The following is a 56,333-nucleotide window of genomic DNA, read 5'->3' as shown; positions in this document are numbered from 1 at the left end:
ACGCTGCAGCACCGGCGGATAGACACACCCTGCCAGCATCGCGGCAGTCAGCAGCAGCGCGAGACGGGTGCGGGTGATTGGCATGGACATTCCTTGCAGCCGAGGGCCGGAGCGATCAGGGTAGGAGCCCGTCCGCGCCTTGGCAATGGGACCTGTGGCACCCGGCGCGAGCGGAACGCGACGAGGGATTCTGTTACCCGGGCACGGCGGGGTTAGTTCCCTCGGACTAGTGAACCGCCGCCGCTTTTGGGCTATGGTCGCGACGCCGAGGAGCCTGTCTTGATGCATCAGCCGTTCATTCCGCTTTCCCCCAGCCTGTCGGTCGATGCCCAGCAGATGGCCAGCCTGGGCGGCTCCGTGCAGGAGTCCTATTGCTCGGCGCAACCCTTTCCCTACATCGCGATCGACAACTTCCTGCCGGAGGACCTGCTGGAAGGCGTCGTTGCCGACCTCGCATCGCTGCCGCGTTCGGAGAGCAGCTTCGACCGCAGCCAGGAGCGCCTCAAGAGCTCCTACCCGCCCAACGAACTGCCGGAACGCACCCGCAACCTGTTCTGGTTCTTCAATTCGCGGCCGTTCCTGGCCTTCCTCGAGAACATGACCGGCATCCGCGGCCTGATGGGCGATCCGTATTACGTGGGCGGCGGCATCCACGAGGTGAAGACGGGGGGGCACCTGGACATCCACGCGGACTTCAACCACCTGTCCAAGCTCAACCTGGAACGCCGCCTGAACCTGCTGATCTACCTGAACCGCGATTGGCAGCCGGAATACGGCGGCCAGTTCGAGATCTGGGACAAGGAGATGAAGCACCGCGTGAAGGATTTCGACCCGCTGTTCAACCGCTGCGTGGTCTTCAACACCAGCTCGGACAGCTTCCACGGCAACCCGAACACCGTGCAGCATCCGCAGAACCGCTCGCGCTTCTCGATGGCGCTCTATTACTACACCGCGACCTGGGACGGGACGCGCCGCCAGCACACCACCCACTTCAAGGCCCGGCCCGGCTCGAAGGACCATCAGGACTGGGAAGTGCGGCTGAGCGAAGCCCTCGAAGACGTGACCCCGCCGGTGCTGTTCCGGCTGGGCAAGAAGGTGATCCACCGCTCTCGCAGGCTGCTCGGCTCGGCCCAGTGAAGGACGCCCGGCCCGCGCGAGGCCGCTAACCTGCGTCCTGACCGCGGCGGGCTTGCAGCGTCCCCGCGGGGCATACTCCCCGCATGAGCTCGATCCGTTCCGTGCTCGCCCGCATCGGCCTGTGCCTGGGCGTGGCGATGCTCGCCGCCTGCGCTCAGCTGCCGCCGCTCGAGGGCCGCACGGTCTCCGTCGCCGCCACCGACACCGCCAACACGCGCCTGGGCCGCGGCGTCGAAGAGCTCGTGCGCGCGCACCCGGGGCTGACCGGCGTGCTGCCGCTGCCCGGTGGGCTCGACGCCTTCGCCGCCCGCGCCACGCTGGCGGCGGCCGCCGACCGCACGCTCGACATCCAGTACTACATCTGGCACGACGACCTGTCCGGCGGCCTGCTGTTCGAGGCGCTGCGACACGCGGCCGACCGCGGCGTGCGCGTGCGCCTGCTGCTGGACGACGCCAACACCTCCGGCATGGACGAACGCCTGCGGGCGCTCGACGCGCATCCCAACATCGAGGTGCGACTGTTCAATCCCTTCGCCAACCGGGGGGCCCGGCTGCTGGACTACCTCGGCGACTTCTCGCGCGTGAACCGGCGCATGCACAACAAGTCCTTCACCGCCGACAACCAGGTCGCGGTGGTCGGCGGCCGCAACGTGGGCGACGAGTACTTCGCGGCCGGCACGGCCAGCACGATGTTCATCGACCTCGACGTGCTGGCGGTCGGCGAGGTGGTGGCGTCGGTGTCGCGCGACTTCGACCGCTACTGGGCCAGCGACTCGGCCTATCCCCTGGACAGGCTCGGGCCGCCGCCGCCCGCGTCGGGGCCGATGCGCAAGGCCTACGCGGCCGGGTCGGTGGAGGAGTACCTGCAGGCGATCAAGGAGTCCACCTTCGTGCGCGACCTGATGGCGCGCCAGATGGCCTTCGAGTGGGCGCCGGCCGTGATGATCAGCGACGACCCGGCCAAGGGGCTCGGCCGGGCCGAGGACAGCGGCCTGCTGTGGACGCAGCTGATGCAGGTCGTTCCGCGCGCGAAAGAGGAAGTCATCCTGGTGTCGCCGTACTTCGTGCCGACCGAGCGCGGTGCGGCGATGCTGTCCGACCTGGCGCGCGAAGGCGTGAAGGTGCGCGTGCTCACGAACTCCCTGGAGGCCACCGACGTGCCGGTGGTGCATTCCGGCTACGCGCACTGGCGCGCGCCGCTGCTGGCCGCCGGCGTGGAACTGCACGAGCTCAAGCGCGCCGCGGCACCGCCCGCGCCGCGCGAGCATCGCATGGGCATGGGCATGGGTATGGGTATGGGTATGGGCAGCAGTTCCTCCTCCAGCCTGCATGCGAAGGTGTTCCTGACGGACCGTCGCCGGGTGTTCGTGGGTTCCTTCAATTTCGATCCGCGTTCGGCCCGGCTGAACACCGAGCTGGGTTTCGTGATCGACAGCCCCGCGCTCACGGACGCCGTGGCCCGCAGGATCATGGGGCTCCTGCCGGAACTCACCTACCGGCTGCACCTGCAGGACGGCGCCGTGCAGTGGACGGAGCAGCAGGACGGCGCCGTGGTGGTGTTCGACAGCGATCCCCATACCGGCTGGCTGCTGCGCCTGGGCGTCTCCATCCTGTCGCTGCTGCCGATCGAAGACCAGCTCTGAGCGGGAGGCGGCGGCCGGTGTTGCGTCCTGTTGACGCAACCCGGGAGTGGGGCCTGCCCTTTGCCGCTACCATCCCGCGATGCAACGTCACACCCTGGCTGCCGTCGAGCCGGACGACGCCCCGTCCGCGGACGCGGAGGCGCAGCTGTCCGACGCCTCGGGGCGCAGCGGCGTGCTGCGGCCCCTCGCCATGGCGCTGGGCGTGCTGCTGCTGGGCGTGGTCGTGACCCTGCTGTCCTGGGACGTCACGCGCAACCTCGCGCAGCAGACGGAGGCGCGCCGCTTCGAATACCGCACGATCCGCATCGTGGGGGACCTGCGGCATGCACTGGAGGCCGACGAAGTGCTGCTGCGCTCGGTGGCTGCGCTGTTCAGCGTCGGCGGCGGCATCAGCCGCGCGCAATGGCGCGACTACTTCAACGTGATGGAAAACGGCACGCGCTCGCCGGGCCGCATGTGGCTGGCGTTCGCGCAGCGGGTGCCGGCGGCCGACCTGCAGACCCACGAGCGGCTCGCCCGCGCCGACGGATTGGGCACCTATGGCGTGCGCGCCAACGAGCAGCGGCCGGAATACTTCCCGCTGGCCTACTTCCGCGCCTTCGGCACCCAGGACCGCCGGCCGCTGGGGGTGGACCTGCAGGAGGATCCGGTGGCGCGCGAAGCGATGCTGCGCGCCGTGCAGACGGGCGCCATGGTGATGACCGGCCCGCTGACGCTGTCCTCGCCCAAGGGCCAGGGCGGCCAGGTGTGGGCCCAGATCGTCCCGATCTATGCGGGCGGCGCCGTGCCGCCGACGGCGCACGCGCGGCTCTCGGCGCTCAGCGGCTACCTGGTCGAGGCCTACGACGCCATGCAGCTGGTCCAGTCCGCGCTGGGTCCGGACGCGGCCGTCATCGGCCTGCGGGTGCGCGATGGCCAGGTGCCGGTGTTCATCAGTGCCGACCTGCAGACGTCCGCGGGCGACGAGGAGAAGAAGATCCGGCGCGTCGCTCAGCTGGAGTTCGGGCAGCGGCGCTGGGACCTCGAGTTCGTCGCCATGCCGCGCTTCGACAACAACCTCGGCGCGGACCAGTCCTGGGTGATCCTCACGCTGGGCTTCGTGATCAGCGGCCTCATGGCCGGCCTGCTGGGGCTGCTGGCGGGCCTGCGCGCGCGGGCGCTCAGCCTGGTGGCCCAGCGCACCAGCGCGCTGCGCAGCGCGCTGCAGCAGCATGCGGAGAGCGAGGCGCGGATGCGCGCGGTGTTCGACCACGCGCTCGACGCCATCATCACGATCGACCGGTTCGGCACGCTGCAGACCTTCAATCCCGCGGCGGAGCGGATCTTCGGCTGGCGCGCCGGCGAGGTGATCGGGCGCAACATCAAGATGCTGATGCCCGAGCCGGACCACTCGCAGCACGACGGCTACCTGCGCAACTACCTGGGTGGCGGCGCGCCCAAGATCATCGGCATCGGCCGCCTGGTCACCGGCCTGCGCAAGGACGGCTCGCGCCTGCCGCTGGACCTGGGCGTGAGCGAAATGCCGGTGAACGGCGAACTGTTCTTCTGCGGCGTGCTGCGCGACGTCACCGAGCGCATGGAGCGCGAGGCGGCGGTGCACGCCAGCGAACGCAAGCTGCGGTCGTACATCGAGCAGTCGCTGGACGGCGTGATGGTGGTGGACGACCAGGGCCGCTACCTCGAGGCCAACCCCGCTGCGGCCGACATGCTGCGCTACACCGAGCACGAGCTGCTGCAGATGTCGGTCTCCGACCTGTTGCCGCCGGACGGGCCCGAGCGCGAGGCCGGCCTCGCGCATTTCCGCAAGGTGGCGATGGAGGGGCGCGCCAGCGGCGAGGTGGTGCTGCTCAAGCGCGGCGGCGAGCGCTTCGTGGTGGACATCAACGCGGTGGACCTCGGGGGCGGCCGCTACCTGGGCATCTTCCGCGACGTCACCGAGCGCAAGCGCACCGAGCTGGCGCTGCAGCAGGAGCGCCAGCTGCTGGAGCAGCGCGTGCGGGAACGCACGGCGGTGCTCACCGACACCAACAAGGCGCTGGAGGAGGAGATCGTCGAGCGCCGCCGGATCGAGGCCGAGCTGGTGGCCGCGCGCGAGCAGGCGCTGCAGGCGGCCGAGGCCAAGGCGACCTTCCTGGCCAACATGAGCCACGAGATCCGCACGCCCATGAACGCGGTGATCGGCATGACCGCGCTGCTGGAGGACACCAAGCTGGATGGCGAACAGCTGTCGTACGTGCAGACCATCCACACCAGCGGCGACGCGCTGCTGTCCACCATCAACGACATCCTGGACTTCTCCAAGACCGAGTCGGGCATGCTGGAACTGGAACGGCGGCCGTTCGAGCTGGGCGTGTGCATCGAGGAAGCCTTCGACATGGTCGCGCCGAGGGCGGCCGACAAGGGCATCGACCTGCTGTACGAGCTGATGGACAACGTGCCCCACTGGCTGGTGGGCGACAGCACGCGGCTGCGCCAGGTGCTGGTGAACCTGCTGTCCAACGCGGTCAAGTTCACCGATGTCGGCGAGGTCTGCCTCACGGCGAGCGTGCTCAAGCGGGAGGCCGAGCACGTGCAGCTGCGCTTCGCGGTGCGCGACACGGGCATCGGCATCCCGCCGCAGCACCTGGAGCACCTGTTCAAGGCCTTCTCGCAGGGCGACGCCTCGACCACGCGGCGCTACGGCGGCACTGGCCTGGGCCTGGCGATCAGCGCCCGGCTGGTGCGCCTGATGGGCGGCGACATCCGCGTGGAAAGCGAGGAGCGCAAGGGCTCGGTGTTCTCCTTCACCGTCGAGGCGGGCATTGCCCAGAACGTGCCCACCGCGCAATACCGCTCCGGCAGCGCGCCGGAGCTGGCCGGCCACAAGGTGCTGCTGGTCGACGACAACCCGACCAACCTGCAGATCCTGAAGACGCAGTGCACGCGCTGGGGCATGGAGGTGGCCTGCGCCAACCGGGGCACCCACGCGCTGGCGCTGCTGGAGGCGGAAGGCCCGTTCGACGCCGCGGTGCTGGACCTGCACATGCCCAACATGGACGGCCTGCAGCTGGCCCGCGCGATCAGCGCGCAGAAGGGCGACAGCGCGCCACCGCTCGTGCTGCTGTCCTCCTCGCCCGGCCGCACGCGCGACCAGGGGGCGATGCGCCTGTTCGCCGCGACGCTGTCCAAGCCGGTGAAGCATTCGCGCCTGTTCGCCGTGCTGGACGAGGTGATCCACCATCGCCGCGCCGCGCCCCTGCCGTCGCCGGCGCACATGATCGACCACGCGCTGGCGCAGCGGCTGCCCATGAACATCCTGGTGGTGGAGGACAGCGAGATCAACCGCAAGCTGGCGGTGAACATGCTGCGCAAGTTCGGCTACGCCTGCGAGGTGGCCGAGGACGGCCGGCAGGCAGTGGACATGGTGCGCAACGGCCGCTTCGACCTGGTCTTCATGGACCTGCAGATGCCGGTGATGGACGGCCTGGAAGCCACGCGCCAGATCATCGCGACGCTGCCGGCCGGCCGGCGTCCGCGCATCGTCGCGATGACGGCCAATGCCATGCCGCAGGACCGGCAGCGTTGCCTGGATGCGGGCATGGACGACTACATCGCCAAGCCGATCCTGCCGGTGACGGTGCAGGGACTGATCGAGCGCTGGTCGCCGCAGCAGCGCGGCCGGGCGGCGGCCGACAGCGGCGACGGCCTGCTGGACGAGGGCATCCTGAAGGAACTGGCGGCGCTGGACGATCCCGATGCGCCTTCGATCCTGCGCGGCCTGCTGGGCGACTACCTCAACGAGACCCCGGCGGCCCTCAGCGCCATCAAGCAGCACCTGCAGAACGGCCAGAGCGAGGAGATCGGCCGGCGCGCGCACAAGCTGGCGGGCACCAGCGCGAGCCTGGGCGCCAAGGCGGTGGCGGAGGTCTGCTACCGCATCGAGCATGCGGTGCAGCGCGGCGAGACGGCGCCGCTGCCGCCGCTGGTGGAGGAGCTGGAGATGCGCTTCACGCGCACGCGCGGCGCACTGCAGCGCTACGGTTCGCTCGACCGCACCTGAGCGGGCAACCGGTGATCCGGGAAAGGCCCGGTGCCCACCGCGCCCGGCCTGCGCGAAGATGGAAGCAAATTCCATTTTCGCTCCCAGGAGATCTTCCATGCTCAACCGCCGACGATGGCTGGCCGCGGCCGGCGGCACGGCCGCCGCGCTGTGCCACCTGCCGCTGCGGGCCGAGGACGACAAGGCGCCGATCCGGCTGCTGGTGGGCGCCTCGGCGGGCACCGACTTCACGGCACGGCTGATCGCGGAGAAGCTGCGCGAGGCGCTGGGGCGGCCGGTGGTGGTCCTCAGCAAGCTCGGCGCCGGCCAGCGCGTGGCCCTGAACGAACTGCAGAAGTCGGCGCCCGACGGCCGCACGCTGATGCTGGTGACGAGCGCGCCGTTCTCGATCTACCCACACATCTACCAGAAGCTCGACTACGAACCGCTGAAGGACTTCACGCCGATCGCCGGCGTGTCCTCGTTCGACGTCGGCATCGCCAGCGGTCCCGCCACCGGCGCAACCACGATGCAGCAGCTCGTGCAGTGGATCAAGGCGAACCCGAAGCAGGCGATCTACGGCTCCGCGCCCGGCACCGGCTCGCTGTCGCACTTCGTGGGCATCTCGCTGTCGCTGGCGATCGGCCAGCCGCTCACGCACGTGGCGTACAAGGACAGCCCCGTGGGCCTGCTGGACGTGGTCACCGGCCGCTTGCCGATGATGATGACGGGGCTGTCCGGGATGATCGAGCTGCACAAGGCCGGCAAGCTGCGCGTGATGGCGTCCTCGGGCGGCACGCGTTCGCCGCTGCTGCCCGACGTGCCGACGCTGGTCGAGGCGGGCGTGAACGTCAACACGACCTCCACCGTCGGCATCTTCGGGCCGGCCGGCATGCCGCCGGAAGTGGTGAAGCCGCTCACCGCGGCGATCCTGCAGATCGCCAGCACGCAGGACTATCGCGACAAGCTGGCGCCCTTCAACGTGTTTCCCAAGCCGGCCGCGCCGCAGGAACTGACCGCCATCCTGCAGGGCGAATACCGCCAGTTCGCTGTGCTGGTCAAGGCCAGCGGCTACACCCCCGAATGAAACGAGGAGACCCCCCCTTGAGCGCGCAAGAAACCGGCAGCCTTTCGAGCAATTCCGAGATGATGACCCGCGTCGGCCCGGGCACCGTGATGGGCGACCTGATGCGGCGCTACTGGCTGCCGGCGCTTGCCGCGGGCGAGCTGAAGGCCGACGGCGATCCCGTGCGGCTGCTGCTGCTGGGCGAGAAGCTGCTGGCCTTCCGCGATTCGTCCGGGCGCGTGGGCGTGGTGGACCACCGCTGCCCGCACCGCTGCGCCTCGCTCTTCTTCGGCCGCAACGAGCACGATGGCCTGCGCTGCGTGTACCACGGCTGGAAGTTCGACGTGGAGGGCCATTGCGTCGACATGCCCAACGTGCAGAACGGCGACGCGATCCGCGGCAAGGTGAAGGCGAAGGCGTACAGGACGGCCGAGCGCGCCGGCATCGTCTGGGTCTACATGGGACCGCAGGACGACGTGCCGCCGCTGCCGCTGCTGGAGGCCGCGCTGGTCCCGGAAGGGGAAGCCAACGTGCGCTTCGTGCAGCGCGCCTGCAACTGGCTGCAGGCGCTGGAGGGCGACATCGACACCTCGCACTTCGGCTTCCTGCACGCCGGCCATGCGCAGGCCGAGGACTTCCAGGACGACCACCCGATGCGGCACACCGTGACCAATCGCGCGCCGGAGTACCAGGTGGCCGAGACGCCCTGGGGCACCAGCTACGGCGCCCACCGCGAGGAAGAGGACGGCCGCGTGTCCTGGCGCGTGGCCAACTTCCTGTTCCCGTTCTGGACGCAGGCGCCGAACTCCGACTTCCTCACCAACGTGGGCGTGCGCGCCTGGGTGCCGATGGACGACGAGCACACCATGGTGCTGATGCTCTCGTGGAAGAAGTCGCCCGGCCCCTACACCGGCATGCCGCTGAAGAACGGCAAGCCGATCCCCGGCTTCGCGCCCGCCGTGGACTACCTGCCTCCCGGCACGGACTGGTACGGCCGCTGGCGGCCGCGCGCGCGGGCGGAGAACGACTACGAGATCGACCGCGACGCGCAGCGCCGCAACGAGATCTACACCGGCATCCGCATGGTGTTCATGCAGGACCAGGCGATCACCGAGTCCATGGGCGTGATCACCGACCATGCCTGGGAACACCTGGTGGCGAGCGACCAGATGGTGGCCCGCACCCGACGCCGCGTGCTGAAGGCGGCGCTGGCCCTGCGCCAGGAAGGCACGCCGCCGCCCGGCGTGCGCGATCCGGAAGTGATGTGGGAGGCGCGCAGCGGCTCCTTCCACACGCCCGCGGACGCCGACTGGCAGCAGGCCTACCGCGAGCACCTGGCGGCGGCGGTGCGGGTGCCGCGCTAGGGCCCTGCTAGCGGCCGTAGAAGCGTTCGAGGAAGTCCAGCTGCGGCCGGCGCCAGGCGCCGTCGGCGCGCACCGTGTCGCCCAGCACCTGGTGGTTGTCGTCGGCGGGGCGGTAGGCGTCCCAGCGCGGCAGGCCCGCGCCGTTGGGATCGCCCTGCGCCGCGAAAGCGACCCAGTACCTGCGCATGGTGGCGGACAGCGCCTCGTCCACCGCATCGAAGTCCGGCGCCACGCCCGGCGGCGCGGCGTCCACGTTGCCGAAGGCGTGGGCCATTTCCTCGCCGTGGTGCGGACCGTCGGCCTGGTGCGGCCGGCGCCGCGTGAACAGGTACTTGAAGGTGCGCGGCTCCAGCGGGGCCATGCACTGCGCCAGCAGCCGCGTGCCGTAGTTGAACTGCGTGTCGGCGAACATCTCCGCCACCGCGGAGCGCGCCTCGCCGTCCGTGCGGGCGCGCCAGAGGGCCGCGGCCTCCATCGCCGCCGGGCCGAAGTTGTGCTCCACCTGGCCGCGCCAGGCGGCGAGCGAGTCGACCGGCCAGGCCCGCGTGAGCAGCGTGCCCTCGTCGGCGTTGCTGCCCACGATCAGCGGCATGGCGTGCATGCGGCCGGCCTGGAAGGCGGGGCGCTCGTCCTGCGGCAGCAGCCAGCCGTCGCGGATCGGCCGCAGCACGCGCGGCGTGGTCAGGCCGCGCACGGCGGGATTGAGCAGCGACGTGCGATCGAGCACCTCCCGTGCCGACAGCGCGCGCAGCTCCATGATGCCGGAGCCGAGCTGCAATCCGGCCTGCTCGGCCTCGGCCAGCGTGGCCAGCGGCCGACCGGCGCCGGGGCTGTGCAGGATCGCGCGGTCGAACGCGCCCTTCGCCTGCGGCGACGCCAGCAGCAGCGAAAGCGATGCCGAACCGGCCGACACGCCGAAGGCGGTGATGCGCGATCGGTCGCCGCCGAAGGAATCGATGTTCTCGCGCACCCACGCGAGCGCGGCCAGCTGGTCCAGCAGCCCGTAGTTGCCGGACACGCCCTGCGCCGATTCGCGGCTCAGCGCCGGGTGCGCCAGGAAGCCGAACAGTCCGCTGCGGTAATTGAGCGAGACGACGACGGCGCCCTCGCCGGCCAGGCGCGCACCGTCGCTGCGCTGGTCCGAACCGCTGCCGCCCGTGAAGCCGCCGCCGTGCACCCACACCATCACCGGCAGCGCCGCATCGGCGTCCAGCGAGGGGGTCCAGACGTTCAGGTAGAGGCAATCCTCGTCCTGGCGCGCCGCGCGAAAGCGCGGGTTGACCGCCTGGGGAAAGTCGGGCCCGAAGGCGAGCGCATCGCGCACGCCCTGCCAGCCGGACGCCGGCTGCGGCGGCCGCCAGCGCAGGCCGCCCACGGGAGGCGCCGCGTAGGGGACGCCGAGGAAGCTCGCCACATCGTCGTCCTGCCGGCCGCGCAGCCAGCCCTGGCGCACCTCCACGGTCGCGAATTCGGTGCGGCTCTCGTCGTGCACGGGGGACTCCTGGGACCGGGGCTCAGCGCCGGCCGAGCGATGGGGTGGGCGGCTCCGCCGCGAGGCGGCGGCGCACTTCGGTCGCCAGTTCCACCAGCCGCTTGCCGTTGCGTTCCATGACCGCGGCCGTCTGCGTGGCGACGTTGCCCTGCGAGTTGAAGGCCATCAGCGCGCGGCCATCGCTGTGCACGAAGGGTACGGCCACCGAGTTGGTGGTCTTCTGGAAGCTGCCGGCGGCGATGCAGAAGCCGCGCCGGTCCACCTGTTCCACGGCGTCGTCCAGCTCCTGCTGCAGGGCGGGCCATTCCTTGCGGTAGTGCTCGCGCAGCTCCTCGTACAGCCGCGCGCGCTCCTGCGGCTGCATGGCCGCGATGCAGGCGCGGCCCATGGCCGTGCGGATCAGGGGCACGCGGAAACCCACGCGCTGGCGCCGGTTCGGGTTCGACTCGCCCAGCGCGTATTCCAGGTACAGGACGCTCAGGCCCTCGTGCACGCCCAGGCCCACGTTGGTCTTGCTGCGGCCGGCCAGTTCCTCCATCAGCGGCCGCGCGATGGTGGGCACCGGCATGTTCACCAGGTAGGGATAGGCCAGGCTCACCACGCCCGCGGCCAGCTCGTACTTGCCGAAGTCCGGCAGGTAGCGCAGGTAGCCCAGCTGCGTCAGCGTGTAGGTCAGGCGCGAGACGGTCGGCTTGGGCAAGCCGGTCGCCGCCGCGATCTCCACGTTGCCCAGCAGCTGCCGGTCGAACTGGAAGGTGCGCAGGATCGCGAGCCCGCGCGCCAGTGCGTTGTTGAAGCGGGGATCCTCGTCCTCCGTCCTGATCTGGATGCCTTCGGAATAGTCCGGCAACACCGGCTTGTCCTTGCGGCTGGGTCGCCCCACGTGTCCTCTCCTGTCGTGCGTCCAACCCCGCGAGTCTATCGATGTGGCGTAGCGGTCCATGCTCAAAGGTCCAGGACGAGGAGGGGGTCCTTGCTGCCGGAGCAGCAGACCATCATCACCTTGTTCGCGGCCTTCTCCTCGTCGGAGAGCAGCGAATCGCGGTGGTCGGGGGTGCCGGAAAGCACGCGGGTCTCGCAGCTGCCGCAGATCCCCTGTTCGCAGGAGGCCTGCACCGAAATGCCTTCCTGCCGCAGCGTGTCGAGGATGGTGCAGCCCTGGGCGATGCGGATGCTGCGGCCGCTGCGCGCGAGCTGCACGGTGAAGCCGCCTTCGGCCACCACCGGCGCCGCCGCCGCGAACCGTTCCAGGTGCAGGTGGCCGGAGGGCCGGCCCGCGCCCGCGGCCTCGAAGGCATCGAGCATGGGCGCCGGCCCGCAGCAATACAGGTGCGCCTCCTGCGCGGCGCGCGCGACGATGTCCGCGATCGGCAGCGGCCGGTTGCCGTTCTCCGCGTCCACGTGCAGCTGCAGCTCGGGACCGGACAGCACGTCCACGAACGCGGCTTCCTCGCGCCGGCGCACGCTGTAGTGCACTTCGAAGGAGGCGCCCAGCGCCCGCAACCGCTGAACCATGCAGGCGATCGGCGTCACGCCGATGCCGCCGGCAACCAGCACCGTGTGGCGCGCTTCCTCGTGCAGGGCGAAGTGGTTGCGCGGCCCGCCCAGCTGCAGCACGGTGCCGACCTTCAGCTGCTCGTGCACGTAGCTGGAGCCACCGCGGCTTGCCGGGTCGCGCTTGATGCCGACCACGTAGCAATGCGTCTCCTGCTGCGGATTGCACAGCGAATACTGGCGCACCAGGCCGTTCGGCAGGTGCAGGTCGACGTGGGCGCCGGCCGTGAACGGGGGCAGCGCGCCGCCGTCGACCGCGCGGAACTCGACCAGGTGGATGCCCTCGGCGGCATAGCGGATCGCGGTGAGCCGCGCCCGCAGGGTGGTCAAGGCGGCGGGGCGGTCCATGGTGCTGCTGCTCGCGTCCACCTCAGCTCCAGTCGGCGAAGCACAGGCCGGTTCCGGTGCCCGCGCGCGTGCGATAGGCCGGGATGTATTCGAGGCGGCGCAGCGCCAGGTGCTCCACCGCGCCGGCCATGCAGATCCAGTTGCGGATCTCGGAGCTGCCCGAGTTGAGCTGTTCACGCGGCAGTTCGGCCAGCGCGGCGGCGTTCCTCTCGCGCAGCGCGCGGATCACGCGGCCGTCCAGGTCCGGGTCCACGGTGAAATGGCTGAGCCCGCCGGAGGCCAGCACGCCGATGCGCTGGTTCCCGGGGAAGCTCTCCACCGCGCGCCGCAGCGCCTGGCCCAGGCGATAGCAGCGCCCCGGCGTCGGCTGGTTGGGCGGGTAGTAGGTGTTGAGGAACACCGGCACCACCGGGATCACCAGGCCGGCCAGCAGGCGGTTGTGCACGAAGCCGAAGGCGTGGCCTTCGCCGTAGCCATCGGCCAGGGTGTTGGCGCAGGAGAGATCGAAGTCCTCCATGAGCTGCGCGATCAGGTGCTCCGCCAGCCTGGCGTCCACCGGGTAGTCCCGCGGCTGCTCCGGCTCGAAGTAGCGGGCCGAGGCCTGGCGCGCCCAGTCCGGGCCGGGGTGGCTCGTCAGCGGGACGTTGCGGATCGACTCGCCACGGTAGAGCAGCACCGCCGGCATGTTGGCGTCGTCGTAGAGCTCCTTCTGGTCGTCGCCCACCACGATCAGCGTGTCCAGCCTGGCGTTGCGCACCACGGCGCCCAGCCGCTCGACCTCGGCGAGGGCGCGCTGGTGCTTGTCCGCGAACACTTCCGGGGTGAGCTGCGCGGCCATGTCCGCGGGCGCCAGCCGTTCCAGCTCCTCGTAGCTGACGGGCCGGCCGTCCTTCGTGAGGTGGGGCCGCAGCCGGTCGCGCTCGATGAAGCGCGACCAGTCCGCCACCGGCGCGTTGAGCATGGGCGTGTGGGAGGTGCCGATTCCCAGGACGATTTGGGCCATGTGGTCTTTCGCCCCTTGGGGGCATTGCGGTTGCGGAATTCGAAAAATGGAATTAGATTTTGATTTAGATCAAACCCCGCCGTCAAAGAAAAACCCCATGGAGACCCGCCCGCTGGGCCTGGAAGGCCTGTTCGTCCTCGAGCCCGACGTGAGCTCGGACGCGCACGGCCGCTACAGCTACTACTACAGCGAGCGCGATTTCGCCCTCGCCGGCGCGGCATCGCACTACGTGCAGGAGCACGCATCGCGCTACCCGCTGAGGCACACGGTGCGCGGCCTGCATTTCCAGAGGCCGCCGCACGCGCAGCACAAGGTGGTGCGCGTCGCCAGCGGTCGCATCTGGGACGTGTGCGTGGACGTGCGGCGCGGCTCGCCCACCTACGGCCGGCACGCGGCGGTGGAACTCGCCGCCGGCGACTGGCGCCAGCTGCACGTGCCGCCCGGCTTCGCGCATGGCTTCTGCACGCTCGAGCCGGACACCGAGATTGCCTTTCGCCTCACCGACTACAACGACCGCGACCACGCGGGCGGCCTGCTGTGGAACGACCCGGCGCTGGGCATTGCCTGGCCCTGCGGCGACCAGCCGGCCTGGGTGTTTCCCGCCGACCGGCAGTGGCCGGCGCTGGCAGCGCTCGATTCCCCTTTCCACTGAAGGAGACCAGATGACCACCCGCCGCACCGCCTTGCGCGGTCTCGCCGCCGGCGCAGCCAGCGCGCTCGCCGGCCCGCTCCTGGCGCAGGACGACAAGTCCGCCATCACCGTGCTGGTGGGCGCCGCCTCGTCGATGGACTTCACCGCGCGCCTGGTCGCCGAACAGCTGCGCGAAGCCATGGCGCGGCCCGCCATCGTGCTGAGCAAGCTGGGCGCCGGACAGCGCCTCGCACTGGGCGAATGCAAGCGCGCGGCGCCCGACGGCCGCACGCTCGTGTTCGCCACCAGCGGGCCGTTCTCGGTCTATCCCTTCATCTACAACAAGCTGGACTACGACCCGGTGGCGGACTTCACCCCGATCGCCGGCATCTCGTACTTCGACGTCGCGATCGCCACCGGCCCCATGACCGGCGCCCCCGACTTGAAGCAGCTGATGGAGTGGCAGCGCTCGCAGAAGGACCCGGTGTTCGCCTCCGCGCCGGGCAACGGTTCGCTCTCGCACTTCGTCGGCATCTCCACCAGCCTGGCGACCAAGGTGCCGATGACGCACGTGCCCTACAAGGACAGCGGCGTGGGCATCGTCGACCTCGCGGCGGGCCGGCTGCCCATGCTGATCACGGGCCTGCAGCCGCTGATCGAGATGCACAAGGCCGGCAAGATCAAGCTGCTGGCCGTCTCCGGCGACGTGCGCTCGCCGCTGGTGCCCGAAGTGCCGACGCTTAAGGAAACCGGCGTCAACGTGGTCAGCAGCACCTACACGGGCGTGTTCGGCCCGGCGAAGATGCCGCCGGATCTGGTCAAGCGCCTGCACGATGCCATCACGCCGATGCTGTCCAACCCGGCGGTCAAGGAGAAGCTGGCGCAGCAGGCGATGACGCCCTGGCCCGCCAGCGGCCAGCAATTGGCCGGCCTGCTGGGCGACGAGCGCAAGCGCTTCGAAGCACTGGTCAAGGCCAGCGGCTACCAGCGGGAGGATGCATGATGCGCCGCCGCCTCGCCCTGCAGTCGCTCGCCGCCGGCGGCGCGGCGCTGGCGGCGCCGGCGCTGCTGGCGCAGGAGGACAAGTCGCCGATCACCATCCTGGTAGGGGCTGCATCCTCGATGGACTTCACCGCGCGCCTGGTGGCCGACCAGCTGCACGACGTGCTGGGCCGGCCCGTGGTCGTGGTGAGCAAGCTGGGCGCCGGCGGCCGCGTCGCGCTGAACGAACTCAAGCGCTCGGCGCCCGACGGCCGCACGCTGATGTTCTCGACCAGCAGCCTGTTCGCGATCTATCCGCACATCTACACCCGGCTCGACTACGACCCGATCGCGGACTTCACGCCGATCGCCGGCGTGAGCCTGTTCGACCTGGGCCTGGCCACCGGCCCGATGACCAACGCTGGCGACGTGAAGCAGCTGGTGGCATGGTCCCGGGGCCAGGGCGCGGGCGCGGTGTACGGCGCCGCGCCGGGCGCGGGCTCGTCCTCTCACTTCGCCGGCATCGCGATGGCCCAGTCCACCGGCGTTCCGTTCCAGCCGGTGCATTACAAGGACAGCGGCGTCGGCATCATCGACCTCGCCGCCGGCCGCCTGCCGATGCTGATCACCGGCACCAGCCCGCTGGCGGTGCAGCACAAGGCCGGCAAGATCAGGCTGGTCGCGGTGTCGGGCGAGAAACGCTCGCCGCTCGCGCCCGAAGTGCCGACCTTCAAGGAGCAGGGCTTCGACGTCGTGATCGAGAACTCCGCGGCGCTCTACGGCCCCGCGAAGCTGCCGCGCGACATGGTCGAACGGCTGCATGCCGCGCTGATGCCCATGCTGTCGTCCGCGCCCGTGCTGGAGAAGATGGCGGGGCAGGGCATGGCGCCCCAGCCCATGAACGGGGTCCAGCTCTCGGCCTGGCTGGCCGCGGAACGCAGGCGCTACGAGTCCCTGGCCAAGGCGAGCGGCTACGTGCCGGAGTCGCTGTGAAGAAGGCCGAGGCACTGGCCCTCGCGCAGCGCTTCCAGCAGGCGCGCGTGCAGGCAGGGCCCGAAGGCCGTGCCACGCTGATGGCGCTGCTGCAGCCGCAGGCGCGCTACCTGATGCTGGGCAAGGACGTGAACGGCTCCGACGCCGTGGCCGAGGAGCTGGTGTCGGGCGTCAACGCGCCGCTGTCGCGCCGCCTCGAGTGGGAGGCGCCGCAAGCCGTCGGCGAGCAGGTGCGGCTGCACGGCCGGCGCCAGCCGGGCGGCCGCGACCGCGAGCTGGTGGTGATGCTGTCCTTCGTCGGCGACGCCGTCGCGCTGGTGCAGGAGCAGCGCATGCCCGCGCCGCCCGCGGTGGCGCAGGCCATCGTGCTGCCGGACGACGTCAGGAAGCGCATCGACAACGCGCTGGTCGATCGCAAGCCGATGCTGGTCGCGCACGTGGACGCGCAAGGGCAGCCGGTGCTGAGCTTCCGCGGCTCGGTGCAGGTGCACGCGGACGACCAGCTGGCGCTGTGGGTCCGCAATGCGCAAGGCGGCTTCATCGCGGCCATCCTCGCCAATCCGCGGATCGCGCTGATGTACCGCGACGAAGGCGCCAAGGCGACCTACCAGTTCCAGGGCCGCGCGCGCGTGACCGAGGTCGCGGCCGAGCGCCAGCGCATCTTCGAGCGCGCGCCGCCGATCGAGCGCGCGCACGACTTCGCCATGCTGGGCGCCGCCGTGGTCGTGGACCTTGACCGCGTCGAGGGCTACGCGGGCCTCGGTCCGCACGGCCAGGTCGATGGCATCCGCATGCTGCGCGACCCCGCACCGCACACCCCATCCTGATGGAGCAACGATGAACCCGAAAGACAGCCAAGACCTGACCCATGTCGGACCCGATACCGTCATGGGCAACTTCATGCGGCAGTACTGGATCCCCGCCGCCAAGTCCGGCGAACTGCAGCCCGACGGCACGCCCATGCGCCTGCTGCTGCTGGGAGAAAAGCTGGTCGCCTTCCGTGACTCCAGCGGCCGCGTGGGCGTGATGGACCACCTGTGCCCGCACCGCAATGCCTCGCTGGTGCTGGGCCGCAACGAGGAGGACGGCATCCGCTGCATCTACCACGGCTGGAAGTTCGACGTGAACGGCCAGTGCGTCGACATGCCCAGCGTGCCGGCGCACCAGTGCTTCAAGGAGAAGGTGCAGGCCCGCGCGTACAAGGCCGTCGACCGCAACGGAATCCTGTGGGTCTACATGGGACCGCGCCAGGAGGATCCGCCGCCGCTGCCGATGGTCGAGGCGACGCTGCTGGACGAGAAGGACGTCGACCTGTCCTTCATGATGCGCAGCTGCAACTGGATGCAGGCGCTGGAAGGCGACATCGACACCTCCCACTTCGGCTTCCTGCACGTGGGCCACCTCGATCCCGAGAACGTGCCGGAAGGCCACCCGCTGGAGCACACGGCCGGCGAGCGCGCCCCCGAATACCACGTGCGCGACACCGCCTGGGGCACCACCTACGGGGCTTACCGCAAGGTCAAGCCGGAGACGATGTACTGGCGCTTCGCCAACTACATGTTCCCGTTCTGGACGCAGACGCCGCAGGGCGAGTTCCCGGTCAACATCCAGGCGCGCGCCTGGGTGCCGCTGGACGACCACCACACGATGATGATCTTCTGGCGCCGCCGCACGGGTGGGCCGCGCAACACGGGCGAGCCGCTGAAGGACGGCAAGCCGCTGGCCGGCGCTCGCCCGCAGCCGGACTTCCGGCCGATCGACACCAGCTGGCTGGGCCGCTACCGCGTGGTCGCCGAGGAGTCGAACGACTGGCTGATCGACCGCGAGGCGCAGCGCACGGGCCGCATCTACTCGGGCATCGACCACATCGGCCTGCAGGACCAGGCCGTCACCGAAAGCATGGGCCCGATCACCGACCACTCGCGCGAGCACCTGGGCCCGGGCGACCTGATGATCGCGCGCACGCGCCGCCGCGCCCTGCAGGCGGCACGCGCCTTCGCGGGCGGCGAGGCCGCGCCCGGACTGGACGCGCCCGAGGTGCTGATGGGCGCGCGCAGCGGCTACTTCGAGGTGCCGACGTCGGTGGAATGGCAGCAGGCCTACGCCGACAAGATGCGCGCGGCCGACCGCGTGCTGAAGTCGCGCGGCACCCCCGCGCCGGCGCCGGAAGCCGTGCCGGCGAAATGAGGATCGTCCGCGCGGAGAGCCTGCATGCGGACGGCGGCTATCGCAGCTGTTCCTTCCTCAAGCTCAGCACCGACGAAGGCCTGGTGGGCTGGTCGGAGTACTACGACAGCTTCTCCGGCGCGCGCATCGATCCACTGATCCAGGACTTCGCGAAGTCCGCGATCGGCATGGACCCGCGGCAGGTCGGCCGCCTCAGCGAGACCCTGCTCGCCACCACCCGCCTCGCGGCGGGCGGCCTGGCGCAGCAGGCGATCGCGGCGATCGAGAACGCCTGCCTCGACATCGCTGGCAAGGCGCTCGGCGTGCCCGTCTACGTGCTGCTGGGCGGGCCGTTGCGCCAGCGCGTGCCGGTTTACTGGACGCATTGCGGCAGCTACCGCGTCGGTCCGCGCGCCGCCTTCTACAGCGACGAGCTCGGCTACCCGACTATCCGCACGCTGGACGACCTCGCGGCGGTGGCAAAGGAGGCCGTCGCGCAGGGCTATCGCGCGGTGAAGACCAACCCGGTGTTCTTCGACAAGGAGAAGCCGTACTTCTTCAGCGGCGGCTTCCGCATCGCGCCCGGCTTCCTGGACCGCTCGATCAGCGACCGCCACCTGAACGCGCTGGTGGACCAGATGACGGCGTACCGCGAGGCGGTCGGCCCCGACGTCGGCCTGATGCTGGACCTGAGCTTCAGCCAGCGCACGGAAGGCTACCTGCGCATCGCGCACCGGCTGGAGCCGCTGAACCTCGCGTGGCTCGAGCTGGACATGAATGACCCGCAGGCGCTGGGCTTCATCCGTTCGAACTGCCGCACGCCGATCGCCTCGCTCGAATCGCTGCACGGCATCGCCGAATACCGTCCCTTCCTGCAAGGCCAGGCGGTGGACACCTGCATCATCGATCCCATGTGGAACGGCGTGTGGCAGTCCGCGCGCATCGCCGCCTTCGCCGATGCCTACGAGACGACCATGGCGCCGCACAACCCGGTAGGCGAACTGGGCACGCTGATGAGCCTGCACCTGAGCGCCGCGGCGACCAACCTGCGGACCATGGAGCTGCGGGTCGACGAGGCGCCATGGACCCGCGAGTACCTGACGCATCCGCCCGTGGTGGAGAACGGCGACCTGCTGGTGCCGGACCGTCCGGGCTGGGGCACCGACATCGACGAAGAAGCCGTGCGCGCGCGTCCGCCGCGCGGCCGCTGAAGGAGTTCCGCTTGCGCATCGTCTACTGGGCCCGGCTGCAGCTGGCCCGCAAGGAAATCATCGCCGCGCTCGACGCCATGCCCGGCGTCGAACTGCAGGTCACCGCCAACCTGCAGGAGACGCTTGCCGCACTGCCCGGCGCCGCCGGCCTGGTGCTGGTGCACGGGCCGCAGGAGGAAGCGCAGCAAGTCTTCGCGGCGTTGCGCGCGCCCGCTAACACCGTCAAGTGGATGCACTTCATCTCCGCCGGCCGAGAGGGCTACGAGGAGCTCGGCTGGCCGCCCGGCATCGTCGTGAGCTATGCCGGCGGCGGCGTCGCGCCAGCGGTGGCCGAGCACGCCATGGCCCTGATGCTGGCGCTGGGCCGGCGTGTTCCCGACATGGTGCGGACGGTGATGGCCCGCCGCGCCTGGGACCGCACCCTGCTCGCTCCGCAGGCCCGCTCCCTGGAGGGCGGCACGCTGGTGATCGTCGGCTACGGCCACATCGGCCGCGAGCTCGCCAGGCGCGCACGCGCCTTCGACATGCGCATCGTGACGGTGGCGCGCTCGCCGCAGCGCGACGCGCTGGTGGACGAAGCGCTGCCGCTGGCCTCGCTGCACCAGGCGCTGGCGCAGGCCGACGTCGTGGTCGTGGCGATCGCGCTCACGCCGGAGACCACGCACCTGCTGGGCGATGCGGAGTTCGCCGCCTGCCGGCCCGGCGCCTTCATCGTGAACGTGGCGCGCGGCCCGGTGCTGGACCAGCCGGCGCTGGTGCGCGCGCTGCACGCCGGCCGCATCGGTGGCGCGGCGGTGGACGTGAGCGACCCCGAGCCGCTGCCGGCCGACGATCCGCTGTGGAGCGCACCCAACGTGCTCATTTCGCCGCACTTCGCCGGCTCGGGCAGCCCGCGCAGCGTGCAGCGGCTGGCGCAGGGCGTGGCCGACAACCTGCGGCGGCTGATGGCGGGCGAGCCGCTGCAGCACGTCGTCTCGCAGCAGAACGGGGAGCTTCCTTGATCACGCGACGCACGACCCTCAAGACCCTCGCTGCCGGCGCGGCGCTGGCCGTCCCCGTGCTGCGGGCGCAGACGGTGGTGCGCCAGCTCACCATCGTGGTGGCGTTTCCCGCGGGCGGCGCCACCGACGCCGTGGCGCGCCTGGTGGCCGAAGGCCTGCGCGGCCGCTACGCCGAGACGGTGATCGTCGACAACCGCGTCGGCGGCAACGGCCGCATCGGTGCCGTGCACGTGAAGAACGGTCCCGCGGACGGCAGCCTGATGCTGTTCACGCCGGCGTTCCCGCTGGCGATCTTTCCGCACATCTACCGCACGCTGCCCTACGACGCCCTGCAGGATTTCGTGCCGGTGGCGACCACGGGCAAGGGTGCGTTCGCGCTGTCGGTGGGCCCTGCGGTTCCGGCCAGCGTGCGCACGGTGGCGGACTTCATCGCCTGGTGCAAGGCGAATCCCGACAACGCGACCTTCGGCGCACCAGCGGGCGGCGGCCAGCACTTCGCCGGCGTGCAGTTCGCGCGGCTCGCGGGCGTGCCGCTGCGGATGGTGCCGTACAAGGGCGGCGCGCCCTCCGTGATCGATGTGCTCGGCGGCCACATCGCCGCCGTCGTGACGCCGCTGCCGGAGGTGATCCAGCAGGTGAAGGAGGGCAAGCTGCGCATGCTCGCGACAACCACCACGCAGCGCACGCGCTTCACGCCGGAGGTGCCGACGTTGCGCGAGCTGGGTTACGAGGTGGTGTTCCAGGACTGGTCGGGTCTGGTGGCGCCGGCCCGCACGCCGCGCGAGGTGGTTGCGCGCGCCAATGCGGCGGTGGCCGATGTGATCCGTTCACCCGTCGGCGCCGCGGCCATGGTCAACCTCGGAGCGGAGGCCGATCTGCATTCGCCGGAGGAATTCGCCGCGCTGTACCGAAGCACCTGGGAGCGCTATCGGGATGTGGTAAGGAGCACCGGTTTCACGGCCGAAGATTGAGCGCCGCGCGCGCTTTTCCTAGCACATCCCGATGACAGCGCTCCCCACAGCTTCCGTGGAGAACACTGTGGACAAGCGTGTGGAGCATCGCGGCAGGGTGCGCCGGCCCTGGGCTGCCAGCCGGTGCTGCTTGCGTAGGCAGGCGCTTTCGGAAGATTGACGGCGGCGCACTTTGTGACGCCGACACAACGCGTCAGGCGGGCGTCCCGCCGCTCGACGGTGCCGGAACCGGCGGCCGCACCAGGGGCCGCAGCGCCCACAAACCCAGCACCGGGCCCACCGCCAGGAAGGGCAGCAGCGCGTCCAGCGGCAGCGCCTGGGTCAGCCGCACGAACAGTTCGATGCTTGCCACCGAAATCGCGAAGCCGATGCAGTTGGTGAAGGTGAGCACGCTGCCGACCACGGCCGGCGGCGCATTGCGCGCGGTGAGCGCGGAGAACTGCGGCGAGTCGCCGGCGACGGTCGTGCCCCACAACAGCAGCCAGGCGACGAACAGCGGCAGGGGTGCCGCGAGCAGCCACGGCGACGCGAGGCAACAGAGGCAACTGGTGGCGAGCTGCCACTGCGCGACGCCTGCGCTGCCGAAGCGCCGCGCGAGCAGTCCCCCGCCCGCGCAGCCGAGCGCGCCGGCGGCGATGGACCAGAACGCGAGGAGGCTCACGTCCTGTGCAGCGAAGCGCGTGGCGATGATCACGGGCAGCAGCGCGTAGAGCGTGTACAGCTCCCACATGTGGCCGAAGTAGCCGAACACCGAGGCCCGCAGTCGCGGTTCGGACCAGATCGCGGCGAGCGCGCGTGGCCGGATCGGAACGCCGCTGCCGGGGCGCAGCGAAGGCACCAGCCATGCGGTGGCCACGCCGCCCGCGGTCGCCAGCAGCGACACCGCGAGCACCACCACCTGCCAAGGCAGCAGGCCACCGACGGAAGGAAGGCCAGCACCGGTGCCGACCAGCGCGCGCAGTCCGTGCGGCAGCGCGGTGCCCACCACAAGAGCGCCGATCAGCACGCCCAGCGCCGCGCCCAGTCCCTCGCGGTACCAGCTGGCGGCGATCTTCATTCCCACCGGGTAGATGCCCGCCAGCAGGAAGCCGACAGCGAAGCGCAGCGCCAGCAGCGTGCGGTACTGGCCGTCCAGCAGCGCGATGGCCGCGTTGCACAGGGCCGCGAGCACGCAGCACGCGAGGAACACCCGTGTGGGCCGGAAGCGGTCCGCCAGCATCAGCAGCGCGAACACCAGCGTGCCGGCGACGAAGCCGGCCTGCACGGCGGAGGTAAGCGACGCGAGCGCGGTGGGCGGCAGCGCCCAGGCCTGCTGCAGGTCCGGCAGCACCGCGTTGACGGCGAACCACAGCGAGGTGCCCGCGAACTGCGAGAGCACGATCACCGGGAGGATGCGGCGCGGCACGGCGGTCGTCATGGGCGCGAGCATACGCGGCGGCGGCGGCGCTGCCTAAAACAAGGTCCTTCAACAGTGTGGGAAACAGATCTCTCCCTGGTCCGCTCAGCGCAACTGCCTGCGTGGCGTGCGCTCTGCTCCCTAGGGGCCACGCCGTGCACGGCGGGGTCGCGGGACGATGGCTACGGCGTCGGGGGTGCAACGTCGCGCACGGCCGGGTCACGGGGCGATGGCTACGGCGTTCGGCGCGCCCGCTGCGCAGTCGCTACCGAATGCCCCGCGCTGGACGGCCTTGCGGCCCGGGCAACATGGCGGTGCATTGGTGCCTGTGTGGGCCGCAAGGCCATCCACCGCGGGCGCCTGTGCTTTATTCGCCCCGTGACCCGGCCGTGCGCGACGTTGTGGGAACGGTGGTGGTGTTCGATCCGTGATGCACCAACGCCCTGCCTGCAAAGCTGCGCGTGGGCGGGCTGCGGCGCGAATAAAGCCCAGGCGCCTGCGGTGGGTGACTCCGCGACCCACGACGGCTGTGGATCACTGATTGCGCCAATGGGTCGCGGGGTCGCCCAGCGCAGGGAATTCGGTAGCACCGCGCAGCGGCGCGCCGAACGCCGTAGCCATCGCGCCGCAGCCCGCCCACGCGCAGCTTTGCCGCCCCGACGCTTGGCGATGCTCAGCCGGCTCCTCACTCCACTTTGACAGTCCGCAGTCGCAGCGCGTTGGCGATGACGCTGACGGACGACAGCGCCATGGCGGCGGCCGCGACCACGGGTGACAGCAGCAACCCGAAGAACGGATAGAGCACGCCGGCCGCAAGGGGGATGCCGGCCACGTTGTAGACGAAGGACAGGAACAGGTTCTCCCGGATGTTGCGCATGGTCTTCTGCGACAGCTTCCTGGCGCGCACGATGCCCATCAGGTCGCCCTTGAGCAGGGTGATCCCCGAGCTCTCCATCGCGACGTCGGTCCCCGTCCCCATGGCGATGCCAACCTCCGCCGCCGCCAGCGCGGGCGCATCGTTGACCCCATCACCGGCCATCGCGACCACGCGGCCTTCGCCACGGAGACGCTGGACGATCGCTGCCTTGTCTTCCGGAAAGACTTCGGCCACCACTTCATCGATCCCGAGTTCCTTGGCGACTGCGTTCGCGGTGGTCTTGCCGTCGCCGGTCAGCATCACGATGCGCACGCCGGCTTCCCGAAGAGCCTTGAGCGCCTGCGGCGTCGTGGCCTTGATCGGGTCGGCGATGGCCACGAAGCCTGCCAGCTTCCCGCCGATGGCGACGAAGATCACTGTGGCGGACTTGGCCCGCTGGGTTTCCGCGGTGGCCTGGAGGGGCGCTACGTCGATGCCTCGCTCGGCAAGGAACTTGGCGGCGCCGCTCACCAGTTCGGCGCCCGCGACCTTGCCGAGGACGCCCTTGCCGACGGGTGAGTCGAAATCGGTCACCTCGGACAACGCCAGCTTGCGCTCCTGCGCCGCCGCGACGACAGCCATTGCCAAGGGGTGCTCGCTCGCCCGCTCGACACTGGCCAGCTTCTGCAGAACCTCCTCCGGCTGAAAACCCGGGGCGGCCTCGACGTGCACGACCTTCGGACGGCCTTCGGTGAGCGTCCCCGTCTTGTCGACCACCAGCGTGTCGACCTTCTCCATCCGCTCCAGGGCCTCCGCGTCGCGGATCAGCACGCCGTGCTGGGCCCCACGACCCACGCCCACCATGATGGACATGGGGGTGGCCAGGCCCAGCGCACAGGGGCAGGCGATGATGAGGACCGCCACTGCGTTGATCAGTGCGTAGGAGAAGGCAGGGCTCGGACCCCACAGCAGCCAGGCGGCGAATGTCAACACGGCCACCGCGATCACGACCGGCACGAACCAGCCGGCCACCTGGTCGGCCATGCGCTGGATGGGCGCGCGGCTGCGTTGCGCTGCGGCGACCATGTGGACGATCTGCGAGAGCAGGGTGTCCGCGCCCACCTTCTCCGCGCGCATGACGAACCCGCCCGTCTGGTTCATGGTGCCGGCGGTGACCTTCGCGCCCGGCGCCTTGGTCACCGGCATCGGCTCTCCCGTCACCATGGACTCGTCGACCGTGCCCTTGCCTTCGGTCAGCTCGCCGTCCACGGGCACCTTCTCGCCGGGCCGGACGCGCAGCAGCTCGCCGACCTGCAGGGTGTCGATCTGCACCGTCTCGTCGGTCCCGTCCGCACGCACGCGCACCGCGGTTTTCGGCGTGAGGTCCAGCAGTGCCTTGATGGCACCGGAAGTCTTTTCGCGCGCGCGCAGCTCCAGCACTTGGCCCAGGAGGACCAGCACCGTGATGACTGCAGCGGCTTCGAAGTAGATGGCCACTGCGCCGCCGTGGCCTCGCAGCTCCTGTGGGAACAGTCCGGGCGCCAGGGCGCCGACCATGCTGTACAGCCAGGCAGCGCCGGTCCCCAGGGCGATGAGGGTGAACATGTTGAGGCTGCGGTTCTTCACGGAGGCCCAACCGCGCGTGAAGAACGGCCAGCCAGCCCAGAGGACCACCGGCGTCCCCAGCACCATCTGGATCCAGTTGGAGGTCTGCGGCTCGACGAGATGGCCAATGTCGAACAGGTGTCCGCCCATTTCCAGGAAGAGCACCGGAACGCTCAGGACCAGTCCGATCCAGAAACGGCGCGTCATGTCCCGCAGCTCCGGGCTCTCTCCCGTCTCTCCCGTGGCGATCACGGGCTCCAGCGCCATGCCGCAGATGGGACAGTTCCCGGGCCCCATCTGGCGCACCTGGGGATGCATCGGGCATGTGTATTCGACCTCCTTGCCGGCCTTTGCGGCGCCGCTCGGCGCTGCCGGTGCCGGGGCCGCGTGGACGTGATGCGCATGGCCGTGATCGCCATGGGCGGAGGCGTTGCCAACGGGTTGCAGGAACATCCCGCACTTCGGGCACTTCCCCGGTCCCATCTGCCGGACCTCCGGATGCATGGGGCAGGTGTATTCGACGGCTTGAGAATTCACCGGCAGCGCACCTGCGGTGGCGCCATGCTGATGCTGGCCGTGCGCCGAAGCGTGATGGTGTCCAGGGTCCCCGTGACCCGAGACCTCTTCTTTGCCTGGGGGCAAGACTTCCCGCTGCATGATGGCTCCAGTGATGGTTCGTAGTTTGGCGCAATGCACCCGCAAGGGGCCGTGCCGCGCCTCAGGCCGCAAGCAGCCGGGCGAGCAACCACGCCGCGAGGAGGGCGAGCACGATCCAGCAGGACCAGAACAGCGCCTTCTCCCACCCCAGGGCCTCTCGCGCTGCGCCATCGAGTCGGTGCTTGAGGGTCATGCCCGTCCCGTGGACCAGGATCCCCGCCACGAGGAGGGGCACTGCGTAGCCGCCCAGGACGTCGGGGACCAGCAGGGCCAGGCCCGCACCCAGGATGATCGCGCCGAGGCCGGACGCAAGCTCGGCCGCCTTAACCGCGCCCCGTGTCATCTTGCTTTCGCGTGCCGTGGGAGTGGCCCCCATGGCCGTGCCCCCCATGCATGAACATGTGCATGAGGGGGCAGGCTGCCAGGAACGCGTACGGCAGCAGCGCCAGGAGGTGGTTCTGGTGGAACAGGTACAGGTAGATGCCGGCAGCGACTGCGATCAGCGTCGCGCCGATCCCGAAAGGCGTCTTCAAGAATGAAGGTCTGCCTTGCTCTTCCATGACGATCTCCTGTCGACGTTGGTCTTATCCGCAGCATGCGTTGCCGGACGCATCCGCTGGTTGCGCCACGTCAACGGGCGATGCCGCCTGCGGTCGGCACCCGCACCCGCATCTAGCGCCCGACCGGGGCCGGGCAACCGGCGCGGCACTCATCTTCTCGGGCGTGTAGCCCGCTTCCTGGATGGCCTCGATCAGATCGCTGTCGTCCGCAGCGCTCGTGACGCTGACGAGCTTGCCGGGGATGTCGACCTCGACGCGCGCACTCTTGTCCACGCCGGCAACCGCACGGGCGATGGTGCTGGCGCAGTGTCCGCAGGTCATGTCGCTGATTCGCAAGGTGAGCATTGCTGTTCCTTTGGAGGGTTGATGCAGCAACTATCGACCTTCCCACCATGGCAAGGTCAAGAACTTTCTCTTGATTTTCTTTTTGGCTTGACCTTCCCACGGGGGCAAGGTTCAGGATGGGGATCGGCACTGACCAAAAAAGGAGTTCACCATGCAAGCCATCCACGTCCTCGTCGCCATCGCAACCCTGGGGTCTGCTGCCGCATACGCGCAACAGACTTCCCAGCCTTCCGGCCACGCTGCTTCCCACGCAGTGCATGTCGCGGCTGCTGCTGCGCCCCAGTCCGAAGGCGAGGTCCGCAAGGTCGACCTCGCCCAGGGCAAGGTCACGCTGCGCCATGGCCCGCTGGTCAACCTGGACATGCCCGCCATGACGATGGTGTTCACCGCAACCGACAAGCAGCTGCTGCAAGGCCTGAAGGTCGGGGACAAGGTCCGGTTCCATGCGGAAAGCAGGGACGGAATCCTCATCGTCACGGCGCTGGAGGTCGTGCGCTGAGGCCGGGGCTCTTGCGCCAGATCAAATGGAACTGGCAACCGGAGCCCTGAAGCAACCAGGCGACGCTACACTTTCAACGACCATGCTGCGCACGAAGGCCCGCCGCTTCCACACCATCTTCCTGCTGGTGGTGTCGCTGCTGTTCTCGCAACTGGCGCTGGCGAACTACGTCTGCCCGGGCGCGGTCGAGCCGGTGCAAGGCGTCATGGAAATGGCGCCGGGCGAGCCCTGCGAGGGCATGGCGGCCGCGCAGGACCAGACCGTCCTCTGCTATCAGCACTGCACGGATGCGCCCCAGTCCTTCGACGGAATGAAGCTTCCCTCGTTGAGCGTTCCCATGGTGATTCAGGTGCTGCTCGTGCCCCTGATCCTCGATGCGGCGACGCAGGAGGCGGCTCTCTTTGCCGACGCCGGACAGGGGCAGCCCCCTCCCGAGCCCGTGTTCCTTTCGACGCTGCGCCTGCGCGTCTGATCTTCTCCGTCCACTGAACCGGTGCCGTGCTCGCGCTGCGAGCCCGGCCATCCCCTCGTTCACCGACGGAGTTCGCCATGTCTCCCCTTTTCCTGCGCGCCGCCGCCTTGGCCGCCGCCATGCTGCCGGTCCTGGGGACCGCAGCTCCCCTGACCCTCGAACAGGCGCTGGAAAGTGCCCAGCAGCGTTCGGAGGCGCTCCGCTCCGCACGTGCGGGCGTGGCCGGCGCCACCGAGGCCGCACGTGCCGCCGGCCAGTTGCCCGATCCGATGCTGGGGATCAGCCTCGAAAACCTGCCGGTCACCGGCCCGGACCGGTTCAGCACCACGCGCGAAAGCATGACCATGAAGCGCATCGCGCTGGCCCAGGAATGGGTGGCCCCGGAAAAGCGGCGCCTTCGGACGGCTGCGGCGCAGGCCGCCGTTGCGCGCGACGGGGCCGCAGTGGGCGCCGCTGCCGCCGACGCGCGCGTGCAGACCGCGCTGGCCTTCATCGACGCCTACTACGCAGGGGAAGTGCTGAAGCTGAGCACCGCCAACGAAGGCCATGCACGCGAGGCGGCGGCAACCGCGCGCGCGCGGCTTTCCTCGGGCAGCATCGGCGCGCAGGACGCGCTGGGCCTGTCGTCCGCGCAGGGACTCGCGGCCGACGAGGCCGCGGAGGCCCGCCAGCAGGCAGCGTCCGCCTCGGTGAACCTGGCGCGCTGGACCGGAGCGGCGGCCGACGAACTGGCCGCGCCCAGCCTGCCCGTGTCGAGCGCGGAACAGGCGTACGTGGACGCCCACCCGACCGTGGTGGCCCGAAGGCGCGACATCACCGTGGCCCGGGGCGAGGCGGCTGCGATCGCCGCGAACCGAAGCCCCAACTGGACCTGGGAGGTGGCCTACGGCCAGCGCACCGGCTACTCCGACCTGGTGACGGTCGGGGTCACCATTCCGCTGCCGATCGCGCGCGGGGACCGCCAGGACCGCGAGACTGCCGCGAAACTGGCGCTGGCCGACAAGGCCGAAGCGGAGCTGGCCGAAGCGATGCGGGTGGCCCAGGCCGAGTACCGGGCGCTCGCGAGCGATGTGCAGCGCCTGCAGGAACGCATCCGTTCGTACGAGGCCGGTGTGCTCGCGCCCGCATCGCAGAGAACGGCTGCCGCGCACGCCGCCCTGGCAGCCAACCAGGCCAGCCTCGCGATGGTGTTCGACGTCCGCCACGCCGAGCTCGAAGCGCGCCGCAAGCTGCTCGCCCTGCAGCGCGACCTGGCAAGGGTTCGCGCGCAGCTGGCCTTCAAACCCCTGACGTCGGAGGAACTGCAATGAACCGCGCACGAACGGCAATCGCTGCGGCTGTCGTGGCCGCCCTGGTCGGTGGAGCCTTCTACGCCGGGCGGCTGACGGTGCCGACCCCTTCGACCACGCCGACTTCCGCCGCTGCACCCGCGGCCGCTGTGCCGGCCGAACGGAAGGTCCTGTACTGGCAGGACCCCATGGTGCCGGGCCAGCGCTTCGACAAGCCGGGCAAGTCGCCGTACATGGACATGCCGCTGGTTCCCGTGTACGCCGACGAGCAGGCGGGCAGTGGCGTCCAGGTCGCCGCGGGCGTGCAGCAGAACCTCGGCTTGCGCACGGCGCCGGTGAGAAGGGCGCAGGTTGGAACCTCGTTCGACGCCGTGGGTGCGGTCCAGTTCGACGAACGCCTGAGCGTCTCCGTGCAGAGCCGGGTCGCCGGCTACGTGGAACGGCTGGCCGTGCGCGCGCCGATGGAGTCGGTGCGCAAGGGCCAGGTGATGGCGACCCTGTTCGCGCCCGAATGGCTGGGCCCCCTCAACGAGCTGGTTGCGCTCGAGCGGTCGGGCGCGGCGCCGGAGCTCGTCGAGGCGGCACGCGCACGCACGCGAGCCCTGTCGATTCCGCAGGAACTCGTGCGCCAGGCAGAAGAAACCGGCGTGGCCCAAGCCCGCTTCTCCTTGATCGCACCGGCCTCGGGTGTCGTGGCCGAGCTGGGCGTGCGGGAGGGAGTGCAGGTGGCACCCGGCATGACGCTCTTCCGCATCGCCGGCCTCGAGAAGGTCTGGGCCGTGGCGGAAATCCCGGAAGCCCAGGCCATCCGGCTGTCCCGCGGGCAGAAGGTCGCCGCGGCGTTGCAGGCGGATCCCGGCCAGACCTTCGAAGGCAGGCTGACGGAAATCCTGCCGCAGGTCAGCGCCAGCACGCGCACGCTGCAAGCCCGCTTCGAGGTGGACAACCGGGCAGGCAAGCTGACGCCCGGCATGCTCCTGCGCATCCAGGTCGCGGGACGGCCCGCCGAACGACTGGTGGTGCCTTCCGAGGCCGTCATCCGCACCGGCAAGCGTGCGGTGGTCATCGTGCGCAAGGACACCGGCGCCTTCGAGCCGCGCGAGGTCACGCTCGGCGCGGAACTGGGCGACGAGCTGGAAGTCACGCAAGGCGTCAGGGAGGGCGAACAGGTCGTCGCCAGCGGCCAGTTCCTGGTGGACTCCGAGGCGCGCCTGCGCTCGGTGCTCGGAAGCATGTCGGCATCAACAACAACAACGGCAACGGCAGCGCCGCGCGCTCCGGCCGCATCCCGCGTGAGCGCAGCACCCGCGACCGCCGGCACCGTCTACATCGCCCAGGGCAAGGTGGAGAGCGTGGAGCCGGACAGCATCACGATCTCGCACGGCCCCATCCCCGCGCTGAAGTGGCCCGGCATGACGATGGGGTTCGGCAAGCCCGGGCCCGGGGCCTTCGCGGACGTGAAGGCCGGCGACACCGTCCACTTCGAATTCAGGAAGGGCGGGCCGGCCGGCTACGAGCTGACGACCGTGCACCGCCTGGGGAGCGCGAAGTGATCGCCGCCCTCATCCGATGGTCCGTTGGCAACCGGGTCCTGGTGCTGATCGCCACGGCCTTCCTCGTCGTCGCAGGCATCTGGTCCGCATCCAGGATGACCGTGGACGCACTGCCCGACCTGTCGGACACCCAGGTCATCGTGCGCACGCCCTATCCGGGCAAGGCGCCGCAGGTGGTGGAGGACCTCGTCACGTACCCGCTGACCACCACGATGCTCAGCGTCCCCGGCGCGAAGACGGTGCGCGGCTATTCCTTCTTCGGCGATTCCTTCGTCTACATCCTGTTCGACGACAAGACGGATCCGTACTGGGCGCGCTCGCGGGTCGTCGAGTCGCTCAACCAGGTGCAGAGCAGGCTGCCCGCCGGCGCCATCGCCTCGCTCGGGCCGGATGCCACCGGTGTCGGATGGGTGTACGAGTACGCCCTGATCGACCGCTCCGGCAGGAACGACCTCTCGCAGTTGCGCGCCCTCAACGACTGGTTCCTGAAGTTCGAGCTCAAGACGGTCCCGGACGTGGCGGAGGTCGCCAGCATCGGCGGCATGGTGCGCCAGTACCAGGTGGTGCTGGATTCCGATCGGATGCGCGCGGCGGGCGTCACCCAGGCCATGGTCATGGAGGCGCTGCAGAAGGCCAACCAGGCCGCGGGCGGCTCCGTGGTGGAGCTGGCCGAGGCGGAGTACATGGTGCGCTCGCGGGGCTTCCTGCAGTCGCTGGAGGATTTCCGCGGCATCCCCGTGGCGCTGTCCGGCGCCACACCGGTCCTCCTGCGCGACGTCGCAGTCGTGCAGGTGGGACCGGAAATGCGGCGCGGCATCGCGGAACTGGACGGGCAAGGAGAGGTCGCGGGCGGCGTCGTCGTCATGCGTTCCGGCAAGAACGCACGCACGACCATCGAGGCCGTGAAAGCCAGGCTGGAGTCCCTGAAGGGCAGCCTGCCTCCGGGCGTCGAGGTCGTCACGACCTACGACCGCTCGCTGCTGATCGACCGTGCGGTCGACAACCTGCGCTGGAAGCTCCTCGAGGAGTTCGCCGTGGTGGCGCTGGTGTGCGCCGCCTTCCTGTTCCACCTGCGCTCCGCCTTCGTGGCCGTCGTCACGCTCCCGGTCGGTGTCCTGGCCGCCTTCGTCGTCATGCAGTGGCAGGGCGTCAGCGCGAACATCCTGTCCCTGGGCGGCATCGCCATCGCCCTGGGTGCGATGGTGGACGCATCCATCGTGCTGATCGAGAACGCGCACAAGCACCTGGAGGCGTTCGAGCATGCGCAAGGCCGCGGTCCGACCGTCGCCGAGCGCTGGACGCTGGTGACCGAAGCCTCCATGGAGGTGGGACCCGCGCTGTTCTTCTCGCTGCTGGTCATCACCTTGTCGTTCGTGCCTGTGTTCACCCTGGAGGCGCAGGAGGGCAGGCTGTTCTCTCCGCTGGCCTTCACCAAGACCTACGCCATGGCCGCGGCCGCCGCCCTGTCGGTGACCTTGGTGCCGGTCCTCATGGGCTACCTGGTCCGTGGGCGGATTCCCCACGAGACTGCCAACCCGCTCAACCGGGCACTGACTTCCCTCTACCGACCCGTCCTGGAAGGGGTGTTGCGTTTTCCGAAGGCGACGCTCGCGGTTGCCGCCTTGCTCCTGGTGCTGACGGCCATCCCGGTCAGCCGCCTGGGAGGCGAGTTCCTGCCGCCGCTGGACGAAGGCGACCTGCTGTACATGCCATCGGCATTGCCGGGCCTCTCGGCTTCCAAGGCGGCGGAACTGCTGCAGCAGACCGACCGCCTCATAAAGAGCGTGCCGGAAGTGCAGCGGGTCTTCGGCAAGGCCGGCCGCGCCGACACGGCCACGGATCCGGCGCCGCTGGAGATGTTCGAGACGACCATCCAGTTCAAGCCGCACGAGCAATGGCGCCCGGGGATGACGCCCGACAAACTCGTGGAAGAACTGGACCGCGTGGTCAAGGTGCCGGGCCTGTCGAACGTCTGGGTCCCTCCCATCCGCAACCGCATCGACATGCTGGCCACCGGCATCAAGAGCCCGGTGGGCATCAAGGTGGCGGGAGCGGACCTGGCCACCATCGACCGGCTCACGGGCCAGATCGAGGCGGCCGTGAAATCCGTGCCGGGCGTTTCGTCCGCCCTGGCCGAACGCTTGACCGGCGGCCGGTACATCGACATCGACGTCGACCGCGCGGCGGCGGCCCGCTACGGCCTGTCGGTCGCCGATGTGCAGTCCATCGTGTCGACGGCCATCGGCGGTGAGAACGTCGGGGAAGTCATCCAGGGGCGGGAACGGTTCCCCATCAACGTGCGCTATCCGCGGGAATTCCGCGACTCCCTGCAACGCCTGCGCGAACTGCCATTCGTGACCGCGAAGGGCGCGCAGCTGCTGCTGCAGGAAGTGGCGCGCGTGAACATCCAGGAAGGCCCGCCCATGCTGCGCAGCGAGAATGCGCGGCTGTCAGGCTGGGTCTACGTGGACGTTCGTGGCCGAGACCTGCGTTCCGTGGTCAAGGACATGCAGGCGGCCGTGGGCGGGCAGGTCGCGCTTCCCCCCGGTTACTCGGTGTCCTGGTCCGGCCAGTTCGAGTACCTGGAAAGGGCGACCCAGCGGCTGAAGATGGTGGTGCCTGCCACCCTGGCCGTCATCTTCGTGCTGCTGTACCTGCTGTTCCGGTCGTTCAAGGATGCGGCGCTGGTGATGGCGGCGGTGCCGTTCTCGCTGGTCGGTGGCTTCTGGCTGGTCTGGGTCCTGGGCCACGCCATCTCGGTCGCCACCGCGGTCGGCTTCATCGCGCTCGCCGGCGTGGCAGCGGAGTTCGGGGTCGTGATGCAGGTGTACCTGAAGAACGCATGGTCGCGGCGGCTCGCTGCCGGTGAGCCGGACAACGATGCCACGCTGCTCGCCGCCATCCGGGAAGGCGCGGTGCTGCGCGTGCGGCCCAAGGCGATGACGGTGGCGGTCGTGATGGGAGGCCTGCTGCCCATCCTGCTCGGAACCGGCACCGGCTCCGAGGTCATGACGCGCATCGCCGCGCCGATGGTGGGCGGCATGGTCACCGCGCCGCTCCTGAGCATGCTCGTGATCCCCGCGGCCTGGTACCTGCTGCACCGGCGCGGGAAGACGCGGGCATCGGTGCCCGTGGCGTCCGCAGCAAGCAGCGTGCGCCTGGAGCCGGGGCACGGATTGCCGGGCGCGGTGCCTCGCTGACGGCAGCGACTGCAACGACGGCAACGTCGGGGCGGCAAAGCTGCGCGTGGGCGGGCTGCGGCGCGATGGCTACGGCGTTCGGCGCGCCGCTGCGCGGTGCTACCGAATGCCCTGCGCTGGGCGAACCCGCGACCCGCAAGCGCCATGATTCACTGCAGCCGTCGTGGGTCGCGGGATCACCCACCGCAGGCGCCTGTGCTTTATTCGCGCCGCAGCCCGCCCACGCACAGCTTTGCAGGGCAGGGCGGTGGTGCACCACGGTCGGCGGTCACCTCACCACGAACGCCGCGCACGGTCGGGCCGCGGGGCGAATAAAGCACAGGCGCCCGCGGTGGACGGTCTTGCGGCCCACACCGGGACCCATGCACCGCACGTTGCCCGGGCCGCGAGGCCGTCCAGCGCGGGGCATTCGGTAGCGCCGCGCAGCGGCGCGCCGAACGCCGTAGCCATCGCCCCGCGGCCCGGCCGTGCGCGGCGTGCCCGCAAGGAGGCAGGGCGCACATCACCCCCGCGGCCCGGCCGTGCGCGAAGTGCCCACAAGGAGGCGGAGCACACATCGCGTCGCCCACGAGATCCGTCACTGCCCGGCGCACAGCAAAAAAAAGCCCGGCAAGCCGGGCTGGAGGTGCATGAAAGGGTTGATGCTCAGCGCTTGGCCAGGCGCGACACGCCGCCGAAGCTGCCGACCCACATCGTGCCGTCGGGGGAGGTGTCCATGGAGAACACGGTGTTGGCGAACAGGCCGTCGTTGGTGGTGATGGTCTCGAACTTCTCGTTCTTCATGCGCGACAGGCCGGCGTTGGTGCCCACCCACATGTCGCCGGAGGCGGTGCGGTGGAGCATGAACACGTGGTTGCCCGGCAGGCCGTCCTTGGTCGTGTAGTTCTTGAAGTTCTTGCCGTCGAAGTGGGCGAGGCCGCCGCCCCAGGTGCCGACCCACACGGTGCCGTCGGGATCGGCGTTGATCGCGACGATGTAGTTCGGGTTGTAGGCGGTGTCGATGCCGGTGAGGCCCATCTCCTGCTTCTGCCGGGCGTGGTGGCTGGAGACCTTGGAGGGGTCGTTCTTGAAGGCGAGGTCGTCCTTCACCAGCTCGTAGGGCGCGCCCTGGCCCTTGGCGTGGTTCCAGTTGTCCCACTTGCCCTCGACGTAGCGCGCCAGGCCGCCTTCGGTGGCGAGCCACACGGTGCCGTCCTTGCCCTCGGCCAGGCCGTAGACCCAGTCGTTGGGCAGGCCACCCTTGGTGCTGGCGACGGTGTGCAGTTCCCACTTCGAGCGGTCCTTGAGGTTGCCGCCCTTGATGCGGTTCACGCCGGACCAAGTGGCGATCCAGACGTCGCCGTTCTTCGTCTTGAGCAGGTCGTAGACGAACGCGTCGCCCAGGCCGTCCGGGATGTTGAAGGTTTCCAGCTTGCCGGTCTTCTCGTCCAGCAGCGACAGGCCACCGCCGTAGGTGCCGATGGCCAGCTTGCCGTCGAGGCGGCTGACGTGGAACACGCCGTTGGACAGCAGGCCCGCGCGGGTGTCGATCAGCTTGTAGTCGTCGGTCTTGGTGTCGTAGCGGATCACGCCGCCGGAGGTGCCGACCCACACGATGTTGCCTTCGGTGAGGATGTCCTTGACGTTGCGCTGGCCGACGCGGAAGTGCACGAACTTCGCGGCAGGGTCCGTCTTGACCTTGCCCTCGGTGGCGGGCGCTCCGCCCTCGGCCACCGGCGGATGGCCCGCGGGCGCCTGGATGTTGCCGGCGGGCGCCGACGGTGCGGCCTGCGCACTCATCGCGGCCGCGACGGAGCCGGCGGGCGCTTGCGCCACCGGCGCGGCGGGATTGGCGCCCTTGCCCAGCATGTAGGCGCCGGCGACGACGCCGCCCATGGCAATCACCAGCACGGCGATGGATTTGTGACCGAACTGCATTGCGTTCTCCTCAGTGGGGGTTCGTGGGCCGCTCAACGGCCGATGCGGGTGACGCCCTTGCGGGTGCCGGCCCAGACTTCGCCGGCCGGCGTGATCGCCAGGGCGTAGACGTTTTCTTCCAGCAGGCCTTCCTTGCGGCCGAAGTTCTGGAATTTCTTGCCGTCCCAGCGCGACACGCCGCGGTTCGTTCCGAACCAGTATGCGCCGTCCTTGTGCTGGGCGATCGAGTAGACGATATTGCCGGCCAGGCCTTCCTTCAAGGACAGGTTGGTCCACTGCTTGCCGTCGAACTTGGCGACACCGCCGCCCCAGGTGCCCGCCCACACGTTGTCCTGCGGATCGATGTGGATCGCGAACGTGTAGTTGGGGTTGTAGGTGGGCTTGCCCTCGTTCATGGTGGCGAGGTCGTGGCGCGAGCGCGTGCCCAGGCCGGTGTTGGTGCTGAAGGCCAGCTGGTCGGAGTTGGGCGCGCCCAGGCCGTCCTTGTGCGTCCAGCTTTTCCAGGTCTTGCCGTCGAACATGGAGACACCGCCCTCGGTGCCGAACCACACGCGGTCCTTGGCGTCGACGCCCAGGCCGTACACCCATTCGTTGATCAGCTCGCGCACGTAGGTCGTGAACTTGCCGGTCTTGGGATCGACCTTGTTGGTGCCGGCCCAGGTGCCGATCCACAGCGTGCCGTCCTTCTGGCTGGCGAAGCAGTAGACCCAGTAGTCGGCCAGGCCGTGCATCGGGAAGAAGGTCTTCCACTGGCCGTCCTTGTAGCGCGACACGCCGCCGGCATTGGTGCCGAACCACTTGTTGTCCTGGTGGTCGACGCCGACCGCGAACACGTACTCGTTGGCCAGTCCGTCCTTGCGCGTGAAGGTGCTGGTCGGCTTGAGCGTCTTGATGTCGACCTCGTGCACGCCCGAGGAGGTACCCACCCACATCACGTTGCGCTTGGCTTCCAGCTTGAGCGCGCGCACGTACACGCCTTCGCCCACATCGAAGGTGTCCAGCACGCGCCAGCTGCCGGCCTGCGGGCGGGCGGTGGCGCCCGGTGCGGCGGGCACCGGTTGCTGGGCCACCGTGGCCGTTGCGGCGGCCGCCAGCGCGATGGCCAGGGCCACGCGCGAAATCGTTGTTGTTGTCGTCATCAGCTCAAGGTCCTCAGGTAGGCCACCACGTCCAGGATCTCGCGGTCGCGCAGCACGCCGAAATAGCCGGGCATGGCGCCTTTGCCGGTGCGGATCGACGTGAGCAGCTGCATGTCCGGCCGCATCAGCGACTCCATGCGGCGGAAGTTCGGGGCGCCGGGCATCACCGGGGCGCCGTTGGCACCATGGCAGGCCGCGCAATGCGTTGCATAGAGCGTGCCGCCCTTGGTGATGTCCGCCGCTCCCGCGGAGCAGGCGAACAGGGCGAGCAAGGCCGCCGGCACGATTCCCGTTCGCGGGAAAGCGCGCAGGAGCAGCGCCAGTTTCGGGATCACTTGGCCTCCGCCGTCTGCATCTTCTGCCAGGCCTGCGACTTCGCGTCGTACGCCTTGGCCTTTTCCAGGTCCTTGGCCAGCCCGAGCGAGCCGGTGCGGTAGGCGCGGGCCAGCACGTCGTAGGCGGGGCCGTAGTTCTTCTGTTCCGCCTTGCGATACAGCTCCAGCGCCATGGCGGGGTCCTGCTTGACGCCCACGCCGTCGGCATAGGCGCGGCCCAGGCCCACCTCGCCCGCCGGCTCGCCCTTCTCGGCGGCCTTGCGGTACAGGACGACGGCTTCGGCCTCGAATTCGGCCGCGCGCAGCAGGTCGCCCAGGCGCGCCTGCGCCAGCGGGTAGTCCTGGTCCGAGGCCTTGCGCAACAGGGCCATCGCGCCCGGAAGGTCGCCCGCGCGCATGGCGGCGTCGGCGGCCTTCACGTCCTCGGCGGGGCCGGCGTGGACAGCGAACGCGGTGAGGAGGGCGCCCGTCCACAGGGTGCACCGGGCGAGAAACGGGGTGGGGTGGCGGCTGGTCATGTCCCCTAACTGCAAAAAGCAGACCAGAGGACCTGATGCAGGTCAGGTGCGCGGTCCGGAGCGCGTGACCTCCAGCCGCGCGGCCTTCTAGGCTTCGCCTTCTTCCGGGGACAGCCGCGCCTGCTCGTGCTCTTCCAGCTTGCGGTACAGGCTGGACAGGCCGATGCCCAGGCGCTGGGCGGCCTGGCGGCGGTCGCCGGCGCAGTCCTCGATGGCGCGCAGGATCAGGCCGTGTTCGAAGTCGCGGACCTGCTCGCGCAGCTGCCCGCGGCCGGTGACCGCCACCGCCACGGAGCCCGCCGGGGCGGTGGGCGTGATGTGCGGCGGCAGGTCGGCCACGGTGATGCGGCCGTCCTCGGCCAGGATCGTTGCGCGCTGCAGCACGTTTTCCAGCTCGCGCACGTTCCCGGGCCAGTCGTAGCTCACCAGCAGCTCTTCCGCCTCGGCGTCCAGCGTCAGCTTGCCCTGGACGCCGAAGCGTTCGCCGCCGCGCGCCAGCAGGTAGCGGATCAGCGCCGGGATGTCCTCGCGCCGTTCCCGCAGCGGCGGCACGGTGACGTGGAAGCCGCTGATGCGGAAGTACAGGTCCTCGCGAAAGCGCCCCTCGGCCACCATCTGCTTGAGGTCGCGGTTGGTGGCCGCGATGATGCGCACGTTGATCTTGCGCACCTGCTCGCTGCCCAGCGGACGCACCTCGCGCGCCTCCAGCACGTGCAGCAGCTTGACCTGCAGCTCCAGCGGCAGCTCGCCGATCTCGTCCAGGAAGATGGTGCCGCGGTCGGCTTCCAGGAACAGACCCTTGCGCGCGCGATCCGCGCCGGTGAAGGCGCCCCGCACGTGGCCGAAGAATTCGCTTTCCAGCAGGTTCTCGGGGATCGCGCCGCAGTTCACCGGGATGAAGGGGGCGCTCGCGCGCTGGCTCTGCTGGTGGATCGCGCGGGCCGTCACGCCCTTGCCAGTGCCGCTCTCGCCGGTGATCAGCACCGTGCTGTCGGTCGGCGCCACCTTGGCCGCGAGGCGGTCGAGCTGCTTCATCGTCCCCGAGACGGAGGGGCAGCGATCGTCGCTGCGGCCCACCACCAGCTTGCGCAGCGCCTCGTTCTCGCCGCGCAGTCCGCGCAGGTCGGAGATCTGGTTGAGCCGCTGCACCAGCTCCTCGGAGCGCAGCGGCTTGATCATGTAGTCGGTCGCGCCGGCCTTCATCGCCTCCACCGCCGTGTCCACCGACGAGAAGGCGGTCATCATGATGAAGGTGGTGTCCACGCCGGCGGTGCGGGCTTCGCGCACGACTTCGATGCCGGTGAGGTCCGGCATGTTGATGTCGCACAGGGCGACCTCGACGTCGCCCTTGGCCAGGCGCATCAGGCCTTCGCGGCCGCTGCCGGCGATGTCGACCGCGTGGCCGGCGCGCGTCAATGTCGCGGCGAGGATCTGGCGGATCGCAGGTTCGTCATCGATGACCAGGATCTGCAGCGAGGAACTCATCGCCCTAGTTTAGCGGCTCACCCCCGCCCAGCGGCAGCCACACGGTGGCGCGTGCCCCTCCACCTGGCAGGGGCGCCAGCCGGATCCGCCCGCCGTGCGACTGGACCAGGGAGCGGCACAGCGGCAGGCCCAGCCCGGTGCCACGCCCGGCCGGCTTGGTGGTGAACAGGGGCTCGAAGGCGCGGGCCGCCACTTCGGGGGTCAGCCCGCTGCCGTTGTCGTCCACCTGCAGCTCGACGCCGCCGTCGGCCTGGCGCGTGGAGATCGTGATCCGGCCGGTGTGCGGCGGCAGGCCGGAGGTGGCGTCGGCCGCGTTGATGACGAGGTTGCTCAGCAGCTGCACCAGGCGGTCGGCGTAGCCCGCGACGGCCGGCAGCTGCGGGTCCAGATCGGTGCTCACCTTCAGGTCCTGCAGCCGCGGCTCGTAGCGCAGCAGCGCCAGCGTCTGCGTGACGATCTCGTTGATGCTGGCCAGCTGCCACTGCGCCACCGGCGCGGCGGCCAGGCCGGAGATCTCGCGGGTGATGGCGATCAGCCGCGCGGTCTCCTGCAGGATCGGCCGCACGTCGCTGCCGTCCGCGGGCGGCACGGCGTCGGGGATCGCGCGCAGTTCGAGCAGGGCGCGGGCATAGCCGTCGATGGCGGCGATCGGATTGCCGATCTCGCGGATCACCCCGGCGGCCATGGAGCCGATGGTGGCCAGCTTTTCCTGGTGCATCACGTGCCGGCGCTCCACTGCGAGGTCGCGGTCGCGCCGGCCCAGCGCCTCGGCCAGGTCGTCCACCGCCTGCCCCAGTTCGCCCAGTTCATCCTGGCGCGACAGGGGCGTGCCGCGGCCGCGGTCGCCTTCCAGGATCGCCAGCGCACGGGCGCGTACCGCCGCGATGTCGCCGGCCAGCCGCGAGAAGAACAGCAGCGCCAGCGCGCCGATGGAGGTGATGCCCAGCCAGGCGAGCGAGGCGATCGTCACCGTGCTGCCGTCGATGTAGTGCTGGGTGGTGGCCAGCTGGCGTTCGCGCTCCGCTCCCGCCAGCCGCAGCTGCAGGTCCAGGTCCAGCAGCCGCACGGCGTCGGCGCCGGCCCGCTCGGCATCCTGGCGCACCTGCTGCAATTGTTCGAAGCGCGCATGCGCCTCCTCGAGGCCGCGCAGATGGGTCTGCACCGCGCCGCGGAACAGCAGGGCGGAACTCACCATCACCGTCGCCAGCGCGATCAGCGCCAGGATCGCCAGCATGCCCGCCGTGCGCAGCGACATGCGCCAGCGCGGCGCCGGCGCCGGGACGGTGGATGCGAGTCCGGCGGGGTGCGCGGCGATGCCGACCATCTCAGCCGTCTTTCAGCGATTGCGCGAGCAGGCCGCGCACCTGGGCGGTGTCCCAGTCGCGGGCGCCGACCCAGCAGGCAATGACGCCGCCGCGCGGATCGACCAGGAAGGTCTGCGGCAGGGCGTCCAGCTGCAGTTCGCGCACCACGGGCTGCGAGGGCGAGAGCACGGAGCCGGGCAGGCGCGCGGCGACCTGCCCCAGGTATTCGCGCACGGCGAACAGGTCCTCCGCCAGCGCGATGGCGGTGACGGCGATGCCCTGCGGGGCCAGCGCCGCCGCCAGCCGCTCCAGCGCCGGCAGTTCGGCACGGCAGGGCGGGCACCACAGCGCCCACATGTTGATCACCTGCGGGCTGCCGCTGGCCGGCAGGTGCGTCTTCGCCTGGCCGGTGAAATCGCGCACCGGCAACGCCGGCAATTTGGGACGGGCCTGGGCCTGCGGCGCGGGCCCGCAGCCGGCCACGCACGCGGCGAGCGCCGAGGCGAGCGCCGCGCGTCGCTTCACTGCACGACCTCGTTGAGCACCAGCTTGAGGTCGCGCGTGCCCACCTTGACCGGACCGAGCGAGCCGGTGATGTCGCCGGGCTGCGGCATCGCGTTGCCCGACTTCGAGATGCGCGCCACCAGCATCACCTGCGAATGCAGCGACAGCTTGGCCTGCGGCGCCATCGCCAGCGAGTCGTCCAGCTTGAAGCGCACCGGGAAGCCGCCGGCCTCCTGGCGCAGGATGGCCAGCGGCATGCGGCTGCCGTCGGCCGGCCGGGCGTAGATGAACAGCACCGAGCCGGGGGCCATGCCGCCCTTGACCGCGTCGGCCAGCGTCACGCTGCCTTCCACGGTGGCACCCGTGGCGGCCGCCGCGTTGTCCGCGGGCGTCGCCGGCGCGGCGGGTGCGGCCGGGCGCGCGGCCACGGTGGCGCCGCTGTCCTTGCCGCCGGCTTCGGCCTGGGCGATGTTGGACTGGACGGCCTTGGCCTGGTCCGAGCCCGGGGGCAGGGTGGCCAGCAGCTGCTTCCACCAATCGGCGGCCTGCGCGAAGTCGCCCCGGTTGAAGGCGGCGGTGCCGGCCAGCGCCAGCGACTTCTGGTGCTTGGGATCGGCCTTCAGCGCCTCCATCACCAGTTGCGTGGGGCGGCCTTCGAGGCTGCGGCCGTTGACCATGGCGAGCACGTCGGCGTAGTCGGCCAGCAGTTGCGGATCGCCGGGCGCCAGCGCGTTCGCCTTGTCGTAGGCCTGCGCGGCCTCGGGCATCCGGTTGAAGGCGACGTAGGAGCGGGCGAGCATGTGCCAGCCGGCGGCGTCGTTCGGGTTCTGCTTGAGCTTCTGCGCGAGGCTTTCCACCATCGCCTCCATCTGCTCCTGCGTCAGCGGGTGCGGGGCCTGTTCGGCGCGCGAGGCGACGGCGCTCTCGTCGACGCCGCGCAGCGCCGAGGGCGTGCCCAGGAGGCCGTAGAGCGCCAACGCGCCGGCCGGGATCAGCAGCGCCACGGCGACGATGAAGGCGGTGGACTGCGGCGTGTGCGACACCGGCGCGGGAGTCTCCACGTCGCCCACTTCCTCCACGACGCGGGCCTGCAGCTCGGCCAGCGCCTGCGCATGCTGCTCGGGCGTGAGCGTGCCCTGGGCGAAGTCCTCGTCGATCTGCGCGCGCTGGTCGCGGTACGCCTCGATCGGCGAGGCGACGCCCCGCTTCACGGTCGGCGGCCGCAGCAGCGGTGGCAGGACGAACAGCATGGCGCCCGCCAGCAGCAGGGCGACGCTGCCCCAGAAAGCAATCGTCATGTTCGGATCTCCGGCTCGTCGGCGAGCAGTTGCGCCGCCTTCAGGCGTTGCGCGTCGGTGAGTTGGCTGGGGTCGGTGACGGTGTCGCGCCGCCGGCGCACGATCAGCACGCCACCGGCGATGCCGGCGGCCAGCAGCGCGAAGGGGCCCACCCACAGCACGACGGTGGTGGCCTTCATCGGGGGGCGGTACAGCACGAAGTCGCCGTAGCGCTCCACCATGAATTCGATGATCTGCTTCTCGCTCTTGCCGGCCTTGAGCTGCTCGCGGATCTGGTTCTTCAGGTCGGTGGCGAGGCCGGCGTGCGAGTCGGAGATGGTCTGGTTCTGGCAGACCAGGCAGCGCAGTTCCAGGCCGATCTCGTTGACCCGCTTCTCCAGCACCGGGTCCTCGCCGATGACGGGGGCTTCCTGCGGTGGCTCGGACTGCGCGCGCGCGCCGGTGATGCCGGCCAGTGCGACCAGCAATGCAGCGGCCAGCGTCAGCAGCGGCTTCATGTCCGGGCTCCGGCGAGCGCCGCGTCGTCCTGGCTGCGCGCGGCCTGGCGGGCCGTGCGGTAGCGGCGGTCTGTGGCCGCGAGCAGGCCGCCCAGCGCCATCAGCAGGGCGCCGCCCCAGATCCAGTCGACGAAGGGCTTGACCTGCAGGCGCACCGCGAACGCGTCCGCCTCGATGTTCTCGCCGATCGACACGTACAGGTCGCCGGTGAAGCCGGGGGCGATGCCCGCCTCGGTCATCGGCATGCCCTGCGCCGTGTACATGCGCTTCTCGGGGTACAGCGTGGTCACGTCCTTGCCGTCGCGGCTGACCTTCATCACCGCGCGCAGGCCCAGGTAGTTGGGGCCGGTGTATTCGCCGATGCTGTCCATGCGGAAGGCATAGCCGCCCAGCGAGGCGGTGTCGCCCGGACGCATCTTCACGTCCTTCTCGACCTCCCAGGTCTTGACCATGGTCACGCCGAAGATGAACACGCCGACCGCGAAGTGCGCCATCAGCATGCCCCACTCGCCGCGCGGCAGCACGCGCGGCAGGCGCGCGAGCCGGCTGGCCAGCGAACCCTGCAGGTTGCGCGTGCGCTCCAGCACCGCCATCACGGTGCTGCCGGCGACCCACACGGCCAGCAGCACGCCGAAGGAGCTCAGGAGCGAGCCGCCCGTCACCAGCGATACGCCGGCCGCGACGAAGGCCGCCAGCAAGGCCCAGCGCAGCCGGATGGCGAGCTCGGGCACCGAGGACTGCTTCCAGCGGGACAGGGGGCCGATGCCCATGAGGAACACCGCGGGCGCCATCAGCGGCACGAACACGGCCTCGAAGTAGGGCGGGCCGACGGAGATCTTGCCGAGCTCCAGTGCGTCGAGCAGCAGCGGGTACAGCGTGCCCAGCATCACGCTGGCCGCCGCGACCGACAGCACCACGTTGTTGGCCAGCAGCATGGACTCGCGCGAGACGGCGCTGAACTTGCCGCCGAGGCCGACCTTGGGCGCGCGCGCCGCGAACAGCATCAGCGAGCCGCCCACCACCGTGACCAGGAAGCCCAGGATGTAGACGCCGCGCTTGGGGTCGGTGGCGAACGCATGGACCGAGGTCAGCACGCCGGAGCGGACCAGGAAGGTGCCCAGCAGGCTGAAGGAGAAGGCGAAGATCGCCAGCAGCACGGTCCACGAACGGAACGCGCCGCGCTTTTCGGTGACGGCCAGCGAGTGGATCAGCGCCGTGCCCACCAGCCAGGGCAGGAAGGAGGCGTTCTCCACCGGGTCCCAGAACCACCAGCCGCCCCACCCCAGTTCGTAGTAGGCCCACCAGCTGCCGATCGCGATGCCCATCGTGAGGAAGGTCCAGGCGATCGTGGTCCAGGGACGCGACCAGCGCGCCCAGGTGGCGTCGAGGCGGCCGGACAGGAGCGCGGCGATCGCGAAGGCGAAGGCGACGGAGAAGCCGACGTAGCCCATGTACAGCATCGGCGGGTGGATCACCATGCCGGGGTCCTGCAGCAGCGGGTTGAGGTCGCGGCCTTCGGCGGCGGCGGGCAGCAGGCGCTCGAAGGGATTGGACGTGAACAGCAGGAAGCCGAGGAAGCCGGCGGCCAGCAGTCCCATCACGCCCAGCACGCGGGCGACGATGGCCACCGGCAGCCGCTGGCTGAACAGCGACACGGCCACGCCCCACACGCCCAGCATCAGCACCCACAGCAGCATGGAGCCTTCGTGCCCGCCCCAGACCGCGGCGATCCGGTACGGCGTGGGCAGCTGGGTGTTGGAGTGCTGCGCGACCACCAGGATGCTGAAGTCGTTGTTGACGAACGCAGACGTGAGCAGCACGAACGCGATCGCCACGAACAGGAACTGCCCCTGCGCCGCGGGCTGCGCCACCGCCATCCAGGCGGTGCGCCCGCGATGGGCCCCCACCAGGGGCAGGATGCCCTGCACCAGCGCCAGCATCAGCGCGACGATCAGGCAGAAGTGGCCGATTTCACCAATCATTGTTGCTCCTTGGGCGCGCCGCATTGCAGCGCGCCAGCACCACGGCGCCTGCGGACATGCAGAACGCCAGCGTCATCATCGCCATCGCCGTGACGGCGAACGGAGAGCGGCCGACGCTCGCGGCGGCGCGCTCATGCAGGGTATGCCACCAATTCACCGAAAAGTAGATGGCAGGAATGTTCAGGGCACCGACCAGCACCAGCACGGCGGCGGCCCGCTCGGCGCGCAGCGGGTCCTCGAGCACCGCCAGCAGCACCATCGCGCCACCGTACAGTACCAGCAGCACGAGCTCGCACACCAGCCGCGCATCCCATCCCCACCACGCGCCCAGGGCCCGCTGGCCGGCCAGCCCGCTCCAAAGCGCGACCAGCGAAGCCACTACACCCACCGGGGCGATTGCCTGCAGCAGCCGGGCCGGGCCGTCGTCGGGCTGTCCCAGGATCAACGCGGCGGAGGCCGCCGCCGCCGCGTACAGCAGCAGCGACAGCCAGGCAGCGGGAACGTGGAGCAGCACGATGGTGAGCTCGCCGGCGTTTTCCGTGGCCGCGGGCGAGGCGCCGATGACCACGCCCGCGGTGCCCAGCAGCACCGCGCCCACGGCGAGCACCCGCACCAGCCGGCTGGCCGGGATGCTTTCGCTGCCGGGGAAGAAGATGCGGGATGCGGGCAAGGGTGGTCGGTCTCCAGGGAGGGCCTGTCTGCACGGACCGTGCCAGCTGCTTTCCAGGGGGCATGCGGGTCGGCCGGGGTGGGAACCGCTTCCCGCACGCAGGAAGGTCCGCCCGGCATTCCCGGAAACAGGAAGCCGCGCTAGGGGCGGCGCGGCCCGGAGGCAGGCGCCGCCGCCGCGTGGCGGCCGAGCTTTTCCTCCCACTCCCAGAGGGCGGAGCGGGCGCGGGTGCGATGGACGTCGTCGGCGGGGCTGAAGTGCAGGTAGGTGCGCATGGCGCCCAGGGCGGCCTCGTAGTCCTGCCGGGACTCGGCGACGAGGGCCAGGCCGTAGTAGGCGTTGGCCTGGCGGGGGTTCAGTTCCACGGCCGCCTGGAAGAAGCCTTCGGCCGCRGCGGGCTGCTGCAGCCCGATCAGCGCGTAGCCCATGTTCACGTGCGCCTCCGGCATGCGGGGCGCGAGTTCCAGCACGCGGTGCAGCGCGGTGACGGCATGGTCGTACTGCTTGGCGTGCAGCATCACCACGCCCTGCTCGAAGCGCTGCCGCAGCTCCGATTGCTGCATCTGCTGCTGGTGCTCGATCCGGCTGACGAAGGCCGGCGCGGAGGTGGAGCGGACGATGCCGCCCACCAGCACCAGGCCAGAGATCAGGACGGCGGCGGCAAGGGTGGTGGGAGGCTGTTTCATACGGCTCATACGGCGCCCTTGTGCGGCGCGAGGCTCACGAACGGCACGCCGAAGAAGGTGAGGAAGGCGATGACGAAGACGCCCACGATCATCAGGGCGCCGGCGCGCGGGCCGAGCTTCCAGGTGAGGCGGGCATGCACGGCGGCCGACAGGGCGATCCAGGTCACGAAGGCCCAGGTCTCCAGCGGATCCCAGGCCCAGAACCGGCCCCAGGCGTCCTGCGCCCAGACCGCGCCGGCGATCAGCATCAGGCTCTCGAACACCAGCGCCGCCATCATGAAGCGCCAGGCGAGGAAGTCCACGGCGGCGTCGGCCGGCATGCGGCGGAACCAGCGCCGGCCGCGCTCGCTGCGGCGCGCCAGCAGCACGCCCGCCAGGCCGGTCGCCACCAGCGCGCAGCCCAGGAAGATCTTGCCCATGGCCACGTGCACCCACAGGATGGGCATTTCGTAGGTGGGCGGCAGCAGCGTGTCCGAGGCGTCGGACACCAGCAGCCACGCGCCCATCACGGCCAGCAGCGACAGCACCACCGGCGCGCTGTCGCGCAGCACCGGCACGCGCAGGCTGCACAGCCGCCAGACCAGTCCCAGGCTCACGAGGCCGCTGGCGAGCACTTCGAACAGGCTCAGGAAGGGGCCGTGGCCGATGCGGCTCCAGCGCAGGGCGATGCCCAGGGCCAGCAGCGCCAGCGCGACGTCGTGCAGCGACAGCGCCAGGGCCGGCGTGCCGCGCGCGGGCGTATCGCCCGCCGGGACCGCCGCGAGGCGCCACGCCAGCAGCGCGGAACACCCGACCAGCAGCGCGCCCAGGTACAGCACCCAGGTGTCGGCGGGAAGCATCGCCAGCTTCATGCCGCCGCTTCCTGCAAGGCCGGTGCCAGCCGCCCCACGCGCTGCCACAGGTGCCAGGCCAGTCCCGCCACGCCCAGCAGCGAGACGAGCAGCAGCGGGATCAGCGTGGGATCGTAGAAGATGCGGTAGCCCATCCAGCCGGTCAGGCGCTCGTAGCGCAGGCTGCCCTGGGGCAGCGCCAGCGTGCCGCCGGGCTTGAGTTCGTGCCGGACGCCGGCCGCTTCCACCACCAGCGTGGCCGGCACGTCGGCGGGACGCAGCGTCCAGGCGACGTCCTCCGGCAGCGCGCGTTCGATGCGCAGCCAGAAGCGCAGCGGCGTGCCGTCCGGGGCCGTCCAGCCGTTCTCCTGCTTCCAGTCGAACATCGGATAGCTCGGCATGTGCAGCGCGCCCTGCACGGGCGCCGCGCCGTCCTGCTGCCACGTCAGCAACGGCGCGAAGCCCTTGTTGGGCGTCGTGTAGAGGCGGTAGCCCTGCAGCAGCAGCGGTGTGTCGTCGCCCACGATCTGCGGCGCGGCCTCCTCGGGCAGCCAGACCGTGCTGCGCGTTCGCGTGCGCTTGACCCGGGGCGCATAGTCGACCTCCCAGCCGGACTGGCGGAACTGCAGGCCCTTCCAGGCCTCGCCGTGCCAGGGGCCGCGGCCGGTCACCTCCACCAGCGAGGCATCGTAGAAGCCGTCGCTCACGACCTCCACGCGGCCGTCGAAGTGCGTGAGACGGCCCCAGCCGGCCAGCAGCAGCACGCCCAGCAGCGCGAAATGGAACACGCCCAGCCCGCCGCGCCGCAGCGCCGGCCGCAGCGCGATCGCCGCGGCGAGGTTGACGCCCAGCAGCGCCAGCGGCAGCGCGATGGCCATCGCGGGGAGCTGCGGCAGCTGCAGGGCCGCCAGGATCGCCGCGGCCAACGCGGCAAAGCCCGCCAGCGTCAGGCGCACCGAGGCGAGCGTGGCCAGCAGGCGCTTCATGGCATGTTCACGCAGGCTTCGTTGCTGTCGCGCATCCAGCTCTTGCCCGACTGCCCGTTGCCCGGCGCGCCGGCGGAGCCGCAGTTGGTGTCCGACCAGTTGCCGCTGGTGGCGAAGCTGCGCACCTTGAGCACCGCGTTCATGTAGTAGGGGGCGTTGTTGTAGCCGGCGGTGGTGTTGTTGCGCACCTGCGTGCCGGGCGCGAGCCCGGCCTCGGCGCCGACGTCGTTCAGGTTCACCAGGAAGGCCTTGTTCTTCCAGCCGTGCGGCACGGCCACGTGGCACCAGCTGCAACGCAGGCGCTGGATCTTGTCGGTATGGAATGCGTGCAGGTTGCCCTGGCTGCTGTTGTAGAAGCCCGAGGTGGCATTGCTCACGCTGCCCAGGCCGTTGCGGTCCGCGTAGTTTGCGGGGTTGTGGCACTTGAAGCACAGGGCGTTGGCGGTGAAGCTGTTCTCGCGGCCGGAGGCGCCGGTGGTCGAACTCCATTCGCCCTTGAGCAGGAAGTTGTTGGTCGACCCGTGCGGTCCCCACGGATTGGGGCTGGACGGCACCACGCTGTCCGCGGCGGTGTTGTTGCCGTGGCAGTCCGTGCAGTACATGGTCTGCGAGCCGACGTTGGCCGCCGCGTTCCACGGCGCGCGCCAGGCGTTGGTGGCATTGCCGTCGGTCATGCGCCGGACGGCCAGCGTGCGGCCCGTGTTGTCCACCACCGGGTGCCAGCCGCGGTGGTTGTTGGTGCGGAAGTTCACCGTGTAGGTCTGCCCCGGCGGCGTGCCGGCGAAGGCGCCGCTGTCGACCGTGCTGATCTCGCCCTTGTGGCCGGTGGGCGCCTGGAACTCCATCGCCTGGTCGGTGAACCGGGTCACGCCGTTGGTGCCCGAGGGCGTGCCGCCGCGGCTGTCGCCCACCAGGGGCGGCGTGTCGAAGGCGTAGTTGGAGTGGCACTTCAGGCAGACCTGGTACTCGCGCGTCACCCAGGTGCTGCTGGCCGTGGTGGCGGCGCCGACGCCGCCGTCGCCGCGCTTGACGTCGAAGCTCGCGGGCAGGGTGCCGAAGGCCGCGCCGCCGTACACCGGCTGCACGCCGTAGCTCCCCTTGAGCACACCCGAGGCGATGTTGGTGTGCCCCGCGGCGTGGTTGTGCGTGCCGCCGGCGTCCGGCACGGTGGCGTTGGCGTTGAACAGGCGGTTCTTGATCACGCGGTGCGGGTTGTGGCAGTCGGTGCACTCGACGTGGCGGTTCAGCAGGTTGCCCTTGCCCAGCAGCGCGGGCGACTCGATGAAGTCCTTGCCGCGCTGGGTGCCGGTGCCGGTGCCGATGTCGTGCACCTCGCCGCCGGTCTGCTGGTCGGCGGTCTTGATCGGCATGTGGCGCGTGAGCGAGAAGTCGTCCTTGATGTTGGGCACCTGCGTCACGTTCGACAGCGCGCTCTGCGCCAGCGAGGCGTGGCACTGGTAGCAGGTCTCCTCGATCGCGGAGGTGCCGCCGGCCTTGGGCGTGGCCAGGCTGTCGGTGCCCTCGCGCAGCAGGCGGCGCGCACCCTGCACGGTGTGCGTGTCGTGGCAGCTCAGGCAGGCGGCGCGCCACACCGGCAGGTTGGCCGGGAACTCGCGCTGCGCGGCGGCGGCGGTGGTGAACTGCTCGTCGGCCACCTGCGGGTTGGCGTGTGCCGACAGCGCCCAGGTCTGGCCGGCCTTGTCGTGGCAGGCCAGGCAGAAGATGTCGGACTGCTCGGAGAAGTTGCCGCCGGTGGGCGACGACTCCTGCAGGCGGTTCAGGCGCAGGAACTTGCCCGTGCCCTTGCTGGCGTCGGTCTCGCGCAGGTGCGGGTCGTGGCAGGTGGTGCATTGCAGCTGGCCGTTTTCCAGCGGCAGTCTGGGCTTGACCTGGCCGCGGACGCGGGTGCCCACCACGGTGCCGTCGGGCGAGCGCAGCTCACCGTCGCGCGCGGCGAGCGCGGCGTCGTAGGTGAAGGAGATCGGGTGGTCGTTGCTGAGGTCCACGCCCAGGTTGCGCGTGAAGCCGGTCGTGGTGCCGGCGCCGGCGGGCATGGTGGTGCCGGTGCCGGTGCCGGTCATGGCGATCGCCTGGTTCGCCTTGCCATTGAGCACGTTGACGTTGCCGATCGCCATGGTGCCGTCATGGCAGGACAGGCACAGCCGCGACAGTCCCCCGGGACCCTGCGACAGCTCGTCGATGTTGGCGTCGATGGAGCTCGAGTTGTAGGTCGAGTAGGTCGCGCCCGAGAGCTTGCGGTTCCACAGGGGCGCGTTCGGGATGTTCTCGGCCGCGTGCGGCGTGTGGCAGAACACGCAGATCTGCGACTCGCTGGTGGCCTTGGTGGTCCCGGGCCCGGAAGTGGACAGGTTGTGCTTGGTGTTGGAGATGTCCGCGATCTTCGCGGCATGGCCGGACTGCGGCGCCTGCAGCAGCAGCAGCGCCGCCAGCAGCAGGGCGAGGAGGAAGGTAGCGACGCGCGCGAGGGTCATCAATTGCCGCCCAGGAACTGGAAGACCGCCACGCGGCCGTTGAACATGTCCGCGACGAACACGCGGTTGCGCCGGTCCACCCACACGCCCGCGGGCAGGTAGAAGTGGCCGTTCTCGTTGTCGCTGCCGGTCAGCGACATCAGCAGGCGGGCCTCGCGGTCGAACACCAGCAGCGTGTCATGCATGGATTCCACCACGTAGAAGTTGCCTTCGTCATCGGCGGCGACCCCCTTGGGCCGCACCAGGTTGCCGACATAGAGCCCGCGTTCGCCGAAACCCAGCACCGGCTTGCCCTGGAGGTCGAAGCCCTGCACGCGGGCGTTCATGGAGTCGGACACCAGCAGCAGGCCGTCGGCCAGCGCCAGGTGGGTGGGGTAGTTCAGTTCGCCCGCCTCGGTGCCGCGCCGGCCCCAGGTGGCGACCAGCCGGCCTTCGTCGTCGAACACCTTGACGTCGTGGGCGTGGGTGTCCGCCACGTAGATGCGGCCGCTCTTCGCGTCGCGCGCGATGCCGGTCGGCCGCTGCAGCACGTCGATGCCGAATTCCCCCAGCGGCGAGCCGTCTGGCCCGAGGCGGAACACGCGGCCCAGTTCGGCGTCGGTCACCAGCACCTGCCCCGCGGGCCCGGGCGCGATGCCGATGGGCGCCTCGAAGCGCGTGGTGCGGGTGGCGCGGTCCCACACTTCCAGCTTGCCGCCGGCCTCGTCGAACACGAACACCGCGTTGCGGCTGACGTCGGTCACGAGCACGCGCCCGGCGGCGTCGACCATGCCGCTTTGCGGCCGCTGCAGCACCACCGGCAGTTCGCGCTCGTCGCCCAGTCCCGCGATCCAGGCCAGGAACTTGCGCCCCGCGCCGCGCTCGCCGCCGTCCTTGGGCTTGAAGTTCTTCTCGCCCGTGAGCTGCCCGAGGTAGCGGTAGCGCGGCACCTCCTGCGTCTGCGGCGGCGGGAACACGCGCATGCCGTTGCCCGGCGGCGTGTCCAGCTGCATCACCATGGGTTCGCTGGCGCAGCCCGCGAGCAGGACCGCCGCGAACAGCAGGGCGAGCCGCGGAAGAGCGCTCATCGCGGCGTCCCGCCGGTTTCCATGGAAGCGGGGGCGACCATCATCACCTGCACCCGGCCGTTGACGCTGTCGGCGACGTACAGCAGGTTGCCGTCGAGGGACAGCGATTCGATCCGGCCGAAGCGCCCGAGGCCGCCGCCCATGCCGCCCGCGCTGGCCAGCAGCTGCGGTCCGCGGAACACCTTGATCCGCTGGTCGGCGTCGTCGCTCACGAACACGCGGCCGGTCGCGTCCACCGCCAGCGCGCGCGGCTGCACCAGGTGGTTCTCGCCGATCACCTCCAGCGGCCGGCCGTCGCGGTCCATCACCACCACCAGCTGTGCCGCGCGATCGAGCACGTACAGCCCCCGCGGACCGAGCGCCATCGCGGTCAGGCTTTGCAGCGCGCCCTCGCGCCGGCCGCCCAGCCGCGCCCGCAGCGTGCCCAGCGGATCGAACACCAGCACCCGGCCGGTGGCGGAGTCGCCCACCAGCACCTCGCCGCGGTTCTCGGGCACCACCACGGCCACGGGTCGCGGCGCGTCGGACTCGCTGAGGAAGCGGCGCACCACGCGGCCGCGCGGGTCGTACTGCACGACCATGTGCTCGGCCGGCAGCGCCACCCAGGCGGAGTAGTCGTTGCCCAGCACGATCGACGTGCCGTGGTCGGCGACGCCGCCGCTGAAGGTGGCGAAGACCGACATGGCGTCGCGATTTCGCTCCAGCCGCCACAGCGTGCGGCTGCCGGGGTCGGCGACCAGCGCGATGTCGTTGCGCGCCGCGACGCCGGTGGGCTGCACGAAGTTCAGGCGGCCGCCCGCGGGCCGCGCGCCCATCACCGGCGCCTGCGGCTGCGCCTCGACCCGCCAGGCGCCCGCGATGCTGAGCCAGGGCGTGAGGATGCGCGACGGGTCGTTGGTGGGCGGCTGCGGCGGCGTGGCGCCCGGGTCGTCCACCGCGGCGCAGCCCGCGACGCCGAGCCCCAGGCTTGCGCCCGCTGCGAGCAGCGCACGGCGGCGCAGGGAGACGTTCACCATTTGCCGGGTCCCTTCGTTTCGGCGGATCCCTGGATGCCCGCCGGCACGCCGGGCTTGGCGGAGTGGCACAGATCGCAGCGGTCGGCCGTCCATGCGATCTGGCCGTTGTGGCACATGCCGCAGAACCGGCCTTCGATGATGTCGTTCATCTGGATCACGTTGGCGCCCGCCCGCATTTTGAACCCGAGTTCCGAATGGCACACCTTGCAGCGAAAGCGGATGCGGTGGAACCAGTGGGGGAACACCACCGCGCGCACGCCCTGACGGGTGGAATTGCGGTCCAGCACCACGTCGCCGTACTCCGCCGCGACGGGGAGGGCGACGGCGAGGCCCAGCGCCAGGACGAGCGCGCGGGGCGAGAGATTCACGGAACCTCCCCCAGGATTGCCCGCTGCGCGGGCTGCTCCTCCCCCCTCCGCAAGCGAAGGGGGCGAGCGCCTTCGGGCGGCCGTTCGGCGCTCATAGGAACCTCCCCCAGGATCGTCCGCTGCGCGGCCTTCTCCTCCCCCCTCCGCAGGCGAAGGGGGCGAGCGCCTTCGGGCGGCCGTGCGGCGCTCCTCATGGCGGTGCCTCACGCACGAGCACGCCGCCGAACGCCTGGTGCTCGGGGCTGCCGCGGTCCACGCTGTGGCAGCGCTTGCACTCCGTCAGCGGAAAGGCGACGGCGCCGTGGCACAGGCCGCATTTCTCGCCGGACAGGATCAGCATCATGTTGATCCTGGTGCCGCCGGCCTTCTGCTCGAACAGGTTGGCCGGCGCGTGGCAGTTGCTGCAATCGAGCCACGCCGTGTGCTGGCGGTGCGGGAAGCGCACCATCGGCATCTCGCCGGTGTTGCGCAGCAGGACTTCCGTCGTGCGCAGGTTGACCTTGGTCTCGGGCAGGATGTTGGTGCGCGGCTGGATGTGTCCGCCGTCCAGTGCCTGGACCCAGCGCACCTGGTTGCCGGCGGTGTCCGGCGGCAGCGTGGAGAGCGCCTCGCCCGGCTCCTGCAGCACGCCCACCGCGGGGCTGGCGGGATCGTGCACGCCGTCGCCGGAGATCTTCAGCCAGCGCTGTCCCGCGCCCACCGCCGCGAGGCAGAGGCCGGCCAGCACCAGCGCGATCAGCCAACGCGTGCGCGTCATCGTCATCCCGGGATGTACACGCCCGCCGCCCGGATCGCCTTCACCAGCTCGCGCGTGGAATCCTCCAGCGTCTTGATCGCCGTCTTGTGGTCGTTGCGCGAGGCCTGGCCTTCCGCCTGCTTGCGCAGCGTGGTGGAACTCGCAACCGCCTGGTCCACCATCGGATCGGGGCCGCTGGCGCGCTTGTCCTTCAGCAGCATGTCCACCAGCATGCGGTGGGTGTCGTTGCGGTCGATCTCGTACTGGTATTCCTCCAGCGGCGTGGCGAAGTTGAGCGAGCGCACGAGCGTGTCGCCGTTGCGCATGGTGCCGATGGCGGCCTTCACGATCCAGTAGGCCTGGTCCACCTTGGACTTCGCCTCGGCCAGCTGGTTGGCCGCCGCGAGCTTTTCCGCTTCGGCCATCAAGGCTTCGGCTTGCTGCGCGGGCTCGGCGGCCCGGGCGCCGCCCTTTTCGGCGGCGATGCGCTTTTGCGCATCCACCAGGGCACGCGTGGACTCGAGCCGCGCCGCGTAGTCGGAGCGCTGCTTGGCGTCCGTCACCTGCTGCGGCGAGGCCAGGCGCACGCCTTCGAACATCGCGCGCGAGGATTCGTCCAGCAGCTTGTTGGCGCTTTCCAGGTCGCCCGCACGCAAGGCCTCGCCGGCCCGCTTGTGCAGGTCGCGCGCCTTGGTGCGCTGCGCGGCCGCGGCGGACACGGCGCTGGCCTCGATCTGCTTGGCCCCCGAGGAGCTTTCGATCAGCGTCTGGGTCGAGCCGAACTTGCGTTCCAGCTGCTCGCGGTCGGGCGTGGGCAGCCGCGAGGGCTGCGCGAAGGCCGCCGCGGCGCACAGCAGCAGGCAGGCCAGCGTGCCGGCGGCGGGGCCGCGGGAAGAAGGCTTTCTCATGGTGAACCACCCATCGTTTGCGGGACCTGGAGGCCGGCCGCCTGCAGCGCGCGGCGCAGTGCATCGGTCCCCTCGGTCACGTCCTTGATCGCGGCGAGCGGATCGCGGGACAGCTGCGCCTCGCCGCGCTGGCGCAGTTCCGCGGCCTGCGCCACGTGCCGGTCGACCAGCACGCGCGCTTCCGCCGAAGGCCGGAACTCCAGCAGCGCCAGCGGCACCAGCCGCTCGAAGCTGCGGAAGCGTTCCAGCTCGAAATCGAATTCCTCCTTGCGGTCGGCGAAGCGCACGTCGTACACGATCGTGTGGCCGGCCAGCCGGGCGGAAGCGTCGTCGAGCAGCAGCATCAGCGCGGCGTCCAGCTGCTTGTTGGCCTCGATGTAGCGGTTGCTGCGCGCCAGCGAGGTGGCCTGGTCCACCAGCACGTCGGCATGCGCCACCACCTGCTCGCGGCTTTCCTTGCGCTGGGGCGCCGTCGCCGGCAGCGCGATCAGCGCCGTGCGCCGGAGCGCCGCCACGCTGTTTTCCAGCTGCTCGTAGCGGGCGCGCTCGGCGGCCTGCTGCGAGCCGGGGTCGGGCACCAGCTGCTGCGCGCGGCTGACTTCGTAGATCGCCTCGTTCAGCAGGGCATCGGCGCCGCGCAGCGCGCCGTCCGTGGTCAGCTCGCGGGCATGCGCCAGCAGCTCGCGGGCGGTGGCGAAGTGCTTGCGCGCAGTCTCGTTGCCGCTGCCGGCCACGCGCGCGGCCACGGGGGACTGGTTCAGCACGCGGTCCAGCATCGCGGCCTTCTGCTCGAGCATCTGGGCGGTCACGACCGGCGCCGCGCGCGGGGCGGGGGGCTGGGGGCCCTGCGCGACGGTGACGTCCGCGGCCTGCAGCAGCGCGAGCGCGAGGACGGCCTGGTTCCAGGAGAGCTTGGCGTGCGTCATGGGGCTTTCCTTGGCGATCGGGGTGGATCAGCGGGCGGCCGGCGCGGCGGCCGGTGCCGTGGGCGGCGTGCCGGCGGTGGCCGTGGCTGTCGCCGTGGTCTTGGGCTTGGAGTGGCACAGGCGGCACTCGGACACCGGGAAGGCGACCTTGCCGTGGCACACGCCGCACTGCTGTCCCAGCAGGATGCTGGCCATGCTGATCTGGTTGGCGCCCTTCTGCGGCTTGAAGATTGCCGGGTGGCAGTTGGAGCAGTCCAGCCATTCGGTGTGCTGCTTGTGCGGATAGACCACGTCGGGCATGGAGCCCTTGACCTCGCGCACGATGTTCAGGTCCATCACGGCCGGGACCGCCTTGGGGTCGAGCCGGTCGGCGCGCGGATTGATCTTGTTCTCGCGCAGCGACTTCACCCAGTCGACGCGGTTGCCGGCATTGCTGCGCGTGAGCTCGGTGAAGGCGGTCAGCGGCGCCTGCAGCGCGAGCGTGCCGTCGTTGGCCGGATCGTGGATGCCGTCCTCCGCCGGCGGTCGGTTGCGCACGCCGGGGGCGCGCAGCAGGCGGTTGAAAGAGTTGACGTTGCCGCCGGCCTGCGGCGCGGCCGCAGCCGTGGCCACCGCGGGTGGCGCCGCGGCGGGAGCCCCGGCGGCCGCGGGTGCCGGT

Annotated in this window: 51 protein-coding genes (1 of these 51 running past the window's edge); 19 read left to right on the top strand and 32 right to left on the bottom strand. The window is 70.5% G+C overall.

Features of this window, described 5'->3' with window-relative positions:
- A protein-coding gene (locus AC1DSA_RS20640) for a hypothetical protein (protein ID WP_477892669.1) crosses the window boundary here: on the bottom strand, positions 1-84 show its 5' end (the start). The gene continues 264 nt to the left of window position 1, outside the view; 84 of the gene's 348 nt are visible here — the first part of the coding sequence; it begins with the start codon at positions 82-84; the stop codon falls past the left edge of the window.
- A 198-nt stretch (positions 85-282) separates the two neighbouring features.
- On the opposite strand from AC1DSA_RS20640, the gene AC1DSA_RS20635 reads away from it, so the two are divergent.
- The 5 genes from AC1DSA_RS20635 to AC1DSA_RS20615 all read left to right on the top strand — a co-directional run bounded on the left by AC1DSA_RS20635 (position 283) and on the right by AC1DSA_RS20615 (position 9,228).
- Positions 283-1,137: a 2OG-Fe(II) oxygenase gene (locus tag AC1DSA_RS20635; RefSeq protein ID WP_477892667.1), complete on the top strand. Its 855-nt coding sequence runs from the start codon at positions 283-285 to the stop codon at positions 1,135-1,137.
- Between the two features lie 83 nt (positions 1,138-1,220).
- Positions 1,221-2,780, top strand: a complete 1,560-nt coding sequence (locus AC1DSA_RS20630) for a phospholipase D family protein (protein WP_477892665.1) — start codon at positions 1,221-1,223, stop codon at positions 2,778-2,780.
- Positions 2,781-2,859: 79 nt separating this feature from the next.
- Positions 2,860-6,819, top strand: coding sequence for a CHASE domain-containing hybrid sensor histidine kinase/response regulator (locus AC1DSA_RS20625; protein ID WP_477892663.1), 3,960 nt, complete (start codon positions 2,860-2,862; stop codon positions 6,817-6,819).
- A 97-nt stretch (positions 6,820-6,916) separates the two neighbouring features.
- Positions 6,917-7,885: a Bug family tripartite tricarboxylate transporter substrate binding protein gene (locus AC1DSA_RS20620; protein WP_477892661.1), complete on the top strand. Its 969-nt coding sequence runs from the start codon at positions 6,917-6,919 to the stop codon at positions 7,883-7,885.
- A 17-nt stretch (positions 7,886-7,902) separates the two neighbouring features.
- The gene (locus AC1DSA_RS20615) at positions 7,903-9,228 is read left to right on the top strand and encodes a Rieske 2Fe-2S domain-containing protein (RefSeq protein ID WP_477892659.1); all 1,326 of its coding nucleotides are present in this window, start codon (positions 7,903-7,905) and stop codon (positions 9,226-9,228) included.
- Positions 9,229-9,235: 7 nt separating this feature from the next.
- Here the strand turns inward: AC1DSA_RS20615 and AC1DSA_RS20610 are convergent, their stop codons facing one another.
- The 4 genes from AC1DSA_RS20610 to AC1DSA_RS20595 form a co-directional block, all read right to left on the bottom strand.
- A complete protein-coding gene (locus tag AC1DSA_RS20610; protein WP_477892657.1) occupies positions 9,236-10,720 on the bottom strand; it encodes a carboxylesterase/lipase family protein in 1,485 nt (494 codons plus the stop codon).
- A gap of 22 nt (positions 10,721-10,742) precedes the next feature.
- Complete coding sequence (locus AC1DSA_RS20605) at positions 10,743-11,603, bottom strand: IclR family transcriptional regulator (protein WP_477892655.1); 861 nt, start codon at positions 11,601-11,603, stop codon at positions 10,743-10,745.
- A gap of 62 nt (positions 11,604-11,665) precedes the next feature.
- Positions 11,666-12,622, bottom strand: coding sequence for a PDR/VanB family oxidoreductase (locus AC1DSA_RS20600; protein WP_477892654.1), 957 nt, complete (start codon positions 12,620-12,622; stop codon positions 11,666-11,668).
- A 22-nt stretch (positions 12,623-12,644) separates the two neighbouring features.
- Positions 12,645-13,625 carry a DODA-type extradiol aromatic ring-opening family dioxygenase gene (locus AC1DSA_RS20595; RefSeq protein ID WP_477892652.1) on the bottom strand — a complete coding sequence of 327 codons (981 nt, stop codon included), beginning with the start codon at positions 13,623-13,625 and terminating at the stop codon, positions 12,645-12,647.
- A gap of 97 nt (positions 13,626-13,722) precedes the next feature.
- On the opposite strand from AC1DSA_RS20595, the gene rfbC reads away from it, so the two are divergent.
- From rfbC to AC1DSA_RS20555, 8 genes are read left to right on the top strand one after another with little or no spacing between them, the layout of a single operon-like run.
- Positions 13,723-14,277, top strand: coding sequence for a dTDP-4-dehydrorhamnose 3,5-epimerase (gene rfbC, locus AC1DSA_RS20590; protein WP_477892651.1), 555 nt, complete (start codon positions 13,723-13,725; stop codon positions 14,275-14,277).
- Between the two features lie 10 nt (positions 14,278-14,287).
- The gene (locus tag AC1DSA_RS20585) at positions 14,288-15,259 is read left to right on the top strand and encodes a Bug family tripartite tricarboxylate transporter substrate binding protein (protein WP_477892649.1); all 972 of its coding nucleotides are present in this window, start codon (positions 14,288-14,290) and stop codon (positions 15,257-15,259) included.
- The gene (locus tag AC1DSA_RS20580; protein WP_477892647.1) at positions 15,256-16,230 is read left to right on the top strand and encodes a tripartite tricarboxylate transporter substrate-binding protein; all 975 of its coding nucleotides are present in this window, start codon (positions 15,256-15,258) and stop codon (positions 16,228-16,230) included. The genes AC1DSA_RS20585 and AC1DSA_RS20580 overlap by 4 nt, the downstream gene beginning before the upstream one ends.
- Positions 16,227-17,057: a pyridoxamine 5'-phosphate oxidase family protein gene (locus AC1DSA_RS20575; protein WP_477892646.1), complete on the top strand. Its 831-nt coding sequence runs from the start codon at positions 16,227-16,229 to the stop codon at positions 17,055-17,057. The genes AC1DSA_RS20580 and AC1DSA_RS20575 overlap by 4 nt, the downstream gene beginning before the upstream one ends.
- 10 nt (positions 17,058-17,067) lie before the next feature.
- Positions 17,068-18,417, top strand: a complete 1,350-nt coding sequence (locus tag AC1DSA_RS20570) for a Rieske 2Fe-2S domain-containing protein (protein WP_477892644.1) — start codon at positions 17,068-17,070, stop codon at positions 18,415-18,417.
- Positions 18,414-19,607, top strand: coding sequence for a mandelate racemase/muconate lactonizing enzyme family protein (locus AC1DSA_RS20565; protein WP_477892642.1), 1,194 nt, complete (start codon positions 18,414-18,416; stop codon positions 19,605-19,607). The genes AC1DSA_RS20570 and AC1DSA_RS20565 overlap by 4 nt, the downstream gene beginning before the upstream one ends.
- Positions 19,608-19,618: 11 nt before the next feature.
- Positions 19,619-20,608: a D-2-hydroxyacid dehydrogenase gene (locus AC1DSA_RS20560; RefSeq protein ID WP_477892641.1), complete on the top strand. Its 990-nt coding sequence runs from the start codon at positions 19,619-19,621 to the stop codon at positions 20,606-20,608.
- Positions 20,605-21,579 (top strand): Bug family tripartite tricarboxylate transporter substrate binding protein, encoded by a 975-nt coding sequence (locus tag AC1DSA_RS20555; RefSeq protein WP_477892639.1) that lies wholly within the window; start codon positions 20,605-20,607, stop codon positions 21,577-21,579. The genes AC1DSA_RS20560 and AC1DSA_RS20555 overlap by 4 nt, the downstream gene beginning before the upstream one ends.
- A gap of 193 nt (positions 21,580-21,772) precedes the next feature.
- Here AC1DSA_RS20555 and AC1DSA_RS20550 read toward each other — a convergent pair whose 3' ends face one another.
- Both AC1DSA_RS20550 and AC1DSA_RS20545 read right to left on the bottom strand, forming a co-directional pair.
- Positions 21,773-22,996, bottom strand: a complete 1,224-nt coding sequence (locus tag AC1DSA_RS20550) for an MFS transporter (protein ID WP_477892637.1) — start codon at positions 22,994-22,996, stop codon at positions 21,773-21,775.
- A gap of 664 nt (positions 22,997-23,660) precedes the next feature.
- The gene (locus AC1DSA_RS20545) at positions 23,661-25,919 is read right to left on the bottom strand and encodes a copper-transporting P-type ATPase (protein WP_477892766.1); all 2,259 of its coding nucleotides are present in this window, start codon (positions 25,917-25,919) and stop codon (positions 23,661-23,663) included.
- Here AC1DSA_RS20545 and AC1DSA_RS20540 point away from each other — a divergent pair.
- On the top strand, positions 25,839-26,117 hold the full coding sequence (locus AC1DSA_RS20540; protein ID WP_477892768.1) for a hypothetical protein: 279 nt from the start codon (positions 25,839-25,841) through the stop codon (positions 26,115-26,117). The genes AC1DSA_RS20545 and AC1DSA_RS20540 overlap by 81 nt on opposite strands.
- A 37-nt stretch (positions 26,118-26,154) precedes the next feature.
- Here AC1DSA_RS20540 and AC1DSA_RS20535 read toward each other — a convergent pair whose 3' ends face one another.
- The 3 genes from AC1DSA_RS20535 to AC1DSA_RS20525 are packed head-to-tail and all read right to left on the bottom strand — an operon-like array spanning position 26,155 to position 26,998.
- A complete protein-coding gene (locus AC1DSA_RS20535) occupies positions 26,155-26,436 on the bottom strand; it encodes a hypothetical protein (protein WP_477892635.1) in 282 nt (93 codons plus the stop codon).
- Positions 26,417-26,653, bottom strand: a complete 237-nt coding sequence (locus tag AC1DSA_RS20530; protein ID WP_477892633.1) for a DUF2933 domain-containing protein — start codon at positions 26,651-26,653, stop codon at positions 26,417-26,419. Before AC1DSA_RS20530 ends, AC1DSA_RS20535 begins: the two co-directional genes overlap by 20 nt.
- Before the next feature lie 24 nt (positions 26,654-26,677).
- A complete protein-coding gene (locus AC1DSA_RS20525; RefSeq protein ID WP_477892631.1) occupies positions 26,678-26,998 on the bottom strand; it encodes a heavy-metal-associated domain-containing protein in 321 nt (106 codons plus the stop codon).
- A gap of 151 nt (positions 26,999-27,149) precedes the next feature.
- On the opposite strand from AC1DSA_RS20525, the gene AC1DSA_RS20520 reads away from it, so the two are divergent.
- The 5 genes from AC1DSA_RS20520 (at position 27,150) to AC1DSA_RS20500 (ending at position 34,011) form a co-directional block, all read left to right on the top strand.
- Positions 27,150-27,497, top strand: a complete 348-nt coding sequence (locus AC1DSA_RS20520; RefSeq protein WP_477892629.1) for a copper-binding protein — start codon at positions 27,150-27,152, stop codon at positions 27,495-27,497.
- 82 nt (positions 27,498-27,579) lie between these two features.
- Positions 27,580-27,969, top strand: coding sequence for a hypothetical protein (locus tag AC1DSA_RS20515; RefSeq protein ID WP_477892627.1), 390 nt, complete (start codon positions 27,580-27,582; stop codon positions 27,967-27,969).
- 77 nt (positions 27,970-28,046) lie between these two features.
- A complete protein-coding gene (locus AC1DSA_RS20510; protein WP_477892625.1) occupies positions 28,047-29,279 on the top strand; it encodes a TolC family protein in 1,233 nt (410 codons plus the stop codon).
- Entirely contained in the window at positions 29,276-30,811 is a 1,536-nt protein-coding gene (locus AC1DSA_RS20505) for an efflux RND transporter periplasmic adaptor subunit (protein ID WP_477892623.1), read from the top strand. The genes AC1DSA_RS20510 and AC1DSA_RS20505 overlap by 4 nt, the downstream gene beginning before the upstream one ends.
- Positions 30,808-34,011, top strand: coding sequence for an efflux RND transporter permease subunit (locus tag AC1DSA_RS20500; RefSeq protein ID WP_477892621.1), 3,204 nt, complete (start codon positions 30,808-30,810; stop codon positions 34,009-34,011). Before AC1DSA_RS20505 ends, AC1DSA_RS20500 begins: the two co-directional genes overlap by 4 nt.
- Positions 34,012-34,656: 645 nt before the next feature.
- On the opposite strand, the gene AC1DSA_RS20495 is transcribed toward AC1DSA_RS20500, so the two are convergent.
- The 22 genes from AC1DSA_RS20495 to AC1DSA_RS20390 all read right to left on the bottom strand — a co-directional run.
- Positions 34,657-35,928: a ligand-binding sensor domain-containing protein gene (locus AC1DSA_RS20495; RefSeq protein ID WP_477892619.1), complete on the bottom strand. Its 1,272-nt coding sequence runs from the start codon at positions 35,926-35,928 to the stop codon at positions 34,657-34,659.
- Between the two features lie 32 nt (positions 35,929-35,960).
- Positions 35,961-37,067 (bottom strand): ligand-binding sensor domain-containing protein, encoded by a 1,107-nt coding sequence (locus AC1DSA_RS20490; RefSeq protein ID WP_477892617.1) that lies wholly within the window; start codon positions 37,065-37,067, stop codon positions 35,961-35,963.
- On the bottom strand, positions 37,067-37,402 hold the full coding sequence (locus tag AC1DSA_RS20485; protein WP_477892615.1) for a c-type cytochrome: 336 nt from the start codon (positions 37,400-37,402) through the stop codon (positions 37,067-37,069). The genes AC1DSA_RS20490 and AC1DSA_RS20485 overlap by 1 nt, the downstream gene beginning before the upstream one ends.
- Positions 37,399-37,920, bottom strand: coding sequence for a tetratricopeptide repeat protein (locus AC1DSA_RS20480; RefSeq protein ID WP_477892613.1), 522 nt, complete (start codon positions 37,918-37,920; stop codon positions 37,399-37,401). The genes AC1DSA_RS20485 and AC1DSA_RS20480 overlap by 4 nt, the downstream gene beginning before the upstream one ends.
- 87 nt (positions 37,921-38,007) lie before the next feature.
- The gene (locus tag AC1DSA_RS20475; RefSeq protein ID WP_477892611.1) at positions 38,008-39,405 is read right to left on the bottom strand and encodes a sigma-54-dependent transcriptional regulator; all 1,398 of its coding nucleotides are present in this window, start codon (positions 39,403-39,405) and stop codon (positions 38,008-38,010) included.
- A gap of 4 nt (positions 39,406-39,409) precedes the next feature.
- Positions 39,410-40,729, bottom strand: coding sequence for a sensor histidine kinase (locus AC1DSA_RS20470; RefSeq protein WP_477892609.1), 1,320 nt, complete (start codon positions 40,727-40,729; stop codon positions 39,410-39,412).
- 1 nt (position 40,730) lies between these two features.
- Positions 40,731-41,234, bottom strand: a complete 504-nt coding sequence (locus AC1DSA_RS20465; protein ID WP_477892607.1) for a TlpA family protein disulfide reductase — start codon at positions 41,232-41,234, stop codon at positions 40,731-40,733.
- Positions 41,231-42,511, bottom strand: coding sequence for a c-type cytochrome biogenesis protein CcmI (ccmI, locus tag AC1DSA_RS20460; RefSeq protein WP_477892605.1), 1,281 nt, complete (start codon positions 42,509-42,511; stop codon positions 41,231-41,233). The genes AC1DSA_RS20465 and ccmI overlap by 4 nt, the downstream gene beginning before the upstream one ends.
- Positions 42,508-43,008: a cytochrome c-type biogenesis protein gene (locus AC1DSA_RS20455; protein ID WP_477892603.1), complete on the bottom strand. Its 501-nt coding sequence runs from the start codon at positions 43,006-43,008 to the stop codon at positions 42,508-42,510. Before AC1DSA_RS20455 ends, ccmI begins: the two co-directional genes overlap by 4 nt.
- On the bottom strand, positions 43,005-44,990 hold the full coding sequence (locus tag AC1DSA_RS20450) for a heme lyase CcmF/NrfE family subunit (RefSeq protein WP_477892601.1): 1,986 nt from the start codon (positions 44,988-44,990) through the stop codon (positions 43,005-43,007). The genes AC1DSA_RS20455 and AC1DSA_RS20450 overlap by 4 nt, the downstream gene beginning before the upstream one ends.
- Entirely contained in the window at positions 44,980-45,660 is a 681-nt protein-coding gene (gene ccsA, locus AC1DSA_RS20445; RefSeq protein ID WP_477892599.1) for a cytochrome c biogenesis protein CcsA, read from the bottom strand. The genes AC1DSA_RS20450 and ccsA overlap by 11 nt, the downstream gene beginning before the upstream one ends.
- 140 nt (positions 45,661-45,800) lie before the next feature.
- The gene (locus AC1DSA_RS20440; RefSeq protein WP_477892597.1) at positions 45,801-46,346 is read right to left on the bottom strand and encodes a tetratricopeptide repeat protein; all 546 of its coding nucleotides are present in this window, start codon (positions 46,344-46,346) and stop codon (positions 45,801-45,803) included.
- Between the two features lie 5 nt (positions 46,347-46,351).
- Positions 46,352-47,197 carry a cytochrome c biogenesis protein gene (locus AC1DSA_RS20435; RefSeq protein WP_477892595.1) on the bottom strand — a complete coding sequence of 282 codons (846 nt, stop codon included), beginning with the start codon at positions 47,195-47,197 and terminating at the stop codon, positions 46,352-46,354.
- Positions 47,194-48,162 carry a hypothetical protein gene (locus AC1DSA_RS20430; protein WP_477892593.1) on the bottom strand — a complete coding sequence of 323 codons (969 nt, stop codon included), beginning with the start codon at positions 48,160-48,162 and terminating at the stop codon, positions 47,194-47,196. Before AC1DSA_RS20430 ends, AC1DSA_RS20435 begins: the two co-directional genes overlap by 4 nt.
- On the bottom strand, positions 48,159-50,654 hold the full coding sequence (locus AC1DSA_RS20425) for a cytochrome c3 family protein (RefSeq protein WP_477892592.1): 2,496 nt from the start codon (positions 50,652-50,654) through the stop codon (positions 48,159-48,161). Before AC1DSA_RS20425 ends, AC1DSA_RS20430 begins: the two co-directional genes overlap by 4 nt.
- On the bottom strand, positions 50,654-51,721 hold the full coding sequence (locus tag AC1DSA_RS20420) for an NHL repeat-containing protein (RefSeq protein ID WP_477892590.1): 1,068 nt from the start codon (positions 51,719-51,721) through the stop codon (positions 50,654-50,656). Before AC1DSA_RS20420 ends, AC1DSA_RS20425 begins: the two co-directional genes overlap by 1 nt.
- Complete coding sequence (locus tag AC1DSA_RS20415) at positions 51,718-52,737, bottom strand: NHL repeat-containing protein (RefSeq protein WP_477892588.1); 1,020 nt, start codon at positions 52,735-52,737, stop codon at positions 51,718-51,720. The genes AC1DSA_RS20420 and AC1DSA_RS20415 overlap by 4 nt, the downstream gene beginning before the upstream one ends.
- Entirely contained in the window at positions 52,731-53,105 is a 375-nt protein-coding gene (locus AC1DSA_RS20410; RefSeq protein WP_477892587.1) for a c(7)-type cytochrome triheme domain-containing protein, read from the bottom strand. The genes AC1DSA_RS20415 and AC1DSA_RS20410 overlap by 7 nt, the downstream gene beginning before the upstream one ends.
- Positions 53,106-53,295: 190 nt before the next feature.
- Positions 53,296-53,868, bottom strand: coding sequence for a c(7)-type cytochrome triheme domain-containing protein (locus tag AC1DSA_RS20405; RefSeq protein WP_477892585.1), 573 nt, complete (start codon positions 53,866-53,868; stop codon positions 53,296-53,298).
- On the bottom strand, positions 53,865-54,749 hold the full coding sequence (locus tag AC1DSA_RS20400; RefSeq protein ID WP_477892583.1) for a hypothetical protein: 885 nt from the start codon (positions 54,747-54,749) through the stop codon (positions 53,865-53,867). Before AC1DSA_RS20400 ends, AC1DSA_RS20405 begins: the two co-directional genes overlap by 4 nt.
- Positions 54,746-55,675, bottom strand: a complete 930-nt coding sequence (locus AC1DSA_RS20395; protein ID WP_477892581.1) for a hypothetical protein — start codon at positions 55,673-55,675, stop codon at positions 54,746-54,748. The genes AC1DSA_RS20400 and AC1DSA_RS20395 overlap by 4 nt, the downstream gene beginning before the upstream one ends.
- A 27-nt stretch (positions 55,676-55,702) precedes the next feature.
- Positions 55,703-56,333: c(7)-type cytochrome triheme domain-containing protein (locus tag AC1DSA_RS20390; protein WP_477892579.1), on the bottom strand; the 631-nt coding region annotated here is incomplete at its 5' end.

The organism is Ramlibacter sp. P4_H7 (assembly GCF_056400765.1).
This window is presented reverse-complemented; position numbering and strand designations above follow the sequence as displayed.

Bases quoted from the DNA above. Each gene is read 5' to 3' on its own strand.
- AC1DSA_RS20620 (WP_477892661.1), top strand. From the start codon at position 6,917: ATGCTCAACCGCCGACGATGGCTGGCCGCGGCCGGCGGCACGGCCGCC.
- ccmI (WP_477892605.1), bottom strand. From the start codon at position 42,511: ATGACGATTGCTTTCTGGGGCAGCGTCGCCCTGCTGCTGGCGGGCGCC.
- AC1DSA_RS20505 (WP_477892623.1), top strand. From the start codon at position 29,276: ATGAACCGCGCACGAACGGCAATCGCTGCGGCTGTCGTGGCCGCCCTG.
- AC1DSA_RS20495 (WP_477892619.1), bottom strand. From the start codon at position 35,928: ATGCAGTTCGGTCACAAATCCATCGCCGTGCTGGTGATTGCCATGGGC.
- AC1DSA_RS20595 (WP_477892652.1), bottom strand. From the start codon at position 13,625: ATGGCCCAAATCGTCCTGGGAATCGGCACCTCCCACACGCCCATGCTC.
- AC1DSA_RS20625 (WP_477892663.1), top strand. From the start codon at position 2,860: ATGCAACGTCACACCCTGGCTGCCGTCGAGCCGGACGACGCCCCGTCC.
- AC1DSA_RS20420 (WP_477892590.1), bottom strand. From the start codon at position 51,721: ATGAGCGCTCTTCCGCGGCTCGCCCTGCTGTTCGCGGCGGTCCTGCTC.
- AC1DSA_RS20525 (WP_477892631.1), bottom strand. From the start codon at position 26,998: ATGCTCACCTTGCGAATCAGCGACATGACCTGCGGACACTGCGCCAGC.
- AC1DSA_RS20635 (WP_477892667.1), top strand. From the start codon at position 283: ATGCATCAGCCGTTCATTCCGCTTTCCCCCAGCCTGTCGGTCGATGCC.
- AC1DSA_RS20520 (WP_477892629.1), top strand. From the start codon at position 27,150: ATGCAAGCCATCCACGTCCTCGTCGCCATCGCAACCCTGGGGTCTGCT.
- AC1DSA_RS20425 (WP_477892592.1), bottom strand. From the start codon at position 50,654: ATGACCCTCGCGCGCGTCGCTACCTTCCTCCTCGCCCTGCTGCTGGCG.
- AC1DSA_RS20400 (WP_477892583.1), bottom strand. From the start codon at position 54,749: ATGAGAAAGCCTTCTTCCCGCGGCCCCGCCGCCGGCACGCTGGCCTGC.
- AC1DSA_RS20530 (WP_477892633.1), bottom strand. From the start codon at position 26,653: ATGGAAGAGCAAGGCAGACCTTCATTCTTGAAGACGCCTTTCGGGATC.
- AC1DSA_RS20480 (WP_477892613.1), bottom strand. From the start codon at position 37,920: ATGACCAGCCGCCACCCCACCCCGTTTCTCGCCCGGTGCACCCTGTGG.
- AC1DSA_RS20630 (WP_477892665.1), top strand. From the start codon at position 1,221: ATGAGCTCGATCCGTTCCGTGCTCGCCCGCATCGGCCTGTGCCTGGGC.
- AC1DSA_RS20435 (WP_477892595.1), bottom strand. From the start codon at position 47,197: ATGAAGCTGGCGATGCTTCCCGCCGACACCTGGGTGCTGTACCTGGGC.
- AC1DSA_RS20545 (WP_477892766.1), bottom strand. From the start codon at position 25,919: ATGGGACCGGGGAAGTGCCCGAAGTGCGGGATGTTCCTGCAACCCGTT.
- AC1DSA_RS20565 (WP_477892642.1), top strand. From the start codon at position 18,414: ATGAGGATCGTCCGCGCGGAGAGCCTGCATGCGGACGGCGGCTATCGC.
- AC1DSA_RS20550 (WP_477892637.1), bottom strand. From the start codon at position 22,996: ATGACGACCGCCGTGCCGCGCCGCATCCTCCCGGTGATCGTGCTCTCG.
- AC1DSA_RS20450 (WP_477892601.1), bottom strand. From the start codon at position 44,990: ATGATTGGTGAAATCGGCCACTTCTGCCTGATCGTCGCGCTGATGCTG.
- AC1DSA_RS20395 (WP_477892581.1), bottom strand. From the start codon at position 55,675: ATGACGCACGCCAAGCTCTCCTGGAACCAGGCCGTCCTCGCGCTCGCG.
- AC1DSA_RS20470 (WP_477892609.1), bottom strand. From the start codon at position 40,729: ATGGTCGGCATCGCCGCGCACCCCGCCGGACTCGCATCCACCGTCCCG.
- AC1DSA_RS20600 (WP_477892654.1), bottom strand. From the start codon at position 12,622: ATGGACCGCCCCGCCGCCTTGACCACCCTGCGGGCGCGGCTCACCGCG.
- AC1DSA_RS20570 (WP_477892644.1), top strand. From the start codon at position 17,068: ATGAACCCGAAAGACAGCCAAGACCTGACCCATGTCGGACCCGATACC.
- AC1DSA_RS20415 (WP_477892588.1), bottom strand. From the start codon at position 52,737: ATGGTGAACGTCTCCCTGCGCCGCCGTGCGCTGCTCGCAGCGGGCGCA.
- AC1DSA_RS20405 (WP_477892585.1), bottom strand. From the start codon at position 53,868: ATGACGATGACGCGCACGCGTTGGCTGATCGCGCTGGTGCTGGCCGGC.
- AC1DSA_RS20585 (WP_477892649.1), top strand. From the start codon at position 14,288: ATGACCACCCGCCGCACCGCCTTGCGCGGTCTCGCCGCCGGCGCAGCC.
- AC1DSA_RS20515 (WP_477892627.1), top strand. From the start codon at position 27,580: ATGCTGCGCACGAAGGCCCGCCGCTTCCACACCATCTTCCTGCTGGTG.
- AC1DSA_RS20475 (WP_477892611.1), bottom strand. From the start codon at position 39,405: ATGAGTTCCTCGCTGCAGATCCTGGTCATCGATGACGAACCTGCGATC.
- AC1DSA_RS20535 (WP_477892635.1), bottom strand. From the start codon at position 26,436: ATGACACGGGGCGCGGTTAAGGCGGCCGAGCTTGCGTCCGGCCTCGGC.
- rfbC (WP_477892651.1), top strand. From the start codon at position 13,723: ATGGAGACCCGCCCGCTGGGCCTGGAAGGCCTGTTCGTCCTCGAGCCC.
- AC1DSA_RS20490 (WP_477892617.1), bottom strand. From the start codon at position 37,067: ATGACGACAACAACAACGATTTCGCGCGTGGCCCTGGCCATCGCGCTG.
- AC1DSA_RS20430 (WP_477892593.1), bottom strand. From the start codon at position 48,162: ATGAAGCGCCTGCTGGCCACGCTCGCCTCGGTGCGCCTGACGCTGGCG.
- AC1DSA_RS20455 (WP_477892603.1), bottom strand. From the start codon at position 43,008: ATGAAGCCGCTGCTGACGCTGGCCGCTGCATTGCTGGTCGCACTGGCC.
- AC1DSA_RS20540 (WP_477892768.1), top strand. From the start codon at position 25,839: ATGGCCGTGATCGCCATGGGCGGAGGCGTTGCCAACGGGTTGCAGGAA.
- AC1DSA_RS20510 (WP_477892625.1), top strand. From the start codon at position 28,047: ATGTCTCCCCTTTTCCTGCGCGCCGCCGCCTTGGCCGCCGCCATGCTG.
- AC1DSA_RS20580 (WP_477892647.1), top strand. From the start codon at position 15,256: ATGATGCGCCGCCGCCTCGCCCTGCAGTCGCTCGCCGCCGGCGGCGCG.